Source organism: Streptomyces mangrovisoli, assembly GCF_000974985.2.
GTDB lineage: Bacteria > Actinomycetota > Actinomycetes > Streptomycetales > Streptomycetaceae > Streptomyces > Streptomyces mangrovisoli.
On record NZ_LAVA02000119.1, the window covers coordinates 57,672 to 106,454 of the forward strand.

Consider the following 48,783-nt stretch of genomic DNA (forward strand, 5'->3'; position numbering starts at 1 on the left):
GTCTTGGCGGCGGTGTCCTTGCCGGTGCCGTTGTCGGTGTCCTTGCCGGTGCCGGACGAGTGCCGGGCGGAGGCGGAGGAGCCCTTGCCGTCCGAACCGTCGCCGTTTCCGCCGCCTCCGGCGTTCGCCGAGACGACACCGATGACGACGACCCCGACGACCGCGCCCAGCGCGATCTTGCCCTTCATGCCCATGACTGACCCCTCCCCGAAGGCGGCGACCGCCCCTCTCCGGCGGCCGCTCGTTCGCTGGGTCAATAACAGCATGACGTGTGAACCGAGTCAACATGATTCACGCAATGCGGTGTGTACACGCTCGTGAATGGGTCGATCTTGCGTACGTCGGTATGCTCGCTGCACACAGGAACGAGGGGAGTGGGCCGCGTGCAGGACAACGCCACCGAAGTGACCGCCGCCGGGATCGCCCGGCTGGCCGGCGTCGGCCGCGCCGCCGTGAGCAACTGGCGACGCCGGCACGCGGACTTCCCGAGGCCCGTGGGCGGCACCGAGACCAGCCCGTCCTTCGCGCTGGCCGAGGTCGAGTCGTGGCTGCGCAAGCAGGGCAAACTCGCCGAGGTCCCGCTGCGCGAACGCGTCTGGCAGCAGCTCGTCGGACACCCGGAAGGGCCGGTCACCGCCCTGGTGCACGCCGGGTGCGCGCTGCTGCTCATCCATGACCGGCCGACGGTCTGGCTGGAGGCGAGCGCGGGCTCGGACGAGCGGCTCGCCGCGATGCTGCCGGGCGCGCTGGAGGCGGTGCTCGGCCCGCGCTTCGGTGTGAACGGGCGTACCGGGGTTCACAGGCCGTCCGCTGCGGCGGGTCCGGGTGGTGTGAACACCCCGGGTGCTGTGAACCCGGCGAGTCGCGTGGACACCCCGAGCGGTGTGAACCCTTCGGTCCGTGTGAACCCGCAAGGAGCCGGACGCGGCGCGGGTGACGTCAGGCCCGGCGCGGCTGTGAACACCGCCCCTGCCGTTCACACCCCCACCGGGCCCGAACTCCTTCCCTCCGTGCCCCTGCTGCGGGGCGTGGCCGAACTCGCCGCCGAGACGGGGGCCCGGCAGACGTTCGAGTTCCTGCTCGGGCGCCACCTCGACGCCAACCCGCGCCAGTTCACCCTCACCCCGTCCGAACTCGCCCGCCTGATGGCCGAACTGGCCGGACCCGCCCGCACCGTGCTCGACCCGGCCTGCGGCACCGGCGCCCTGCTGCGCGCCGTCGCCGCCCGCCCCGACCAGGAGCTCTACGCTCAGGACAGCGCCGCCGACCTCGCCGCGCTCACCGCGCTGCGGCTCGCCCTGAACGGCCTGGCCGGCGTGCGCGGCGCGGTCGGCGACACCCTGCGCGCGGACGCGTTCCCGTCGCTGCGCGCCGACGCCGTGCTGTGCCACCCGCCGTTCAACGAGCGCAACTGGGGCCACGACGAACTCGCCTACGACCCGCGCTGGGAGTACGGCTTCCCCGCGCGCACCGAGTCGGAGCTGGCCTGGGTGCAGCACGCGCTGGCCCGGCTGCGGGAGGGCGGCACGGCCGTGCTGCTGATGCCGCCGGCCGCCGCGTCCCGCCGCTCCGGCCGCCGCATCCGCGCCGACCTGCTGCGCCGCGGCGCCCTGCGCGCGGTCGTCGCCCTGCCCGTGGGCGCGGCGCCGCCGTACAACATCCCGCTGCACCTGTGGGTGCTGCGGCGGCCCGGTGCGGCGCCCGCGCGGCCGGAGGTGCTGCTCGTGGACAGCGGGCAGTTCGCGGGGGAGGGGCGCGGCGGTCCCGACCTGGAGGCGGTGCGGGAGGCCGTGCTCGACGCCTGGCGCGCCTTCGACCGGGCCGGCGGCCTCGACGACCGGCCGGGTCTCGCCCGGGCGGTGCCGGTCATCGAACTCCTCGACGACGACGTGGACCTGGCGCCCGCCCGGCACCTCCCGCCGCCCGCGGCGGCCGACGGTGCCGAGCAGCTGGCGGCCGTACGGGAGCGGCTCGGCGAGACGCTGCGCCTGACCGGCGACCTCACGCCGCCCCCGCCGGAGTCCGCGCCACCCGCGCGCTGGCCGCAGACCACCATCGGCGAACTCGCCCGCGGCGGCGCGCTGGTGCTGCGCACCGGCGGCAGCGGCGGTGCCGCGCGCGGTGCCGTCCTGACCGACCACGACGTCCTGGCCGGTACGGCACCCTCGGGGACGCTGCCGGAGAGCGACGAGGAGGCCGTGTTCACCGAGGCGGGCGACATCGTCGTACCGGTGCTCGGGGGCGGCTCGGTGGCGCGGGTGATCGACGACGCGACGGCGGGCGCCGCCCTGGGGCGCAACCTGGTGCTTCTGCGCCCCGATCCCGCGGCGCTCGATCCGTGGTTCCTCGCCGGTTTCCTGCGCGGCACCGCCAACAACCGCCAGGCCAGCAGCTACGCCTCCACCGCGACCCGGCTCGACGTGCGCCGTCTTCAGCTGCCCCGGCTGCCGCTCGGCGAACAACGGCGCTACGGCGCACGGTTCCGCGCCCTCGACGAGTTCGAGCGGGCGCTGCGCCACGCGGGCCGGCTCGGGGAGCAGCTCGTGCGCGGGATGTACGACGGCCTGACGGACGGGACCGTGACGCCGGAGTGAGGGAGTGCGCGCTCGGCGCGCGCCTCGCACTTCACGCCGGGGTGAGGTGCGAGACGACGGCGCGTGTCTGATTGCACGCGCCGGGGTGACGCGTGAGGCGCCAGCGCGCGAGGTGATCCGCGCGCCCCTCGCGTACGCCTCCCCCGCGCGGAAGCCGCCGCTCCACCGATCCCCCGCGGCACCTGCGACATCATGCCGAGTGATCAGCACGACAACGGTTCGGTACAACCCGGGACCGCTCGTCGGTGTCGGCCTATACGCTCGAAGCGACAATCGCACGACCGGCGTTGTCCGCACGACCGGACCGCGCCCGACGGGCGTGCACGCAGGCGTACAACTCAGGCATCAGGAGCAGCCATGCAAGGCCACGGCTACGCACAGCCGGTGAAGCAGCCGCCCGCCACAGGGTGGCTGGTCTTCCTGCGTGTGCTGTTCGTGGTGGTCTCGTTCTGCAGTCTCGGCTTCCTGGCCTGGTCGATGCTGCTGCGCCTGGCGCTCGTGACCCGGAAGTCCCTGGACTGGGGCCTGTTCGTGGCGGTGCTGGCGGTCGACGTGCTCAGCGTCGTGCTGCTCGGCTCCGAGCCCGGCGACGAGATCCACACCACCGGCGGCTGGCTCGGGCTCGGCCTGCTCCTCGGCACGCTGGTGGCGGCGGTCGCGTACTACCTGGCGGCGGAGATCCGCCACTTCCATCAGCTGAGCCACGGCCCCGTCGGCTACCCGGCGGGGACGGCCGCGCCGGCGTACGGCTACCCGCAGGCGCAGACGCAGGTGCCGTACACCGCCACGACCGTGCAGCAGGGCCTGCCGCCCGTGCCGCGGATGCCCGCGCCGCAGCCGCCGCTTTCGCAGCCGGCCGTCCCGCAGCCGCCGGTGGCCGGTCCGCCGGCGCAGCACCCCGGGCCCGCCCGGATCGACCAGGTGCGGGCCGAGCTCGACGAGCTCAGTGACTATCTGCGCAAGCACGACGGCAACCACGAGGGCGGAAGGTGACCGTGGCGACAGGACGGGTCGTCGCCGACCGCTACGAACTGTCCACGCTCATCGGGCAGGGCGGCATGGGCCAGGTCTGGACGGCGTACGACCGGCGGCTGGACCGGCGCGTGGCGGTGAAGCTGCTGCGCCCCGACAAGGTGGCCGGCCAGGAGGCCGACGAACTGCGCCGCCGCTTCGTGCGCGAGTGCCGGGTGACCGCGCAGGTCGACCACCCGGGGCTGGTCACCGTGCACGACGCGGGCAGCGAGGGCGAGGAGCTGTTCCTCGTCATGCAGTACGTCGACGGCGCCGACCTCTCCGACCACCTGGCCGAGCACGACCCGTACCCATGGCAGTGGGCGGTGGCGGTGGCCGCGCAGTTGTGCGCCGTGCTGAGCGCCGTGCACGCCGTGCCGATCGTCCACCGCGACCTCAAGCCGCGCAACGTGATGGTGAAGCAGGACGGCACGGTCACCGTCCTGGACCTCGGTGTCGCCTCGGTGATGGACTCCGACACCACGCGGCTGACGCACACCGGTTCGCCCATCGGCTCGCCCGCCTACATGGCGCCGGAGCAGGCGATGGGCGGCGCGGTCGGCCCGTACACGGATCTGTACGCACTGGGCGTGCTGATGCACGAACTGCTCAGCGGCGACGTGCCGTTCGCGGGGTCGACGGCGCTCGGTGTGCTGCACCGGCATCTCTACGAACCCCCGCTGCCCGTGCGCCGGATCCGCCCCGAGGTGCCGGAGGCGCTGGAGGCGCTCGTGCTGCGCCTGCTCGCCAAGGACCCGCAGCACCGTCCGGCGTCCGCGCAGGAGGTGTACGAGCACCTGGAGCTGCTCCTGCCGGCGCGCGGGACTCCCACGGGGGCGCCCTTGGACCCCACGCGCCCCTTCCTGCGCCCGCACGCCCCCTGGCCGGACCGCGCGCGCACGCCCGCGCCCCAGCCCGCCCCCGTGGCGGCCGTACCGGACAAGCCCGATGTCGCCGCCGCCGTGGACGAGGTCAAGCGCCTCCTCGGGGAGGGCCGTATCACCCAGGCCGTCGACATCCTGGGCGCGATCCTGCCCACCGCGGCCTCGCAGCACGGGGAGCACTCCCCGGTCGTGCGCACCCTGCGCAAGCAGTACGCGGCCACGCTCATGGACGACGGGCAGTACCGGCGCGCGCTGCCCGAACTGCGCCGTCTCGCCGACGAACGCGCCGCCGAGGCCGGACATGCGGACCCGCAGTCGCTGCGCTTCCGCTTCGACGCGGCACAGTGCCTGGAGCAGCTCGGCGAACCGGCCGCGGCGCTCGCGGAGTACCGCGCGCTGCTGCCGTACTACGAGAACCAGTACGTCGCCGGGGACCCGGAGCTCGCCCACGACGTGCGCCGGCGCATCGGGCATCTCCTGCTCGCGCTCGGCGACCGCGCCGCCGCGCACGACACGCTCGCCCGGCTGCTCGTGGACGTGGAGCGGCTGCGCGGGCCGGTCCATCCGCTGGCCGCCGACATCCGGCGGACCCTGCAGTGGCTGGGGCAGGTGCGGGGCTAGATTTTGCCGTTCCCGAAGAGAAGTTTGTGATCTTCGAGGGACGGAGTTTCCCGAACGCTCTCCGAGCACCGGATAGCGTGCGGGCTCGTTTTGCCGCGAAGAATCAAGAAAAGCGCGCATCGACGTGCGCGCAGCAGGGGTGGGGATCGTTCAATGGCCGGACATCGGCAGTCCAGGAAGCGCAGATACATCACGTGGGCGGTTGCCGGAGCCGCGGTGGTCGCCGGGGCGGGCATCGCCGCGCAGACCTCCATGGCGGCCACCACCTGGCCCGCGCAGGCCACGTTCACCGGCCGCGCCTTCGACACCTGCGCCGCCCCGTCGCTGTCCGCCATGAAGGCGTGGCACACGGGCTTCTACGGCGCCGCCGCCGTCTACGTGGGCGGCAAGAACCGCGGCTGCGCCCAGCCCAACCTGACCGCCTCCTGGGTCAAGTCCGTGACCACGCTGGGCTTCAAGCTCATCCCGCTCTACGTCGGCGCACAGCCGCCCTGCCAGACGGGCTCCAACCCGGAGAAGATCACCGCCGCCACGGCCGGCTCGCTCGGCACGAGCGACGCGAACGACGCGGTCGCCAAGGCGTCCGCGCTCGGCATGAAGGCGGGCAGCGCGCTCTACCTCGACATGGAGTCGTACGACACCACGAACACCTCGTGCAACAACGCGGTGCTCGCGTACGTGCGCGCGTTCGACAAGCAGCTGCACGCGAAGACCTATCGCGCGGGCTACTACGGCTTCACCAGCTCCAGCGCCAAGGCGATCGCGAACGCGAGCGACAAGACGGACCTGCCGGGCAACCTCTGGTACGCGCTGTGGGACAGCAAGAACACCACGACGTCGGACTGGCCGTTCGGCGCGACCCAGTTCACCGGGCACAGCCGCGGTCACCAGTACATGGTCAACAGCAAGGAGAGCCGCGGCGGTTACACGATCACCGTCGACCGGGACGCGTGGGACGGTCCGGTGGCCATCACCGGCTGAGCACCAGGGCCGCGCGGGACGCGTGGCGGGCGCGGCGGTGCCCGAACCCGGGGTGAATCGTTGGTCGAATGGGTTGGCCAGAGCCGGTCAGCTGCCTACCATCGATCACCGCAAGACTTTGTGCACCGCCGCACAATCTCCTCGGGAGGTTCCCTTGCACCGCCGCCGTCGCACCGCGCTCCTGCTGTCCGCCGCGATCGCCGCGGCACCTTTGCTCACCGCCTGTGGAAGCGACGCGCATCCCGGCGCGGCCGCCGTCGTGGACGGCCGGCGGATCACCGTGGGAGAGCTTCAGTCCCGGGTGGCGGAGGTGCGCTCGGCACAGCGGGCCGCGGTTCAGGACGACACGCAGTACGCGCAGGTCGTCGCGAACACCGGCAGTCTCACCCGGGACACCCTGCACGAGATGGTGCTGGACGAGGTGCTGCACCGGACCGCGCAGGACGCGGGCGTCACCGTCAGCCGCAGCGAGGTCCAGCGGGAGCGGGCCGGTCTGGAGCAGCAGGCCGGGGGCTCCAAGGCGCTGGAGTCGGTCTGGCTGCAGCGCTACGGCATCGCGCCGGAGCGGCTGGACGACAACCTCCGGCTCCAGGTCGAGGCGAGCAAGCTCGCCACCGTGCTCGGCACCCAGGTCAGCGAGCCCGCCTTCTGGAAGGCCCTGTCCGACAAGTCGAAGCAGCTCGGCGTCGACCTCAATCCGCGCTACGGCACCTGGGACGTGCAGAAGAGCGGCGTCGAGGCGAAGGCGCCGTGGGTCAAGGACGTGACGGCGGCGGAGTCGCAGCAGACGGCGTAGCGGCGCGGAGGCCGCACCGGCCGGGGTGATGGTCGTACGAGCACACCGTCACCCCGGGCCTGTGGACAAAGGGCGCGGCCCTGTCCGCGCCGTGCGTTACGTTCGAAGCGTGAACACCACCAGCCCCGAAGGCGGCCTCGAGAACGGCCCGGCGGACACGCCCGGCCGGGTCGTCCTGCTCACCACCAGCCACCGCGTCGCGCCCGGCCTGCTGTCCTGGGCCGCCTGGCAGACCCTGCACGGCGCGGACCGCGTGCTGTGCGCGGACGGCGCGCACCCGCAGCTGCCGTATCTGCGGGAGGCCGGTATAGCGGTCGACGAGGCGGTGCCGAGCGCCGAGGAGCTCGTCGACGCCTGCGCCGGCGGCCGCACGGTCGTGGTGGTGGCCTCCGGCGAGGGCGAGCCGGCCCTCACCGACGGACTCGCCCGGCTCGCCGGTTCCGGCCGGGTGCGGATGCCCGAGCTGGAGCTGCTGCCCGCCTCCTACGACCTCCCCGGCGCGCGCCTGCTCGACCTCGTGCAGGTCATGGACCGTATCCGCGCCGAGTGTCCCTGGTCGTCCCGGCAGACCCACACCGGGCTGGCCAAGTACGGCATCGAGGAGGCGTACGAGCTGGTCGAGGCGATCGAGGCGGGCGACCGCGAGGAGCTGCGGGAGGAGCTCGGCGACGTCCTGCTCCAGGTGGTCTTCCACGCGCGGATCGCGGAGGAGGACCCCGAGACGCCGTTCTCCATCGACGACGTCGCCGGCGGCATCGTCGCCAAGCTGATCCACCGGCACCCGCATGTGTTCGGCGACGAGAGCGCCGAGACGCCGGAGGACGTGAAGGAGCACTGGCTGCGCACGAAGGCCGAGGAGAAGCGGCGCACCTCGGTGACCGAGGGCGTGCCGCTCGGCCAGCCCGGCCTCGCGCTGGCCGCGAAGCTGGTCTCCCGCGCCCGCACGGCGGGCCTGGACGTGCCGCTGCCCCAGGGCGAGGACATCGGCTACGAGCTGCTGGCGCTGGCGGCCCGCGCCGAGGCGGAGGGCGTCGACCCGGAGACCGCGCTGCGCGCGGCGGCCCGGGCGTACCGCGACGCGATACGCGCGCAGGAGGCACGCGCCGCGGAAGGAGCCTGACCACCGGGGGTGCGCCGCACACCCGCCCCGGTCCCCGGGACTCCGAGGGCGCCCGCCCCCGCGCACACGGGCACACTCGCCCCCGTCACAGGTCACCGGGTCATCGGGTCACCTGGTCATCGAGCGCGGTAGCCCCCGCGTACACGGGCACACCCGCACCGGTCACCCGGTCTCCGAGGGCGCCCGCCCCCCGCGCCCACCCCCCCCGGCACACCGGCACACCCGCCCCCGGGCCACCCCACCCCCCGCCGTATACCGTCGAGGAGTGACCGACCAGCCCGCCCTTCCCGATGCCGCGCCCGAGCTCTTCACCTGGGAGTTCGCCTCCGATCCGTATCCGGCCTACGCGTGGTTGCGGGAGCACGCGCCCGTGCACCGCACCACCCTGCCCAGCGGGGTGGAGGCCTGGCTGGTCACGCGGTACGCCGACGCGCGTCAGGCGCTGGCGGACGTCCGGCTCTCCAAGAACCCCGCGCACCACGACGGGCCGGCGCACGCCAGGGGCAGGACCGGGATCCCGGGCGAGCGCAAGGCGGAGCTGATGACGCATCTGCTGAACATCGACCCGCCGGACCACACCCGGCTGCGCCGACTGGTCAGCAAGGCGTTCACACCGCGCCGGGTGGCCGAGTTCGCGCCGCGGGTGCAGGAGTTGACGGACCGGCTGATCGACGACTTCGCACAGCGGGGGAGCGCCGACCTCATCCACGAGTTCGCCTTCCCGCTGCCCATCTACGCCATCTGCGACCTGCTCGGCGTCCCCCGCGAGGACCAGGACGACTTCCGGGACTGGGCGGGGATGATGATCCGCCACGGGGGCGGGCCCCGGGGCGGGGTCGCGCGGTCGGTGAAGAAGATGCGCGGCTATCTCGCGGAGCTCATCCACCGCAAGCGCGAGGCGCTGCCCGCCGAGCCGCTGCCCGGCGAGGACCTGCTGTCGGGTCTCATCAGGGCCTCGGACCACGGCGAGCACCTCACGGAGAACGAGGCCGCGGCGATGGCCTTCATCCTGTTGTTCGCCGGGTTCGAGACCACCGTCAACCTCATCGGCAACGGCACCTACGCGCTGCTCACCCACCCGATCCAGCGCGAGCGGCTGAAGGCGTCGCTGGACCGCGGCGAACACGCCCTGCTGGAGACCGGGGTGGAGGAACTGCTGCGCTACGACGGCCCGGTGGAGCTGGCGACCTGGCGGTTCGCCACCCGGCCGCTGACCATCGGGGGGCAGGACATCGCGCCCGGCGACCCGGTGCTCGTCGTGCTGGCCGCCGCGGACCGGGACCCGCAGCGGTTCGCCGATCCGGACGTGCTGGACCTCTCCCGCCGTGACAATCAGCACCTCGGCTACGGTCACGGCATTCATTACTGCCTCGGTGCCCCGCTCGCCCGGCTGGAGGGCCAGACCGCGCTGGCCACGCTGCTCACCCGCCTCCCCGACCTGGAACTCGCGGTGGTTCCGGGCGATTTGCGGTGGCGTGGGGGGCTCATCATGCGAGGTTTGCGCACCTTGCCCGTGAAGTTCACGCCCGCCACGGGAAGATGACAGCTCTTCACGTCCTGTGACCTTCACGTGATCTGTGCGGCATTAACTTGTGACAAGTGATCGTCTGACGCTAACTTCACTCGTCAACGCGGCTCCGCGATGCACCACGGCGGCCGCCGCGTGGTCAGTGCTGTCTCGCGAAAGGCCCCTCCATGCTCTCCGGGAACGGTCGTCACCGTCGGCCCCGCCAGGCTCCCGCACTTCTCGTCGCGGCCGGAGTCACCGGCTCCGCCCTCGCCATCCCGCTCCTCGCGGCGGCGAGCGCGAACGCGGCGGACAACACGACCTGGGACAAGGTGGCCGGCTGCGAGACCGGCGCGGCCTGGAGCGCCGACACCGGCAACGGGCACTACGGCGGGCTCCAGCTCACGCAGAAGCAGTGGGAGGCGAACGGCGGCCTCGACTACGCCTCCAGCCCCGACCAGGCCAGCCGCTCCCAGCAGATAGCCGTGGCCGAGAAGGTCCTCGAGGACGAGGGCGCCGACTCCTGGGGCACCTGCGGGGTGCTCTACGACCTCGGCAAGAATGACGGCTCGGCTCAGATCGACACCGGTGTCGCGGGTGACGGCTCGTCCTCCTCCGACTCGGATTCGACTTCGTCGGACGCGTCCGGTTCGTCCGACTCGTCTGCTTCGCCCGACTACTCCAACTCCCTCGGCCTGGAGGACTCGTCCAGCGGCACGGCCTCGTCGTCGGACACCGCGACGAGCGACCCCTCCGCGTCGCCGTCCGCGTCGGCCTCCGCGGACGCGAAGGACAAGTCGGCCAAGTCCGGTTCGTCCGACTCGTCCACCGATGTCAGCTCCCCGGCCGCGACGAGCTCGGCCAGTGACAACTCCGACAATTCCTGGCAGACCGGCGGTTCTTCGGCGCTGGTCGACACCGGCTCGCTCGGCTCCGGCAAGCACCGCGGCGGCAGCGCCGACGAGGACTCCGCCGCCGACACCGCGAGCGCCTCCGGCGGCAAGCACGCGGCCAAGGGCGACACGGACTCGAAGGAGAGCGCGGACGACGCCGACGCCGCCCTCACGGCGGACTCCCTCGCGGCCATCGTCGACTCCCTTGACTCCCTTGGCTGATGGCGCGCCCCACGCGCCACGGGCGGGGGCTCCCCGGCGCTGACCGCGACGGCGTCCTGGCCGGTCAGACCCTGTGACTCGGTGCCTAAACGGGCCAAACCGAACGGGAGTTGACGCCCCGTTTCGAGTGCAATGTCCGTTTTGGTGAAAGTGTGGGATGAGTCTCAGAAGCCCTGATCGTCTTTGAAATTCCTTGGAGCGCGTGTCTACGGTCATGACCGCTCGGCAACCCGAGCCCCGGTGCCGCAACGCCGAATCCTGCCAGCGGCCGTCCGGGAACAGTCGTCGCGTCAAGCGCCGTAGGCAGGAGCGGGGGACCCAAGGTAAGCGCCGGTTCCCAGCAGTTGGGGCTGCTGGATCCGGCTTGGGGTGAAGCCACGCCTTCCGTGCGGAAGGGGTGGCCGGGCAACTCAACCGGCCCGAACCCGACAGCTCACCTCGCAGGCGTCGGTGAGGGGATCCATCCATGCTGTTCTCCAGCAAGGGCAAGCACCGTCGTCCGTCCAAGGCCACCCGCGCCGTCGCCATCGCCGGTGTCACCGGCGCCGCGATCGCCGCGCCGCTGATCGCCTCGGGCACCGCCTCCGCCGCGACCGCCTCCGAGTGGGACGCCGTCGCGCAGTGCGAGTCCGGCGGCAACTGGGCCATCAACACCGGCAACGGTTACTACGGCGGCCTCCAGTTCTCCGCCTCCACGTGGGCCGCGTACGGCGGCACGCAGTACGCCTCGCAGGCCAACCTGGCCACCAAGGCGCAGCAGATAGCCGTCGCCGAGAAGGTCCTCGCCTCCCAGGGCAAGGGTGCCTGGCCGGTCTGCGGCACGGGCCTGTCCAGCACGCCGTACAACGGCGCCGCCGCCTCCTCGAGCAGCAGCTCCTCCAGCTCCAGCAGCTCCTCCGCCGGCAGCAGCTCCTCCGCGAGCCGCTCGACCGAGAAGCAGGCCGCCTCCCGGTCCGCCGCGCGCCCGGTGCAGAAGACCGTCACCACCCCGACCGGCAAGAAGGTCGAGAAGGGCGACGGCGAGTACAAGGTCGTCAAGGGCGACACCCTCAGCTCCATCGCCGAGAAGCACAAGGTCAAGGGCGGCTGGGCGAAGCTGTTCAAGCTGAACAAGGGCGTCGTCGAGGACGCGAACCTGATCTACCCTGGTCAGCAGCTGCACCTGAAGTGATCGTCCCGGTCGCCGGCCACAGGTGACCGGCGCCCGAACCACAGGCCGCTCACAGCCGCATGCGTCAGGGTGGAGACCTCGCGAGGGTCTCCCCCGTCCCCCGCGGGCCCCCCGTCCCGGTGCGTTCTTCCCCCGTACGCACCGGGACGGGGCTTTTTTCTGCCCTCTTCATGTCCCGTTCCCGGGCTGTTGTTCCAGTCGTTGTCCACTCCGGCTTTGTTCCGTGGCGAAACAATAGGTACGGTCAGACCTTGTCCGCGGTCCGGTCGGTCGGCTGGCCGATGGCCCGGGGACCGTTAGGCTCTAGTCGCAAGGCTCAGCACGGGCCGACCCGGCCCGCGTGCCCCGCACAACCAGCGTCACATCCCATGAAGGAGATGCTCGTGCCGTCCATCGACGTCGTCGTAGCCCGGGAAATCCTGGACTCCCGAGGCAATCCCACGGTCGAGGTCGAGGTCGGCCTCGACGACGGCAGCACGGGTCGTGCCGCCGTTCCGTCCGGCGCCTCCACCGGCGCCTTCGAGGCCATCGAGCTCCGTGACGGCGACCCGAACCGCTACCTCGGCAAGGGTGTCGAGAAGGCCGTCCTCGCCGTCATCGAGCAGATCGGCCCGGAGCTGGTCGGCTACGACGCCACCGAGCAGCGCCTGATCGACCAGGCGATGTTCGACCTGGACGCCACCGACAACAAGGGCTCCCTCGGCGCGAACGCCATCCTCGGCGTCTCCCTGGCCGTGGCCCACGCCGCCTCCGAGGCCAGCGACCTCCCGCTCTTCCGCTACCTGGGCGGCCCGAACGCGCACCTGCTTCCGGTGCCGATGATGAACATCCTGAACGGCGGCTCGCACGCCGACTCCAACGTGGACATCCAGGAGTTCATGATCGCCCCGATCGGCGCGGAGTCCTTCTCCGAGGCGCTGCGCTGGGGCACCGAGGTCTACCACACCCTCAAGAAGGTGCTGAAGACCAAGGGCCTGTCCACCGGTCTCGGCGACGAGGGCGGCTTCGCCCCGAACCTCGGCTCCAACCGTGACGCCCTCGACCTCATCCTCGAGGCCATCAAGCAGGCCGGGTACGTGCCCGGCGAGCAGGTCGCCCTCGCCCTCGACGTCGCCGCCTCCGAGTTCTACAAGGACGGCAAGTACCTCTTCGAGGGCAAGGAGCGCTCCGCCGCCGAGATGACGGAGTACTACGAGGAGCTCGTGGCGGCCTACCCGCTCGTCTCCATCGAGGACCCGCTGTTCGAGGACGACTGGGCCGGCTGGAAGGTCATCACCGACCGCCTCGGCGACAAGGTCCAGCTCGTCGGCGACGACCTGTTCGTCACCAACCCCGAGCGCCTCGCCCGCGGCATCGAGGAGGGCAGCGCCAACGCCCTGCTCGTGAAGGTGAACCAGATCGGTTCGCTCACCGAGACCCTCGACGCCGTCGAGCTGGCCCAGCGCAGCGGCTACAAGTGCATGATGTCGCACCGCTCCGGCGAGACCGAGGACGTCACCATCGCCGACCTCGCCGTCGCCACCAACTGCGGCCAGATCAAGACCGGCGCCCCGGCCCGCTCCGAGCGCGTCGCCAAGTACAACCAGCTGCTGCGCATCGAGGAGATCCTCGACGACGCCGCGGTGTACGCGGGCCGTTCGGCCTTCCCGCGCTTCAAGGGCTGACCCGGTAAGGGGCAACCCTCCGCCAGTCGTACGTACGTCCCCGGACCCGGTCCCGTACCGTGTCCGGGGACGTACGCGCGTTGAGACGGGAGGCGGGGACCATGGCCGTGAAGAACCGGGACCGGTTCTCCACCGCGACCAGGCTGAAACTGCTCGGCGAGCAGACCGCGGCCCGCGTCTACCGCTCCCAGACCCGGCGTCAGGCCCGCCGCTCCCGGCTCACCGGCCGGGCGGCGCTGCTGGCCCTCGTGGTCTGCTCCCTCGTGGTCGCGCTCGCGTACCCCATAAGGCAGTACGTCTCCCAGCGCGCCGAGATCGCCGATCTACAGCGCCAGCGGCAGCAGGAGCGGGAGCGCGTCGAGCAGCTGCGCGACCTCAAGGCGCGGTGGCAGGACGACGCGTACGCCGAACAGCAGATCCGCGAGCGGCTGCACTACGTCATGCCCGGCGAGACCGGCTACATCGTGGTCGACCCGGGTGCGGCGAAGCAGTCGCGCGCCGAGCTGGGGGCGGCCGACCGCCCCTGGTACACGAACGTCTGGGACGGCGTCGACAAGTCCGACGCCTCCGCCCAGTGATCCGACCCACCCACCGGAAAGACAGGCATGGAAACGCCCCCGCCGCCCACCCCGCGCACCGAGCCCACCGAGGCGGACGTGGACGCCTTCAAGCAGCAGCTCGGGCGGCCGCCGCGCGGGCTGCGCGCCATCGCGCACCGGTGCCCCTGCGGACAGCCGGACGTCGTGGAGACGGCCCCGCGGCTGCCCGACGGCACGCCCTTCCCCACCCTCTACTACCTGACGTGCCCGAAGGCCGCCTCGGCGATCGGCACGCTGGAGGCCGAGGGCGTGATGAAGGAGATGACGGAGCGCCTGGCGAGCGACCCCGAGCTGGCCGCGGCCTACCGCGCCGCCCACGAGGACTACATCCGGCGCCGGGACGAGATCGAGGAGCTGACCGGCTTCCCCAGCGCCGGCGGTATGCCGGACCGGGTGAAGTGCCTGCACGTGCTGGTCGCGCACTCCCTGGCCGCGGGGCCCGGCGTGAACCCGCTGGGTGACGAGGCGCTCGCCCTGCTGCCCGAGTGGTGGCGCAAGGGCGCCTGCGTCACGCCCGCCGGCGGGGAGTGACCGCGGCGCGGCCCGCCGGGTGACGGACCGGGCCGCGCACCCGCACCTGCCGTGCCCGGAGGGCTCGTCCCTCTCGCACCCACCGTGCCGGGGGGCTCGTCTCTTGCACCCACCGTGCCGGTGATCTCGTCCCTCGCACCCACCCTGCCGTGGGGGCTCGTCCCTCGCACCCACCGTGCCCGGCTGCGGCTCGTCGCCCGGACCCGCGGCCCGCGCCCCGGAGTCGCCGCGGGCGCGGTGTCCGGCGGGCGGTTCGGCCCCCGGCCCCCGGCCGGACATCGCACCCGTCGCGTGCGCCCTGCCCGGCGGGCCGTTCATCCCCTCGTCCCGGCCGGCCCGTCCAGGGCCGCGGGGACGGCCGATCAGAAGGACCCCGTATGACTCGCGTCGCCGCCATCGACTGCGGTACCAACTCGATCCGGCTCCTCGTCGCCGACGCGGACCCCGCGACCGGTGAACTCGTCGACCTGGACCGCCGGATGACGATCGTCCGGCTCGGCCAGGGTGTCGACCGCACCGGGCGGCTCGCGCCGGAGGCGCTGGAGCGCACCTTCGCCGCCTGCCGCGAGTACGCCGCCGTCATCAAGGAGCACGGCGCCGAGCGGCTGCGCTTCGTGGCCACCTCCGCCTCCCGGGACGCCGAGAACCGCGACGAGTTCGTGCAGGGCGTCCTCGGCATCCTCGGCGTCGAACCCGAGGTCATCACCGGCGACCAGGAGGCCGAGTTCTCCTTCACCGGCGCCACCAAGGAGCTGACCGGCCGTGACGACCTGGCCCGGCCCTACCTCGTGGTGGACATCGGCGGCGGCTCGACCGAGTTCGTCGTCGGCGACGACCACGTGCGCGCCGCGCGCTCCGTGGACGTCGGCTGCGTACGGATGACGGAGCGGCACCTGGTGCGCGACGGCGTGGTGGCCGACCCGCCGGGGCCGGAGCTGGTGGCCGCCATGCGGGCCGACATCGAGGCCGCCCTCGACGTGGCCGCCGAGACCGTGCCCCTGACGGAGGCGCGCACGCTGGTCGGGCTCGCGGGTTCGGTCACCACCGTGTCGGCGATCGCGCAGGAGCTTCCCGAGTACGACTCCGCCCGCATCCACCACTCCCGGGTCTCCCGCGGCCGGGTCCGGGCGATCACCGAGGGGCTGCTGCGCTCCACCCACGCCGAGCGGGCCGCGATCCCCTCCATGCACCCGGGACGGGTCGACGTCATCGGCGCGGGCGCCCTGGTGCTGCTCGCGATCATGGAGCGGGTCGGCGCCACGGAGGTCGTGGTGAGCGAGCACGACATCCTCGACGGCATCGCGTGGTCGGTCGCGCGGGCGTGACGGCGGGCGCCCGCGAGGGCGCCGACGCGGCGTCAGGAGCCGTGGCGGGAAGCGAGAAGCACAGACCCGGGGGTTCCGCACGGTGACGTGCCTCTCGGCGGCTTCCGTGGACCCTGAAGCTACCGGCGGGTAGCCTCGGTATGAGCAGGCCGGGCGACGTATGAGCGGCTCCCGGGCCGCTCCGGGGACCCTTCTCGGGCGCCCCGCCGGAAACCTTCGTGAAGTTCTTCACAAGGATTTCGGGGCCGGTGGGCGGCCGCGAGGGGCCTGTTGGCCCTTCCCGGGGCCCAACAGGCGTATGAACGTGTTCAGAAGGGGCGAGCGGGTGGTTTCGGAGCCGGCTCCGGAAGGGGGCGCCGGGGGGTGCTCGCAGGGCCCTCGAAACCCCGGAGAGGCAGCTCACGCGGCATTGACAACGGGTCGACGGGTACTCAGGTTCCCGTCCGTGACCATGATCTGAGTCACGAGGGCCGCGGATACTAACACAGGGCCTCCAAGAGCTTGTGAAGGGGCGCACGAGCGACCCTCCAGAGGCGGGTGGATACTCGATGGCATGAGCACCACGGAGCGTCCCAGGATCCTCGTAGTAGGCGGTGGGTACGTAGGCCTGTACGCAGCTCGGCGCATCCTCAAGAAGATGCGCTACGGCGAGGCGACCGTCACGGTCGTCGACCCCCGGTCGTACATGACCTACCAGCCCTTCCTGCCCGAAGCCGCCGCCGGCAGCATCTCCCCTCGCCATGTCGTCGTCCCGCTGCGACGCGTCCTGCCGAAGGCGGAGGTCCTCACCGGCCGGGTCACCACCATCGACCAGGACCGCAAGGTCGCCACGATCGCCCCCCTCGTGGGCGAGGCGTACGAGCTCCCGTTCGACTACCTGGTCATCGCGCTCGGCGCGGTCTCCCGCACCTTCCCGATCCCCGGCCTCGCCGAGCAGGGCATCGGCATGAAGGGCATCGAGGAGTCCATCGGCCTGCGCAACCACGTGCTGGAGCAGCTGGACAAGGCCGACTCCACGACCGACGAGGCGATCCGCCGCAAGGCGCTCACCTTCGTCTTCGTCGGCGGTGGCTTCGCGGGTGCGGAGACCATCGGCGAGGTCGAGGACATGGCCCGGGACGCGGCCAAGTACTACAAGAACGTCTCCCGCGAGGACATGCGCTTCGTCCTCGTGGACGCCGCCGACAAGATCCTCCCCGAGGTCGGCCCGAAGCTGGGCGCCTACGGCAAGGAGCACCTGGAGAGCCGGGGCGTGGAGATCTACCTCTCCACCTCCATGGACTCCTGCGTCGACGGCCACGTGGTGCTGAAGAACGGCCTCGAGGTCGACTCCGACACGATCGTGTGGACGGCCGGCGTCAAGCCGAACCCGGCGCTCGCCCGCTTCGGTCTCCCGCTGGGCCCGCGCGGCCACGTCGACGCGCAGCCCACGCTCCAGGTGACCGGCACCGACTACATCTGGACCGCCGGCGACAACGCCCAGGTCCCCGACGTCGCCTCCCGCAAGGCCGGCGTCGAGAACGCCTGGTGCCCGCCGAACGCCCAGCACGCGCTGCGCCAGGCCAAGGTGCTCGGCGACAACGTGATCTCCGGTATGCGGGGCTTCCCGCAGAAGGAGTACAGCCACTCCAACAAGGGCGCGGTCGCGGGTCTCGGCCTGCACAAGGGCGTCGCGATGATCGTCGTCGGCAAGACGAAGATCAAGCTCAAGGGCCGTCTGGCGTGGTACATGCACCGCGGCTACCACGGCCTGGCCATGCCGACCTGGAACCGCAAGATCCGTATCTTCGCGGACTGGACGCTCGGCATGTTCCTCAAGCGTGAGGTCGTCTCCCTCGGCGCGATGGAGAACCCCCGCGAGGAGTTCTTCGAGGCGGCCAGGCCCGCCCCGGTCGCCGCCGCGAAGCCCGAGGAGAAGGCCAAGGCCTGATCCGAGGCGATCCGCCCGGTCCGTTACGCCGAAGGGCCTCCCGCCATCCGTGGTGCGGGAGGCCCTTCGGCGTTTTCCGGAACCCCTTGCCGGGGCATGTACGTGGTCAGTACACGTTCTTTGCCCAGTCGTGACGCCGTCAAGGGACTAGCCACCGCGGCCGACGGTGTTTACGTGGTGACTGGACATACCGGGATCGCTCGTCACGGAGGTGTGCGCCATGGCAGACGCCGCGTTGCGGCTGAGGAGCCTCGTCGAACAGCTGCTGGGAGTGCCGTTGCCCGTGCGCGTCCGCGCCTGGGACGGCTCGCAGGCGGGGCCGCCGGGCGCGCCCACGCTGGTCGTGCGCAACCGGCGGGCCGTCCGCCGGCTGCTGTGGAAGCCGGGCGAGTTGGGCCTCGCCCGCGCCTGGGTCGCCGGGGACCTGGACATCGAGGGCGACCTCTACACCACGCTCGACCTGATGGCGTCGCTGGTGTGGGAACGCGGCGAGGACGCGCGCACCCTCGGCCAGGCGCTCCGGGACCCCGAGGTGCGCGCCGCCGCCCGGGGCCTGGTGAAGCTGGCCGGGCTGCCGCTGCCGCCCGCGCCGCCCCCCGAGGAGGTGCGCCGCAGCGGCCATCTGCACACCCGTCACACGGACAGACGGGCCATCAGCCACCACTACGACGTCGGCAACGCCTTCTACGAGATCGTGCTCGGCCCGTCGATGGTGTACTCCTGCGCCTACTGGCCGGACCCCGCCGCCACCCTGGAGCAGGCCCAGCGCGACAAGCTCGAACTGGTCTGCGCGAAGCTCGGTCTGAAGCCCGGTCAGCGCCTGCTGGACGTCGGCTGCGGCTGGGGCTCGATGGCGATCCACGCGGCCCGCGAGCACGGCGTCACGGTCGTCGGCGTGACCCTGTCCCGGGAGCAGGCCGCGTACGCCCGCAAGCGGGTCGCCGACGAGGGTCTGACGGACCGGGTGGAGATCAGGGTCCAGGACTACCGGGACGTCGCCGACGGGCCGTACGACGCGATCTCCTCCATCGGCATGGCCGAACACGTGGGCGCCGACCGCTACCTGGAGTACGCCCGCGACCTGTACGCCCTGCTGAAGCCGGGCGGCCGGCTGCTCAACCACCAGATCGCCCGGCGCCCGCAGCGCGACGAGACGACGTACCGGGTGGACGAGTTCATCGACGCCTACGTCTTCCCCGACGGCGAACTCGCCCCGGTCGGCGGCACGGTCACCCAGCTGGAGCGGGCCGGCTTCGAGATCCGCGACGTCGAGGCGATCCGCGAGCACTACGCGCTCACCCTGCGCCGCTGGGTGGAGCGGCTGGAGGCCGACTGGCCGGCCGCGGTACGGCTCGCGGGGGCCGGCCGGGCCCGCGTCTGGCGGCTGTACATGGCCGCCTCCGCGCTCGCCTTCGAGGGCAACCGGATCGGCGTCAACCAGGTGCTGGCGGTGCGCGCGAACGACGACGGCGGCTCCGGGATGCCGCTGCGCGCCCGGACGTGGGGGACACCGGCGCCGTAGACCCCGCGGCGGCGGGAAGAGGCGGGACCGTACGACGAGAAGGGGCCCCGTCCGGACGACCGGACGGGGCCCCTTCGCAACCACCGCGGAGCTACTCCGACTTGATCGCCGCCAGCATGTTCAGGCGGGCCGCCCTGCGGGCCGGCCACAGCGCGGCCAGCACGCCCACGACCGCCGCGAGGAGCAGGAACAGCCCCATCCGGGCCCAGGGCACGACCAGTTCGTACGTCGACATCTTCGTGCCCAGCAGCTGTCCGGCCGCCCAGCCGAAGAACACGCCGAGACCGATGCCGAGCACGCCGCCGAACAGCGAGATGACCAGCGACTCCAGGCGCACCATCCGCTTGACGGCCTTGCGGTCCAGGCCGATCGCGCGGAGCATCCCGATCTCCTGGGAGCGCTCGAACACCGACATCGCCAGGGTGTTGATGACGCCGAGCACCGCGACGATCACCGCCATCGCGAGCAGGCCGTAGACCATGTTGAGGATCAGCGTGAAGACCTGCGCGATGCTGTTCGAGAGGTCCTTCTTGTCCTGCACCTTGATCGCCGGGTTGGAGCCCAGCGCCTTCTCCAGGCCGTCCTTGGCCGCGCTCGACGCGCCGTGCGCCGTCTTCACCAGGACCTGCATGTCGGCCGGCTTCTTCTGGTGCGGGCTCAGCGTCGCGTCGTCGAGCATGATGCCCCGGATCAGCGCGTTGCCCTCGTAGACCGCCGCGACCGTGAGCGGCTGCGCCTTGCCGTCCTCGAAGTACGCGGTGAAGTGCGAACCGGCGCTCCAGTGGTGGGACGTGGCGGTGTCGTCGTCGACGACGACGTTCGTGCCGCCGACCTCGAAGCGCCCGTCCTTCACGGCCAGGTCCGTCATCTCGCCGATGACGGAGCCGTTGACGCCGGTGACGAACTCGGTCTTCCCGTCGATGCGGGAGGCCGCGTTGCGCAGCGGGCTGGTGGCCGTCACGCCGTCGGCCGCGGCGAGCTTCTTGTCGACGTCCGCGGAGAGCGCGTTGCCGTTCGCCATCGACACCATGTAGTCGGCGCTGATCGCCGAGGCCGCCATCTTGTCGATGGCCTGCTGGAGGCTGCCCGCCATCACCGTCATGCCGGTGATCAGGGTCAGGCCGATCATCAGCGCGGACGCCGTGGCCGCCGTACGGCGCGGGTTGCGCACCGAGTTCTGCCGTGCCAGCTTGCCCGCCACGCCGAAGCCGCGCAGCAGCGGCGACGCGGCCGCGATCAGCGGGCGGGACAGCAGCGGGGTCAGGATGAACACGCCGATGATGAGCAGGACCGCGCCGAGGCCCATCGGGGCCTGCCCGTCGCTGCCGTCCATCGTGGTGGCCGCGAGGACCACCGCGACGCCCGCGGCCGAGAACAGCGCGCCGATCGTGTTGCGCAGCACCAGCGACTTGGTGGTGGCCTTGGCGTGCAGGCTGCTCATGGCCGCGACCGGGGGGATCTTCGCGGCGCGCCGGCCGGGCAGCCAGGCGGCCAGCATGGTGATGAGGACGCCGACCGCCAGGGCGGCGACGACCGTGCCGGGGGAGATGACCAGCGGGCCGTCGGGGACCGTCGCGCCGAGGCCGTTCATCAGGGCGCGCAGGCCCGCGCCGATGCCGATGCCGGCGACCAGGCCGGTCACGCCGGCCACCGTGCCCACCACGAACGCCTCGATCAGCACCGAGCGGGTCACCTGGCGGCGGGAGGCGCCGACCGCGCGCAGCAGGGCCAGCTCCTTGGTGCGCTGGGCGACCAGCATGGTGAAGGTGTTGGCGATGATGAAGGTGCCGACGAACAGCGCGATGCCGGCGAACACCAGCAGGCCCTGCTTGAGGCCGCTCATGCCGGAGGCGATCTGCTCGGCCTGGTCGTCGGCGAGCTTCTTGCCGGTGGTGGTCTCGACGGTCTTCTGCGGCAGCGCGGTGTCCAGGGCGCTCTTGAGCGCCGCCTGGCTGGTGCCCGCCTTCGCCTGCACGTCGATCTCGTCGTACGTGCCGGCCTTGCCGAACAGCTTCTGCGCGGTCGCCGTGTCGAAGAGGGCGAGGCTGCCGCCGGCGGCGACGTTGCCGTCGTCGGTGGTGAAGATCGCGCTGATCGTCGGGGTCAGCACGGGGCCGTCGACGGAGATCCGCACGGTGTCGCCGACCTTGTACCCGGCGCGCCGGGCGGTGTCCGCGTCGATCGCCACCTGGTTCGCGCCGCGCGGGGCGGAGCCGGACGTCAGCGGGTAGCGCGGGTCCTTGCCGCCCCAATAGTTGCCGCCCTCGGAGCGGAACCCGCCGCCGATGAGCTTGCCGTTCTTGTCGGCGATGGCGGTGAAGCCGTCGACGACGCCGATGGCGGAGGCGGCGCCGTCCGCCTTCGCGCTCGTGTCGAGGATCGCCTGGGTGAGGTCGGGGGTGGTGCCGACCTTGTCGCCCGCGGAGTCCTGGTGCCGGGCCGTGACGGCCACGTCGACCTGGTCGAAGCCCTTGGCGGAGCTGTTCTGGTAGGCCTCGGAGATGGTGTTGGTGAAGACCAGCGTCCCGGAGACGAAGGCGACGCCGAGCATCACGGCGAGCACGGTCATCGCGAGCCGGGCCTTGTGCGCGAGTACGTTGCGCAGGGCGGTGCGGAACATCAGCTGGTGCGGCCCTTCGCGTCGAACTGCTTCATCAGGTCGAGCACCGAGTCGGCCGTCGGGTCGAGCACCTCGTCGACGATCCGTCCGTCGGCGAGGAAGATCACGCGGTCCGCGTAGGCGGCGGCCACCGGGTCGTGGGTGACCATGACCACGGTCTGGCCCAGCTCGCGCACGGAGTTGCGCAGGAAGCCCAGCACCTCGGCGCCGGAGCGCGAGTCGAGGTTGCCGGTGGGCTCGTCGCCGAAGATGATGTCGGGCCGCGAGGCGAGGGCGCGGGCGACCGCGACGCGCTGCTGCTGGCCGCCGGAGAGCTGGGAGGGCCGGTGGGACAGGCGCCCGGACAGGCCGACCATCTCGATCACCGTGTCCAGCCACTTCTGGTCGGGCTTGCGGCCCGCGATGTCCATGGGCAGCGTGATGTTCTCCAGCGCGGTCAGCGTCGGCAGCAGGTTGAACGCCTGGAAGATGAAGCCGATCTTGTCGCGGCGGAGCTTGGTCAGCTGCTTGTCCTTCAGGGACCCGAGCTCGGTGTCGCCGATGCGCACGGAACCGGAGGAGAAGGTGTCCAGGCCCGCGACGCAGTGCATCAGCGTGGACTTGCCCGAGCCGGACGGCCCCATGATCGCGGTGAACTCGGCCTGGCGGAACTCCACGGAGACCCGGTCGAGGGCGACCACCTGGGTCTCTCCCTGGCCGTAGATCTTCGAGAGCTCCGTGGCGCGTGCGGCCACGGCGGTGGTCCGGCCGGCGACGGGTGTGGTGGTCACGGCGTGGTGCTCCTGTAGGACGAGATGCTTTACGGGACCCCACCATGGTCCACGACCCCCGAGGGCCCGGAGTCAGCCGCTGTTCCGGTTCGGTGGGCAGCCTGCGGTCTGACCGGAGGACGCCGTGTCATACCTGGGGATGAGGGCGGACCCTGAGACGGGGCGCGGGGGGACCGGGACCGGCGGGCGGGCCGACCGGAACCGGCGGGCGGGCGGACGCCAGGACTCCGGACGTCGGGAACAGGTGGAGCCCCCTCGTTCGGACGGTGAAATTCCGTCATTCCGCATACATGGCCGCCGGGCGCACGCAAGGCTATTGGCAAGTGCGGATGGCGTGTTCCATGGTCTGATGCACCCTCAGACATCAATAAAATAAGACAACATCGGTCCGCGTGACCGCTGTTCGGGGGACGGGTCCCGATAGGCTCGAACCTCGATGCGGAGCCCATGGCCTGCCCGGATGGTGGAATGCAGACACGGCGAGCTTAAACCTCGCTGCCCCTTCGCGGGCGTGCCGGTTCAAGTCCGGCTCCGGGCACCTCCCGTCCTCTCGGGGACGCGCACCGCGGCCCTTCCGCCGCCTCTTTCATTGAATTCTTGACCACGCGACCGTTGACATCCGGGCGCCCGCGGCCGGAGACTCACGGCGACCTGGTGAAGGAAATTTCACCAGGCGAACAGAGTGACATGAGGCGAATCACAGCGCGCTGAAGGGAACGACCGATGCGTACGACCGTCGGCATCATCGGAGCAGGCCCCGCCGGACTCCTCCTCGCCCGCCTGCTCCACCGCGCCGGGATCGACTCGGTGGTCCTGGAGAGCCGCGACCGGGCCTATGTCGAGCAGCGGCAGCGGGCCGGGATCCTGGAGCAGGGCACCGTGGACGTGCTGCGCGCGGCGGGCGCCGGGGAGCGCATGGACCGCGAGGGACTGCCCCACGACGGCGTCGAGCTGCGCTTCGACCGGCGCCGCCACCGCGTCGACTTCCCCGCGCTGACCGGCGGCCGGTCGGTGATGGTCTACGCCCAGACCGAGGTCTGCAAGGACCTCATCGCCCTCCAGCTGAAGGAGGGCGGCCCGCTGCTGTTCGAGGCGGAGGCGCTCGCCGTGGAGGACGCCGAGGGCGACCGGCCGCGCGTCCGGTTCCGGCACGAGGGCGTCGAGGACGTCCTGGAGTGCGACTACGTCGTCGGCTGCGACGGCTTCTGGGGCATCGCCCGCGGATCCCTGCCGGCCGGCCTCGGCCGCACCTTCGAACGCGTCTACCCCTACTCCTGGCTGGGCATCCTCGCCGATGTCGCGCCCTCCCACGACGAACTGGTCTACGCCCGCCACGACCGCGGGTTCGCCCTGCTGTCGATGCGCTCGCCGTCGGTCTCCCGGCTCTACCTCCAGGTCCCGGCCGGCACCGACGCCGAGGAGTGGGGCGACGAGCGGATCTGGGACGAGCTGGAGCGGCGCTTCGAGACGGAGGACGGCTGGCGCCTCGCGCGCGGCCCGATCACCCAGAAGTCCGTCACGCCCATGCGCTCCTTCGTCCACGAACCCATGCGCCACGGCCGCCTGTTCCTCGCGGGCGACGCCGCCCACATCGTGCCGCCGACCGGGGCCAAGGGCCTGAACCTCGCCGTCGGCGACGTCGTCACCTTCGCGCGGGCGCTGGAGCACGAGCGGCGGACCGGGTCGGCGGAGCTCCTCGACGCCTACTCCGCGACCTGCCTGCGGCGGGTCTGGCAGGCCGAACGGTTCTCGTACGACATGACGACCCTGCTGCACCGCGCCCCGGACGCCACGGAGTTCGAGGACCGGCTCCAGCTGGCGCGGCTGGAGCGCATCGCCTCCTCCCGCGCCGCCGAGACCGACCTGGCCGAGGCCTACACGGGCTTCCCGCTGGACTGACGGCGGGTTCCCGAGGGGCTGACGGCGGGTTCCCGAGGTGCTGACGCCGGATTCCCGAGGGGCTGGTTCCGGCCACCTCTCGCGCCCCGTCACGGCCCGGAGGCCACGCCCGTACCGGGAGGGTGGTCTCCGGCCGGTTCCGGCCATGTCGCAGGTTGGTCATGAATGGCAGCCTCCTTGGCCGGGAATCTCCGATCCGCGTAGCGTGTTCCGCACGTGGCGGGGAAAGATCCTTCTCAGGCAGGAGGATCGTTCTTTTGCCGAACCATTACTCTTGAGCCAAGGCCGCGCACAGTGGCCATGGAGGAGTGAGATGAGGAGCAGAAACCCGGTCTTCTCGCGACGGGGGTTCAGCCGCGACAACGGCTACGCGGGCTTCGGCGCCGCGCCGCAGGCCGGGGGACCCGCCGTCGGCACCCAGGCCGGACCGTACGCGCAGAATCCGTACGCCCAGAACCCGTACGGGCAGAACCCGTACGCCCAGCAGGGCGCGCCGTACGCGGCGCCGCCCGCCCCGGGCACCACCGCCGGCCGCATGACGATGGACGACGTCGTCCTGCGCACGGCCACCACGCTCGGCGTGCTGGTCGTCACGGCCGCGCTCGCCTGGGCGCTGCTGCCGGTGGACGACGCGCACATCAACCGCTCGTACGGCATCGCCGTCGCCGCGGGCCTGGTCGCGATGGTGCTGGGCTTCGTGCAGTCCTTCAAGCGCCGGCCCACGCCGGCGCTGATCCTGTCGTACGCGGCGCTGGAGGGCGTGTTCCTCGGTGTCGTCTCCAGCGTGGTCGACAACCGCATCGCCAGCGGCGCCGCCATGCAGGCCGTGCTCGGCACCATGGCGGTCTTCGCCGGCGTGCTGATCGCGTACAAGGCCGGCTGGATCCGCGTCAACCGCCGGTTCTACGGCTTCGTGATGGCCGCGGCGCTCGGCTTCGTGCTGCTGATGGCCGTGAACCTGCTGTTCGCGGTGTTCGGCGGCGGTGACGGCCTCGGCTTCCGCAGCGGCGGCCTCGGCATCTTCTTCGGTGTCATCGGCGTCATCCTCGGCGCCTGCTTCCTCGCCCTGGACTTCAAGCAGGTCGAGGACGGTGTCGCCTACGGCGCCCCGCGCGAGGAGGCCTGGCTCGCGGCCTTCGGTCTCACGCTGACGCTGGTGTGGATCTACATGGAGTTCCTGCGGATCATCGCCATCCTCAACCAGCGCAACTAGCACCACCGATCAGGTCCGCGACCGCTCCGGCGACCGCGGTGCGAAGGGCCCCGGGTCTCAACCACCCGGGGCCCTTCGGCGTCTTGTGGTGTGCGCGCAGGAACCTCGCTAGAGGAATTTGCGCGCGGCCCTCCTCAGGTCGTATTCGTGGATCAGCGCCTTCGCGTGGCCGTACGCGAGGTTGTGCTCGTGGCGGAGCCAGCTGACCTTCTCTTCGAAGCGGAAGAGGGCGGGGCCTTCCTCGACGGTGCGCAACCAGTCGGCGACTTCACGACCGGTGCAGTGGGGGATGCGGGCGAGCAGGTTGCGGTGGGTCTCCTCGGAGAAGACTTGGGACATCGGCGCCTCCGGACGCGTTCGACGAAGCCGGTCCTTCACGTCACCGTGCCTGAGCGTTGGCGTGTTGGCAACAGTGCCGGTACGACGCGATACGCTCGCCGCGTGGTTGATACGACGCGTCTGCTCCGGGCCGTGGATCACTTCGCCGACCGGCTGAGGGCCGCGCCGCAGTCCCGGCTGCAACGCGGGGCCGCGGCCGAAGCGCTGGGCCTGGCCAGGGAACTGGCCTGCTGGGCGCAGCGGGTGGAGTGGCCGGACCGGGAGCCCAGGGAGATGCCCGACGCCGGCATGTTCGCCGCCGCGGACCAGATCACCGTCGCCGTGCACGATCTCGCGGTGGTCCTGGTGAGCGACGCCGAGGTCGACGAGGCGGTCAGGCTGGTCGAGGCGGCGCAGAAGCGCGCCGGGGTGTGAAGCGGGGGGCGCTCGTGCGCACCCGCCGTCAGACGGGTGGACGCGCCGTCCGTCGTGTGGACGCGCCGTCAGGAGTACGCCGTAGAAGCCCTGGACGGGGCGTCCGCGCGCGGACTCACAGCGACGCGATGACGCGGTCCGCCAGGATGTAGATGTTCTCGTCGCCGCACTCGAAGGTCAGGGTGTACGCACCGGAGATGCCCGAGCCGCCGAGCAGCACCGGCGTACGGCCCGCGCGCAGCGCCTCCGACAGGCGCTCCGCCGTCTCCCGGTGACCCGGCGTCATGCACAGGGTCGTACCGTCGGCGAAGACGTAGACGTCCAGGGTGCCCAGCGGGCCCGGACGGACATCGGCCAGTTCCACGCGGGAGCCGGCCAGTTCCTCCAGGGCGGCCACCGTGCGCTCGTGGTCGCCCACCGGGGACGGGGCCGTGGGCACGAAGTCCGGGTGCGAGGGGTGCCGGCGGCGGGCCGCGGCCAGTTCGGGGGAGTCGCCCGAGTGGTCCTCGGCGTCCGAGAACGGCTCGGCGACCGGCTCCAGCGGTTCGAGGCCCACGAAGTCCGCCTGCCGCGGCAGGAACAGCTCGCCGTCCCCGAGGCCCAGCAGGGTGGGGCCGTCGGGCAGGTCACGGGACTCCTGCGCGGCCCAGAAGGCCCGCGCCTCGGCCAGCTCGCGCTCGCGCTCCTCGGCCAGCGCCGCGGCCACCGCGGCCCGTATCTGCTCCGCGTCGGCCGTCGTGCGGGCCGCCGGGAGCAGGGCGCGCGTGGCGGCCGCCCGGCTCTCCGCGAGTTCCGTGTGCAGCGCCGCGAACTGGCGGCGCAGCTGGAACAGCGTGCGCAGGACGGCGACGCCCACGGCACCCGTGGCGACCGTGGTGACCAGCAGGGCGATCGGCATGACGCTCACTGACGTACTCCCGGTTCAAAGTCGACCCCCGACTTCCTACAACAGCTTGAAGGGCGGACTGAACGTCTGTCAGTGCGTAACGTCACCAAGCGGACAGCGGCTTGGCTTCCGTGCGCCCCGTGCGTCCCCTCTGACCTGCGCAGATGGCGCTCACGCGGGAGATTGGTCACATCCTGGGGGAGATTGGGTCACGAAACGGCCCGGAGTGGGGGGACTCCCCGCACTCCGGGCCGTTTTTCACACTGGGTCGGCCCCCGGTCACGCAACGCGCCGACGGGGGCCGGATGTCAGCTGAGGCGCTCGATGACCATCGCCATGCCCTGGCCGCCGCCGACGCACATCGTCTCCAGGCCGAACTGCTTGTCGTGGAACTGGAGCGAGTTGATCAGCGTGCCGGTGATGCGGGCGCCGGTCATGCCGAAGGGGTGGCCGACGGCGATGGCGCCGCCGTTGACGTTCACCTTCTCCAGCGGGATGCCCAGGTCGCGGTAGGAGGGGATCACCTGGGCGGCGAACGCCTCGTTGATCTCGGCCAGATCGATGTCCGCGGCCGTCAGGCCCGCGCGGCGCAGGGCCTGCTGGGACGCCTCGACCGGGCCGAGACCCATGATCTCGGGGGAGAGGCCGGAGACGCCGGTGGAGACGATCCGGGCGAGCGGGGTGAGGCCGAGCTCGCGGGCCTTGGTGTCGGACATGATCACCAGGGCCGCGGCGCCGTCGTTCAGCGGGCAGCAGTTGCCGGCCGTGACCAGGCCGTCGGGGCGGAAGACCGGCTTCAGGCCCGAGACGGCCTCCAGGGTGACGCCCGCGCGCGGGCCGTCGTCCTTCGAGACGACCGTGCCGTCGGGGAGGGTCACCGGGGTGATCTCGCGCTCCCAGAAGCCGTTCTTGATGGCTTCCTCGGCGAGGTTCTGCGAGCGGACGCCGAACTCGTCCATGTCCTGGCGGGTGACGCCCTTCCAGCGGGCGAGGTTCTCCGCGGTCTGGCCCATCGCGATGTAGGCGTCCGGCACCAGGCCGTCCTCGCGCGGGTCGTGCCAGGTCGTGCCCTCCTGCTGGGCGACCTCGGCGGTGCGGGCCTCGGCCTCGGCGAAGAACGGGTTGTGCGTGTCCGGGAGGCTGTCGGAGTTGCCCTTGACGAAGCGGGACACCATCTCGACACCGGCCGAGATGAAGACGTCGCCCTCGCCGGCCTTGATGGCGTGCAGGGCCATGCGGCTGGTCTGGAGGGACGAGGAACAGTAGCGGGTGACCGTGCAGCCCGGCAGGTGGTCCATGCCCATCTGTACGGCCACGATCCGGCCGAGGTTGTTGCCCTGCTCGCCGCCGGGCAGGCCGCAGCCGAGCATCAGGTCGTCGATGTCCCGCGGATCGAGCTCCGGCACCTTCGCCAGCGCGGCCTGGATGATCGTGGCGGTGATGTCGTCCGGGCGCAGGTCCTTGAGGGAGCCCTTGAAAGCGCGGCCGATGGGGGAGCGGGCGGTCGAGACGATGACGGCTTCGGGCATCACGGCTCCAGTGGCATACGGGATGGGCGGGGCTGCTTGGGAAATTACCCGTACGTAGTGCCGGGGTCACGGGGGGCACGGTGTGACTCTGGCCGCACTTTCTAAGCGCTTGCTTTTTTGCCTGACCGGCGGTTCGCCTTGATTCCGGGCTGGTGGGCCCACTCGGCGTCCCAGGGGCTGCGCCCCCCGGACCCCCCTTCGGCCTGGACGGCCTCGTCCTCAAGCGCCGGACGGGCTGAAGGGGGCTGGAGCGGGCCGGGGTGCATGAGCGAGCGGGACTCCGGCGCCGGAAAGCTCAGGCGCCGGAGAGCTCAGGGGCCCGAAGGGCTCGGGGACGGGCTGGGGGAATCGGCCGGGGTGATGGTGGCCCGGGCCGGTTCTTGGACGCGGCGCCTGCGGCGGCGCTTCAGGAGGGCCCAGGGGCCGCGGGGGCCCGTCGGCATCGCGGCCGTGACCTCGGTGCCCGCCTCCGACGCGGCCTCCGCCGCGGCTCGGGCGACCGGCAGGAAGCCCTCGCGGCGGGAGGCGTCCGGGCGCTCCTCCTCCGCGGGCCACAGGCCCAGGGCCGCGCACATCGTCGGCAGCACCGCCATCGCCGCCGTCGCGTAGCCCTCCGCGGAGGGGTGGTAGTTGTCGGGGCCGAACAGCTCCCGCGGGTTCGCCGCGAACTCGGGGCCCAGCAGGTCGCCCAACGACACCGTGCGGCCGCCCTGTTCGACCGTGCCGATCGTCTGGGCCGCCGCCAGCTGCCGTGAGGCCCGCCGCGCGATCCAGCGCAACGGCTGCTGCACCGGCTCGATGGTGCCGAGGTCGGGGCAGGTGCCCACCACCACCTCGGCTCCGGCGGTGCGCAGCCGCCGTACCGCCGCGGCCAGATGACGCACCGAGCGGGTCGGCGGCATCCGGTGGGTGACGTCGTTCGCGCCGATCATGATCACGCAGACGTCCGGGGCGCCCTCCGGGTCGGCCAGCGCCAGCGCCACCTGGCGGTCCAGGTCGTCGGACTGGGCGCCGGGCTGCGCCACGTTGCGCAGCCGCACCGGGCGCTCCGCGACCGCCGAAAGACCCGAGGCCAGCAGCGCCCCCGGAGTCTGGCCCGCGCGGTGCACGCCCTGGCCCGCGGCGGTGGAGTCACCGAGCACCAGCAGCCGCAGCGCCGGCACGCCCGGGGTGTCGTAGCCGATGCCGTACAGCCCGTCGGCCACCGGTACGTGCGGAGTGCTGCCGTTGCCGTTGCCGACATGCCTCTTGGCCAGCCGCACCTCCGCCAGCAGCAGACCCACGGCGGCCGCGCCGACCAGCCCGACCCCGCCTCCGCCGTACGCGGCACCGGCGGCGATCCGCCGGGCCACCCGCGCCCTCGACATGCTCGTCATGCGTCGCCGTCACCTCCTCCGTAGCCGTACACCCACTCCTTGCCCCGTACCGGGCGTGCCCCAATCTCAACAGGGAGTGAACGGCGCCACCGGGGGCCGTAGGCTGGCGGAACCACCACGACCACTTTTGTGAAAGCAACCGGAGACAACGGTGCAATTCCACGACTCGATGATCAGCCTCGTCGGCAACACCCCGCTGGTGCGGCTCAACAGCGTGACGAAGGGCCTCAAGGCGACCGTCCTGGCCAAGGTCGAGTACTTCAACCCCGGCGGCTCCGTGAAGGACCGCATCGCCCTGCGGATGATCGAGGCCGCCGAGCAGAGCGGGGAGCTCAAGCCGGGCGGCACGATCGTGGAGCCGACCAGCGGCAACACCGGCGTGGGCCTCGCCATCGTCGCCCAGCAGAAGGGGTACAAGTGCATCTTCGTGTGCCCCGACAAGGTGAGCACGGACAAGATCAACGTGCTGCGGGCCTACGGCGCCGAGGTGGTCGTGTGCCCGACCGCCGTGGACCCCGAGCACCCGGACTCGTACTACAACGTCTCCGACCGCCTGGTCCGTGAGACGCCCGGCGCCTGGAAGCCCGACCAGTACTCCAACGCCAACAACCCGCTCTCGCACTACCACTCCACCGGTCCCGAACTGTGGGAGCAGACCGGGGGACGGATCACGCACTTCGTGGCGGGCGTCGGCACCGGCGGCACCATCTCCGGCACCGGCCGCTATCTGAAGGACGCGAGCGAGGGCCGGGTCCAGGTCGTCGGCGCCGACCCCGAGGGCTCCGTGTACTCCGGCGGCTCCGGGCGGCCGTACCTGGTGGAGGGCGTCGGCGAGGACTTCTGGCCGACCGCCTACGACCGCACCGTCGCGGACGAGATCGTCGCCGTGTCCGACAAGGACTCCTTCCAGATGACCCGCCGCCTCGCCAAGGAGGAGGGCCTGCTGGTCGGCGGCTCCTGCGGCATGGCCGTGGTGGCCGCGCTGCGCGTCGCCGAGCGGCTCGGCGAGGACGACGTGGTGGTCGTCCTGCTCCCGGACAGCGGCCGCGGGTACCTGAGCAAGATCTTCAACGACGAGTGGATGGCCGACTACGGCTTCCTGGAGGACGAGGGGCCGAGCGCCCGCGTCGCCGACGTGCTCAACGACAAGGTGCACGGCGCCATCCCCTCCCTCGTCCACATGCACCCCGACGAGACCGTGGGCCAGGCCATCGAGGTGCTGCGCGAGTACGGCGTCTCCCAGATGCCCGTCGTCAAGCCGGGCGCCGGCCACCCGGACGTGATGGCCGCCGAGGTCGTCGGGTCGGTCGTGGAGCGCGAGCTGCTCGACGCGCTGTTCAGCAAGAACGCCTCGCTGGAGGACCCGCTGGAGAAGCACATGTCGGCGCCGCTGCCGCAGGTCGGCTCCGGCGAGCCGGTCGGCGACCTGATGGCGGTGCTCGGCCGGGCCGACGCGGCGATCGTCCTCGTCGAGGGCAAGCCGACCGGCGTGGTCAGCCGACAGGACCTGCTGGCTTTCCTCGCCAAGGGCGGGAAGCAGTAGCGAACCTGCGGTGAACGGGCCGTGACCGCGGAAAACCTCGCGTGTCCTACCGATCCGGTGGACTTCGCGGAAGTGGTACGAGCGTGTCACGTCCACGCAGCACCCGCTTAACACGGATCCGGCACATTAGTGGGTGTCGGCAGGGCGGGAGCGGCTCCCCGCCCGAGCCGACGCCGAACGGCGCCAAGGACCTCCGGAGCGGCTCCCGGACCTCCATGGACGCCTAGGACGCGCAAGCCCGGCCCTGACCCGGCCCGCGTCCCTCGCGGGGACCGCCGTCGTCCCGCCCCCCAGTGATGGGGGTGCGGCGGTCCCCGCGCACAGCTTGGAAAACGGCGGCGCGGGGCGGTGACTCACACCGCCCCGCGCCGCCGTCCGTGCGTGCCGCCACGAGTCCGCGCGCGGACTCAGTCCTCCCAGTCGCCGTCCCCGGACCGCCCGCGCCGGCCGCCGAAGAGGCCGGGGTTGGAGCGCGTGGCCTGGACCACGTTCACGCCGACGATCCCCACCCAGGAGATCAGCAGCCCCGGCAGATGCGCCACGCCGCCGCCGATCGCGGACAGCGGGATCGCCAGCACCAGCGAGACGATGCCGAAGCCGAACCGCTCGCCCCACGAGTCCGTGGGCCGCGGGCCGCGGCTGCCGCGCGCCACCTGCATCTGCTGCTCGGCCAGCTGCCGTCGCACCCGGCGCTCCACCGCGCCGTCGATACGCTGGTCGACCTTCTCCAGGAACGAGTCGACCAGCGCGGACTCGTACTCCTCGCCCAGCTCCCTGCGGGCCTGCAGGGTCGCGTTGAGCTCCTTCTTCAGGTCCGCGTCCCGCGCGTCCATTCCCGTCATGCCACCACGCTAGGCAGCCGCGCGGGCCGCCGCACTGGTGCTAGCCCCCCTGTCCGTGGTGGGGCCGGCCGCTTGCCGGTCTGCATATGCTCATGCAGAATCCTCAGCTACTGAATAGTCGAGGGGGAGCACGTCATGAGCCCGACCGACAGCCCCGCCGCCCGGCTACAGGCGCTCTTCGAGGGGCACCGGCTCACGCCGACCCAGCGGCGCATCGCGCACAGCATGGTGCGGCGCGCCTCCGACGTGCCGTTCCTGTCCAGCGTCGAGCTGGCCGAGCTGGCCGGGGTGAGCCAGCCCTCGGTCACCCGGTTCGCGGTCGCCCTCGGCTTCGACGGCTACCCCGCCCTGCGCCGCCATCTGCGCGAGGTCGCCCCCGCCGACCGGCCGGCCGCCGACGCGGCGTCGTACAACGAGTACCAGCAGGCCGTCGAGGCCGAGATCGAGAATCTGCGGCATCTCGCCGCGGCGCTGGCCGACCCGCGGCCGGTCGAGCGCGCGGGCCGGGTGCTCGCCGCCTCCCGCCCGCTGCCCGTCCTCGGCCTGCGCGCGGCGGCCTCCCAGGCGTACGGCTTCGCCTACTTCGCCGCCAAGGTGCATCCGGACGTACGGCTGCTCGACGAGGGCGGCACGATGATCCAGGACCGTATCGACGCGGCCGTGCGCGCGGGCGCCTCGGCGCTGCTGTGCTTCGCGCTGCCCCGGCACCCGCGCGAGGTGGTCGACAGCCTCGCCCACGCGCGCGGCGCGGGGCTCACCGTGGTCACCGTCGCCGACTCGGCGTTCGCGCCCGTCGCCAAGGTCTCCGACCTGCTGCTGCCCGCGCCGGTCGGCACCGGGCTCGCGTTCGACACGGCGTGCGCGCCGATGCTGCTGGGCCGGGTGCTGCTGGAGGCGATGGCCGACGGCCTGCCGGACGCGCAGGCGCGCCTTGAGGAGTTCGACGCCCGCGCGGCGGCCCGGGGCCTCTTCGTGGAGTGACCGGCTCCGGGACCGCGGGCGGCCCGGGGGCCCTTCGCGGGGACCGCCGCGGCCGTTCTCAGATTCGTTTCAGGTTCCCTCACTAGCCTCCTGCCCGTCAGGACTGTGCCGGACGGCAGAGAAGCTGCCGGGGCGACGAGGAGGCTGGACGTGGCGCGCGGAGGTCAGGGGCTGGCTCGGGTGGCCGTCGTCGTGAGGGCCGGGGCCGCCCCGCTGTGGTGGTTCGGGGTGCTCGCGGCGGGCGTCGGTGTGGTGCCGCCGGGGCTGACCGGCCGCCGGATCGGGGTGCTCGCGGGAGCGGCGCTGTTCATCGTCACGGCCGTCGTGGTGGCGTACACGCGCCGCAAGCGGTACACCGAGCGCAGCCGGTCGGTGGTCAAGGCCGGGAAGCACGACGTGCTCCAGGACCGGGCCGTCACCGTGCGCAACTGGCGCCGCGGGCACCGCTGGTGGATCCTGCTCGCCTTCTTCGCGGCGGTGCTCAGCGCCTTCGTACTGCCCGCGGCCGGCGGCATGGCGCTGGCCGGGGCGGGCGTCGGGCTGCGGCTGAAGGCCGCCTGGCTCGGGCGCCGCGAGCGGGCCGAGGACACGCTGCTGTGGCTGCGGGTCGACTGGCTCGACCAGCGCGGCGGGCGCCCGGCCGGCAAGACGGTCAAGGGTTATCGCGGCACGGGTGTCGCCGCGGGCGACGCGGCCCCGGGCGGGACCCGCCGCCGCACCGCGGCGCTCGTGTAGCGAGTGCGGCAGGGCCGCTCAGACCTCGAGGTCCTCCTCGATCCTCTTCAACTGGTGCCGCGCCATGGCCAGGTTGGCCCGCTTGGCGTCCAGCACCAGGTACATGAACAGGCCGTTGCCGCCGCGCCCGCCGATCAGCCGGATCAGGTGGAACTGGTCGGACAGCGTGATGAGGATGTCCTCGATCTGGCCCTTGAGCCCGAGGTGCTCCATCGTGCGCATCTTGGCCCGGACGACGTCCGTGTTGCCCGCGGCCGCGACGTTCAGGTCGAAGCTCTTGCTGCCGCCGAGGGTGCCCAGTGCCATGCCGCTCGTGTAGTCGACGAGTGCGACGCCCGTCGCACCCTCGATGGAGGCAAGGCACTCCTTCAGCGTGGTTTCGGTGTTCGCCATGACTGTGATTCCTCGTTTTCTGGTCGATCGCTCAACCGTCGGTGGTGGTACGCGCATTACCGGTGGTGGTGCGTGGTGCGCGCGCGGATCTGGTACGTGGGGCGGCGGACTTGGCCGTCGCCCGGGTCGACTTGGCGGGTGCTCTGGCGGCGGCCTCCGCGCCGGCGTCGAGGAGTTCCCCGATGCGGGCGCCGGCCCGCCGGCCCTCCAGGTGGAGCCGGCCGACGCTGACGCGGTCCTGGGCGAGCAGGGTCAGCACGGCCGTGCCGCCCGCCGCGTAGGTGGCCACATAGCCGTAGACGCCCCGGACGAGCAGCTCCCGGAAGTCGCCCTGGCCGGTCGCGTCGGCGACCTGCGCGGCGACGGCGCGGGCGGAGGCCGTGAGCGCGGCCACGTCCTGTGCCTCGACACCGGGCGTGTCCTGGGCGAGGACGAGACCGTCCACCGTGGTGGCGAGGGCACCCGTGAGGTGCGGCACGCGGGCCCGGAGCCGACGCATCTCGTCGAGTATCTCGACCTCGGCCCCCATCTCGTCTCTCCTCTCCGGTCGTTGCCGCTCAAAGGGCCTCCAGCGCATCCCTGAGCCTCTTCAGCAATGTGATGTCGGGATCGTTGACCTCGGCCGGGGCGAGGGCCGCGGGGGGCCGCGCCCCGGGCGCCACCACCCCCGCCGCCACCAGCCGCCGGACGTCCATCAACGTCGGGAAGGTGCGCCGGCCCAGCTCGCGCGCGATGTCCGGCGCGGTGCGCGAGCCGTCCACCCGGTCCAGGACCGCCCGCTGCCGGGCGGTCAGCGGCGGGGCGGCGCCGCGCTCGGCGCGGCTGAGCGGCAGGCCGTCGGACGTGGCGTCCGGCCAGATGGAGTGCAGCAGCGTGCGGCGGCGCAGCGTCTCGCGCTCCACCGTCGCGACCGGCACCGTGCGCAGCGGCGCCTGGGCCGGCGGACTGCCGTAGCGGAACCGGCCGGGGGTGCTGCTCGGGGCGAGCGCGAAGTACGCCGCGTCGAACAGCGCGCCCAGGTGGATCAGTTCGAGCGTGCCCGGGGCGAGACTGCCGCCCTCGAACAGCAGCCGTACGGCGCCGACCGGGTCGCCGGCCCGCTGCACCGCCGACCACCACTGCGCCGGGTCGAGCGTGCCGCGCGCGGTGAGCAGCACGTCGAGGCCGGGCGCGAGCGGGCTCTCCGCGTGCACCACCTGGCCCTCGCTGAGATGCAGCGTGCCGCACTCGCGCATGAGCACGCCGGTCGCGCGTTCCGCGGCGAGCCGGGTGAGCATCGGCGAGACCCCGCTCCCCGACTGCTCGCGCGCCGCCGTCTTGTCCCGCACCGGCAGGGGCGGAGGAGTTCTGACCACGGTCACCCCAGCACCAGCCGTCCGGCCATCTCAGCGAGCCGGATGCGGGCCAGAGCCAGGTTGCCCTCCGTACGGGCCAGCCACAGATGCAGCACCACACTGCTGTCGAACGTCGTCCCGACGAACCGCAGCACGTGGTAGCTGTCCCGGTTGCTGATGATCAGGTCCTCCACGGGTGGTTCGGCCTCGGCGGCGTCCTCCGAGGCGAACGCCTGGTGCTCGGCGGCGAGCCGGGCCAGTTCGGCGGCCTCCGTCGCGGTGGACTCGTGGTCACCGCCCGGCGACTCGCCGACGGAACCCAGGGCAAGCCCGCTGGTCCAGTCGACCAGTGCGGCGCCCCGCGCACCGGGCAGTCGCATGGCTTCCAGCAGGCACTCGTCGATTCCGGGCACCGTCGTTCCCCTCCCGCCTGGGGTTCTGCTGAGTGACGCCGAAACTACGCAACGTGTGCGCCGCACGTGAGCGTTCCGGCATTTTCCGGCGGAACATGCTTTCGGTGGCTAAGGTGGGTCAACTGACGTCTGTTCACCCAGTCGCCCGACGGTGGGTCCGGTGACCCGTGTCAACGGCGCGTGCCCGGGGGCAGGGTGGTGAGGCCCGCGGCGTGCGCCCCGCCGGATTCGGCCACGATCGACTTCACGGTCTGCGCGTCCCGCACGGTGGCGAAGACGACGCCCCCGGTGCCGTCCGGCGCGAAGCCGTGGATGCCGGGCCGCGGCAGGGAGTTGTAGCCGTAGTGGTGCGCGAAGAAGTACGCGCCCGTGTCCAGCGCCGCCACGTGGTCGCCCGGTTCCAGCGGCGGCAGCGCGCGGGCCTCGGCCAGCAGGTCGCCCGCGAAACAGGCCGGCCCGGCCACGTCCTGCACCACTCGCGGGCCCGCCTTGGGCCGCCCCTCGGCGTCGTAGGCGGCGATCCTGAGCGGCCAGGCGTCCGGCGCGTACACCGTCCGCGTCGCGATCTGCACGCCCGCGTGCGTCACGGCGACCGGCCGGCCGCCCGCCCGCTTGGTGTACTCCACCCGCGCCACCACCGTGCCGTGCCGGGCCAGCAGGGACCGGCCGAACTCGGTCACCAGCCCGTACCGCCCGTCGAACAGGCCGGGCACGGCCGCCCGCAGCGCCCGCGCGTACTGCGCGAACGTGGGCCGGTCGGTGTCCGAGGAGAAGTCCACCGGCAGCCCGCCGCCGATGTCGAGCGTGTCCACCTGCCGTCGTCCCGCGCGCGCGTTGATCTCCTCGGCCAGCGCGTACGTCTCCGCCACGCCCCGCACCATCAGCGCGAGCGGGATGCCCTGGGAGCCGGTGTGGGTGTGCAGCCGGGTCAGCCACGGGCGCTCGGCGTACGCCCGCACCACCCATGCCCGCGCCCCCTCGTCGCGCAGCGCCACCCCGAACTTGGAGGTCGCCGTCGCCGTCGACAGCGCCCCGATGGAACCGCCGCCGACCTGCGGGTTCACCCGGATGCCGACGGGCGCGCGGAGCACCGCCGGGGCGCCGGGGGAGGCCAGCAGCGCGTCGACGCGGGCCAGCTCCTGCGGGTTGTCGGCGTTGACCGCGATGCCCAGCGCCAGCGCCTCGCGCAGCTCGGCCGGGGTCTTCGCGGGGGAGTCAAGGACGGTCGCCTCCGGTGGCACGCCCGCCGCGCGCGCCAGCGCCAGCTCGCCCGGGCTCGCCACCTCGGCGCCCAGGCCCTCCGCGTGCAGCAGCCGCACCGCCGGCACCAGCGGGGTCGCCTTCACCGCGAACGCGTGCAGCACGGGCGTGCCCGGCGTCACCACCCCGGCGAACGCCGCGTGCAGGGCCGCGGCCGACGCGCGGATGCCGGTGACGTCGAGCAGGCCCACGAGGGGGCGGTCGGGGGAGAGCAGGCCCTGTGCCACGGCGGCGGCCACTGCGGCGTCCCGGCGGGCGGCCACCGCCTCGGCGGCGCCCGCGCCCCGCTCGTCGGTCACGTCCACGCCGTCCGTGCCGTCCACGCCGTCCGTGCCGCCCGTGCCATCCACGCCGCCCGTGCCGTCCACGCCGCCCGTGTCCTCCACGTCGTCCACGCCGCCCGTGCCGTCCACGGTCTCCCCCTCGTGCCGGCGCGTACCGGCCGGTCCTGTCCGGGCTGACTCCCGCCGTTCCACCGTGGCACGCCGCGGCGGCCCCCGCAGGTGTTGACTAGTTCTATTCAGGACGTCAGGATGTGAATATCCGCAGTATGAATCCGCTGGGAAAGCGACCCGCCAGGAGGCAGACCATGTCAGGACCCCGCCCCGTACGAGCCCCCCGCGGTACGGAACTGAGCGCCCTGGGATGGCAGCAGGAAGCCGCCCTGCGGATGCTCCAGAACAACCTCGACCCCGAGGTCGCCGAGCACCCCGACAAGCTCGTCGTCTACGGCGGCACCGGCAAGGCCGCCCGTGACTGGCGCTCCTTCGACGCCATGGTCCGCACCCTGCGCACCCTCAAGCAGGACGAGACGATGCTCGTGCAGTCCGGCCGTCCGGTCGGCGTCATGCAGACCCACGAGTGGGCGCCGCGCGTGCTGATCGCCAACTCCAACCTGGTCGGCGACTGGGCCAACTGGGAGGAGTTCCGCCGCCTGGAGCAGCTCGGCCTGACCATGTACGGCCAGATGACCGCCGGTTCGTGGATCTACATCGGCACCCAGGGCATCCTCCAGGGCACCTACGAGACCTTCGCCGCCGTCGCCGCGAAGAAGTTCTCCGGCACCCTCGCGGGCACGATCACCCTCACCGCCGGCCTCGGCGGCATGGGCGGCGCCCAGCCGCTCGCGGTCACCATGAACGACGGCGTCGCGATCTGCATCGACGTCGACCCGCGCGCCATCGACCGCCGCATCGAGCACCGCTACCTCGACGTGAAGGCCGACTCCCTCGACCACGCCCTCCAGCTGGCCGTCGAGGCCCGCGACGCCCGCCGCCCGCTCTCCATCGGCGTGCTCGGCAACGCCGCCGAGCTGGTCCCGCAGCTGCTCGCGATGGGCGCCCCGATCGACATCGTGACCGACCAGACCTCGGCCCACGACCCGCTGGCCTACCTGCCCGTCGGCGTCGCCTTCGAGGACATGGCCGACGCCGCCGCCAAGGACCCGGCCGGCTTCACCACCCGGGCCCGCGAGTCCATGGCGAAGCACGTCGAGGCGATGGTCGGCTTCATGGACGCCGGCGCCGAGGTCTTCGACTACGGCAACTCCATCCGCGGCGAGGCCCAGCTCGCGGGCTACGACCGCGCGTTCGCCTTCCCCGGCTTCGTCCCCGCCTACATCCGCCCCCTGTTCTGCGAGGGCAAGGGCCCCTTCCGCTGGGCCGCCCTGTCCGGCGACCCGGCCGACATCGCCAAGACCGACAAGGCGATCCTGGAGCTCTTCCCGGAGAACGAGTCCCTCGCCCGCTGGATCAAGCTGGCCGGTGAGCGGGTCCACTTCCAGGGCCTGCCCGCCCGCATCTGCTGGCTCGGCTACGGCGAGCGCGACAAGGCCGGCGAGCGCTTCAACGACATGGTCGCGAGCGGCGAACTCGCCGCCCCGCTGGCCATCGGCCGCGACCACCTCGACTGCGGCTCCGTCGCCTCGCCCTACCGCGAGACCGAGGCCATGCTCGACGGCTCCGACGCGATCGCCGACTGGCCGCTGCTCAACGCCATGGTCAACGTCGCCTCCGGCGCCTCCTGGGTCTCCCTGCACCACGGCGGCGGCGTCGGCATGGGCCGCTCCATCCACGCCGGCCAGGTCACCGTCGCCGACGGCACCAAGCTGGGCGGCGAGAAGATCCGCCGCGTGCTCACCAACGACCCCGGCATGGGCGTCATCCGGCACGTGGACGCGGGCTACGACATCGCGGAGTCGGTCGCCGAGGACCGCGGCGTGCGCGTGCCGATGCGCGAGGGTGACGACGCGTGACGAGCGGCCATACGACGGTGGGGACCGCGGCGTCCTTCCACTCCATGTGGAGCGATCTGCGCCCCATCGGCCGGCACGCCGGCTCCGGCGGCTACCGCCGCTACGCCTGGACCGGCGCCGACGCCGACTGCCGGGCCTGGTTCCGGGAGCAGGCCGAGGCGCGCGGCCTCACCCATGAGGTCGACCGCAACGGCAACCAGTGGGCCTGGCTCGGCGACCCCGCGGCCGGGGACGCCGTCGTCACCGGCTCGCATCTCGACTCGGTGCCCGACGGCGGCGCCTTCGACGGGCCCCTCGGGGTCGTGTCCTCCTTCGCCGCGCTCGACGAACTCCGCCGGAGGGGAGTGGAGTTCGCGAAGCCGCTGGGCATCGTCAACTTCGGCGACGAGGAGGGCGCCCGCTTCGGGCTGGCCTGCGTGGGCTCCCGGCTGGCCGCCGGTCACCTCACCGTCGAACAGGCCCACGCGCTCACCGACGGCGACGGGGTGACCCTGCCCCGGGCCATGGAGGCCGCCGGCTTCGACCCCGACGCGATCGGAGCGGACCCCGAACGGCTCGACCGCATCGGCGCGTTCGTCGAACTCCACGTCGAGCAGGGCCGCGCCCTGGACCTGACCGGCGACCCGGTCGGCGTCGCCAGCGCGATCTGGCCGCACGGCCGCTGGCGGTTCGACTTCCGCGGCCAGGCCAACCACGCCGGCACCACCCGCCTCGCCGATCGCCGCGACCCGATGCTGCCCTACGCCGAGACCGTGCTCGCGGCGCGCCGCGAGGCCGAACTCGCCGGTGCCGTCGCCACCTTCGGCAAGATCGCCGTCGAGCCCAACGGCGTCAACGCGATCCCGTCGCTGGTGCGCGGCTGGCTGGACTCCCGCGCCCCCGACCAGGCGAGCCTCGACACCGTCGTGACGGGCATAACGGAGGCCGCCCGCGCCCACGCCGCCGCGCACGGCGTGGACGTCGACACGGTGCGCGAGTCGTTCACCCCGGTCGTCGAGTTCGACCACGCCCTGCGCGACGAACTCGCCCGCATCCTCGGCCGGGACACCGGCCTCACGGTGCCCGTCCTCGGAACGGGCGCCGGACACGACGCCGGAATCCTCTCCGGACGCGTTCCGACCGCCATGCTGTTCGTGCGCAACCCCACCGGCGTCTCCCACTCCCCGGCCGAGTCCGCGGACGAGGACGACTGCCTGGCCGGGGTGAGCGCCCTCGCCGACGTACTCGAAGGGCTGGCCCGCGCGTGACGACACGGACGTACTGGCTGGAGCACGCCTGGCTCGGCACCTATGTCGAGCCGGGAGTCGCCGTCGACGTCACGGACGGCCGCATCAGCGCCGTCCGCACCGAGACCCCCGCCCCGCCGCCCGGCGCCGAGGTGCTGCGCGGCCTCACCCTGCCCGGCCTCGCCAACGCGCACAGCCACGCCTTCCACCGCGCCCTGCGCGGCACCGTCCAGGTCGGCAGCGGCACCTTCTGGACCTGGCGCGAGCTGATGTACGGCTTCGCCGACCGGCTCACCCCCGAGAGCTACCACGCCCTCGCCCGCGCGGTGTACGCCGAGATGGCACTGGCCGGCGTCACCGCCGTCGGCGAGTTCCACTACGTGCACCACGCGCCCGGCGGAGCCCGTTACGCCGACCCCAACGCCATGGGCGAGGCGCTGATCGCGGCCGCCGCCGACGCGGGCATCCGCATCACCCTCCTCGACACGGCCTATCTCTCCTCCGGCTTCGGCGCCCCGCCCAACGCGCACCAGCTGCGCTTCAGCGACGGCAGCGCCGAGGACTGGGCCACACGCTCTGCACTTCTCAAGGAACGGGATCACGCACGGATCGGGGCCGCGATCCACTCGGTGCGGGCCGTGCCCGCGGCGCAGCTCGCCACCGTGGCCCGGTGGGCCGAGGAGCGGCGGGCCCCGCTGCACGTGCACCTGTCCGAGCAGACCGCGGAGAACGACGCCTGCCGTGACGCCCACGGCCGCACGCCCACCCGGCTCCTCGCCGACCACGGCGTCCTCGGCCCGCGCACCACCGGCGTCCACAACACCCACCTGACCGACGAGGACATCGCCCTCATCGGCGGCAGCGGCACCGGCACCTGCATGTGCCCCACCACCGAGCGGGACCTCGCCGACGGCATCGGACCCGCCGTCGCCCTGCAGGCCGCGGGCTCCCCGCTCAGTCTCGGCTCCGACAGCCACGCCGTCATCGACCTGCTCGAGGAGGCGCGCGCCATGGAGCTGAACGAGCGGCTGCGCAGCCGCACCCGCGGGCACTGGACGGCCGAGGCGCTGCTGCGCGCGGCCTCCGGCGACGGGCACGCGGCCCTCGGCTGGGAGGAGGCGGGCAGCCTGGAGCAGGGGGCGCTCGCCGACTTCACGACGATCGCCCTCGACTCGGTCAGGACGGCAGGGCCGCTGCCCAGGCTGGGCGCCGAGACGGCCGTATTCGCCGCGTCGGCCGCCGATGTGCGGCACACGGTCGTGGCGGGGCGGCAGATCGTGCGCGACGGCGCGCACACGCTGGTGCCCGACGTGCCCGGAGCGCTCGCGGCCGCCGTCGCGGCCCTGCGCGACTGACCCCGGGCCGCCCCGCGCGACCGGGCGGCCGCCGTCCCCCGCGACCGCACAGCGCCCGCCCCGCGCGACCGCATCCCCCCGCCACCACCGAGGACGCCATGAGCAGCACCGTCATCACCAACATCGCCACGCTGGTCACCAACGATCCCTCCCTCGGCGACTCGTCTCCGCTCGGTCTGGTCCGGGACGCGGCCGTCGTCGTCGACGGCGACCGCGTCGCCTGGATCGGTGAGTCCAGCAAAGCACCCGCCACTGACAACCGGGTCGACGCCGCCGGCCGGGCCGTCCTGCCGGGCTTCGTGGACTCCCACTCGCACCTGGTCTTCGCGGGCGACCGCACCGAGGAGTTCAACGCCCGCATGTCGGGCCGCGCCTACTCCGCGGGCGGCATCCGCACGACCGTCGCCGCCACCCGTGCCGCGACCGACGAGCAGCTGGAGGCGAACCTCACCCGCCACCTCGCGGAGGCGCTCCGCCAGGGCACCACCACCTTCGAGACCAAGTCGGGCTACGGCCTCACGGTCGCCGACGAGGCCCGCGCGCTGCGCATCGCCGCCGCCCACACCGACGAGGTCACCTTCCTCGGCGCCCACATCGTCTCCCCGGACCTCGCCGAGGACCCGGCCGCGTACGTCGCGCTCGTCACCGGCGAGATGCTCGCGGCCTGCGCGCCGTACGCCCGCTGGATCGACGTCTTCTGCGAGAAGGGCGCCTTCGACGGCGACCAGGCGCGGGAGATCCTCACCGCGGGCCGCGCCGCCGGACTCGGCCTGCGCGTCCACGCCAACCAGCTCTCCTACGGCCCCGGCGTGCAGCTCGCCGTCGAGCTGGACGCGGCCAGCGCCGACCACTGCACCCATCTCACCGACGCCGACGTGGACGCCCTGGCCGACGGCCGTACCGTCGCCACGCTGCTGCCCGGCGCGGAGTTCTCCACCCGCGCCGAGTGGCCGGACGCCCGCCGCCTGCTCGACGCCGGGGTGACCGTCGCCCTGTCCACGGACTGCAACCCCGGCTCGTCGTTCACCTCGTCCGTCCCCTTCTGCATCGCGCTCGCGGTGCGCGACATGCGGATGACCCCGGACGAGGCCGTGTGGGCGGCGACCGCGGGCGGCGCGGCGGCCCTGCGCCGCACCGACATCGGCCGGCTCACCCCCGGCGCCCGGGCCGACCTGACCCTCCTCGACGCGCCGAGCCATGTCCACCTGGCCTACCGGCCGGGCGTGCCGCTGGTGTCGCAGGTGTGGCGGGCGGGCGTGCGCGTGGTCTGAGTCCCCGGACCGTGCCCCGTTCTTCACCCGCGTGGTCCGCGTCCGGGACGGCGGCCGGTGCGCGTCAGCTCGCCCCGGCCACCCACCGCTGGTCGCCGCCCCCGGTGAGCGGGTCGAGGGACAGGCCGCCGTCGGCGTCGGGGGTGAGGGCCGTCCCGATCGCGACGGCCGGGCGGATCACCCCGTCGTCGTCGACCGTGAACCGCAGGTTCTGCCCGTTCCTGCCCTCCACCGACGAGCAGCTCCACACCCCCACGCCCCGGTCCACGGAACCGCGGCTGTCCAGGCAGAAGTCGGAGTCCGCCGCGTTCTGGAGGACGCCCCGGCCGGTGTCGACGCGCCAGCGCTGGGACGGCGACGAGGAGCAGGCGGTCATCACCACGTCCGTACCGTTGTCGAAGTCGTCCGCCACGTCCAGGCACTGGCCCGAGGCGGCGCTCACGACCTGCGCGTACGTGCCGTCCGGGGCGTGCGCCGGGGACGCGGTGGGCGTGGGCGCGCGGGTGGCCGTCGGCCGCGGGCTCGGCGACGTGGTGCGCGGCGTACGCGTGCTGCCGGAGGGGGACGGGGAGGCGGTGGACGGGGAGGCGGTGGTCGCCGGGACGGTCGCCGTGACCGTGACCTGCCCCGGGGCCGTCGGGGTGCTGACCGAGCCGGCCGCCTGCGGGTCGGCCGGGTCCGAGCCGCCCGACCACAGCACCACCATTAGCAGGGGCACGAGCGTCACCGCGCACGCGGCGGAGGCGAGCACGACGCGGCGCGAGGGGGAGCGGAGCGAGGAGGCCCGGGCGGGTGCCGGCCCCGGGCCCGGTGGCCGGCGGCCGGGGGCCCCGGCCGCCGCCCGCGCGGTGTAGGCCGTCCCCGCCCAGGGCAGCAGCCCCTCCGCCAGCGCCGTGCGCGGGCTGTCGCGCAGCGCGCACTGTTCCTCGTACGCCGTCGCGCAGTGCGCGCAGTGCGCCATGTGGGCGTGCAGATCGGGGCTGGTGCGGGGGGTGTCCGGGCGTACGGACTCCTCGATCAGACGGCGGAAGTCCCCGCACCGGGGGTCGTCCGACGCGGCGAGGCGGGCCCGCAGGCAGGCGTGCGCCAGGGCCTGGCACGCCTGGTCGGTGCCGTACGCCACGTCCTCGGGGGTCACGCCCAGCAGGGCGGCCGTGCGCGCCACCGGTTCGCGTTCCACGGCGCCGTACCAGACGAGGCCCTGGGTGCGGGTCGGCAGCGAGCGGAACGCGGCGAGCATCGGCGGCACCGGGCCGCCCGGGCCCGCCGCGTTCAGCACGAGCAGCAGCCCGGGGTCCACGCCGGCCGCGCGCTCGTCGCGGGCCCACTCGGCGGCGAGCCGGGTGGTGAGCAGCAGCAGCCGGTGGCGCAGCGGGACGTCGGGGTAGAAGCCGCGCGCCGACTCGCGGGCGGCGAGGGTGAAGGACTGCGCGGCCAGCTGCCGGGCCGCCGGATCGCCCGTCGTGCAGAGCCGGGCGTAGGCGAGCACGGAGGGCAGATGGCGGGCACGGATCTCCTGGAGCGCCGGGAAGACCGTGGGCGTGTCGGCCCGCAGCAGGCCCGTCAGGTGCGCGTCGGACGCGTCGGCGTGGAGCCGGCCGTCCCCGGCTTCGGCGCCGTCGCCGCCCGTGTCGTCGGCTCCGTCCGGCCGCGCCATCCACCCGCCTCCTCGCACCCGCCACGCGTCATCTCACCGACCCGGGCCTCCTGACGTACCGGCCAGTCGGGTCCGGGGTGCGCCCATAGTGGTGGAAGGGAACCCGTGAGGCTAGGTGTTCCCGCAAGTAATCCGAAGGCGCGCAGGTGACGGGGGCGCGACGCGGCGGGGCGGGAACGTGCACGGCGGGGCGGGGCGGGAACGCGCACGGCGGGGCGGGGCCGGGAACGGCCGCGAACGCACGCGCCGGGGCCACGCGAAGGGCCCGGCGCCCCGTACGCCTCGCGGTGGGGTGCCGGGCCCTGGTGTCATCGGGCGGGGCCGGTCATTCCTCGACGGTCAGCCCCTTGCGCAGCCGTACCAGCGTGCGCGACAGCAGACGGGACACGTGCATCTGGGAGATGCCGAGTTCGTCGCCGATCTCGGACTGGGTCATGCCGGCCACGAAGCGCAGGGAGAGGATCTGCCGGTCACGGGCGGGCAGTTCGGCGATCAGCGGCTTGAGCGACTCGACGTACTCGATGCCCTCGATGCCGTGGTCCTCGTAGCCGATGCGGTCGGCGAGCGTGCCCTCGGTGTCGTCCTCGTCCGGCTGCGCGTCGAGCGACGAGGCGGTGTACGCGTTCGAGGCGGCCATGCCCTCGACGACCTCGTCGTGGGTCAGGCCGAGACGCTCGGCGAGTTCGGCCACGGTCGGCGCGCGGTCCAGCTTCTGGGCCAGCTCGTCGCCCGCCTTGGCGAGGTCGAGCCGCAGCTCCTGGAGCCGGCGAGGCACCCGCACCGACCAGGACGTGTCACGGAAGAAGCGCTTGATCTCGCCGATGATGGTGGGCATCGCGAAGGTGGGGAACTCGACGCCCCGGCTCAGCTCGAACCGGTCGATCGCCTTGATCAGGCCGATGGTGCCGACCTGGATGATGTCCTCCATCGGCTCGCTGCGGGTGCGGAACCGGGAGGCGGCGAACTTGACCAGCGCCAGGTTGAGCTCGACGAGGGTGTTGCGGACGTACGAGTACTCGTACGTGCCTTCCTCGAGGGACTCCAGCCGCTCGAAGAGGGTCTTGGACAGGGCGCGGGCGTCGACCGGCCCCACCTCGTCGTACGGGGGGATCTCCGGAAGTCCGTCCAGCGGGTCCGGATGCTGCGGAGCGAGTCCGTCCATGGGGTCCGGGCGCTGCGGAGCGGGTCCGTCCATGGGGTCCGGGCGTTCCGGAGCGAGTGTCGACGTCGTCGTGTGGGTACGCGATGCGTCGAGCCGGGGTGACATGAATGTCCTCCATCGTTCTCGGCGTATGGCTGCCGAAGCCAGTGCTGCACTGCGGTGTGCGGCGCCTCCAAGCCGGCCGTGTCGGTCAGGTGTCTCTACTAGCCCTACCCGCTTTTCCGAGGTCACCGCAAGTGCGTGATGTCCAGGTATGTCCGTTTGTGTGCGGTTGTTCGGCTGTCGGACCGTGTGGAGAAGGCGTAGTCTTCGAGGTCGTCAGCAGCAGCCACGACCTCGGGAGACAGACGGCATGGACCGCGGGACGGTCGGCAGCGCACAGTCGGGCCGGCTTCTGGTGGAGGTGCGGGAAGAGGGCCCCAGCGCCGTCGTGACGCCGGCGGGTGAGCTCGATCACCACACCGCCGATCTGTTGCGCGAGCCACTCGACGATCTGCTCTCCAAGGGTGTCGCCAAGCTCGTCGTGGACTGCGCGCGGCTCGAGTTCTGCGACTCCACCGGTCTGAACGTGCTGCTCGGGGCGCGCCTGAAGGCGGAGGCGGCCGGCGGCGGGGTGCACCTGGCGGGAATGCAGCCGGTGGTCGCCCGGGTGTTCGAGATCACGGGGGCGGACGCGGTCTTCACCGTGCACGACTCCGTCGAGGCGGCGCTCGCCGACGAGGCCGGCTGACCGCCGATGCCGGACGGACGGGCCCCTCGCGAGGCGCGCCTGTTCCACGACGGGGGGTGTTCTGCCGGTTCGGTCGGGCAGGAGACTCCTGGACCGGTCGATCGCGTGCGCCGTCCTGTCGAACGGCACACGCGCACGCCCCGTACTGACCTGTACGCGAACCGACTACTCCATCGAGAACCGGTGAATCGGTGAGGTGAAGCGCTGATGAGCACCACCCGGCCCTACCCGCCGGGCGACCGCGGCCCGGAGCCGAGCGGCGCTTCCGGCGTGCCCGCGGGGGCCGCGGGGCTGCCGCCGGAGGGGGCCCCGGTCGCCGAGGCGTCCCTGGCCGCCACCGAGGCGTCACCGGTCGTCGCCGAGGCGTCACCGGTCGTCCCCGACGGAGGTCAGGGCGCCGCCGGGGGGACGGGGGCCGTGATCGAGGGGGACCGGGGCGCGCCGGAGGGGGCGCAGCCGACCGCGGAGGCGGCCCAGGCGGCCATGGAGGGCTCGCAGATGCGCAGACGACTGAGCCTGGCCGGCGAGAGCGGGGTGGTCCCGCTCGCCCGCGACTTCACCCGGCAGGCGCTGCACGCGTGGGGCTGGCTGCCCGCCGCGACCGCCGACCGGCGGGCCGCCGCGGAGGACGTGCTGCTCGTCGTCTCCGAGCTGGTCACCAACGCCTGCCTGCACGCCGAGGGCCCGGACGAGCTCCGGCTCACCTGCGACAAGAAGGTCATCCGCGTCGAGGTCTCGGACCACGGCAGCGGCCAGCCCGCCCCGCGCACCCCGCACCGCGCCGGGCGCCCCGGCGGCCACGGCATGTTCATCGTGCAGCGGCTCTGCCTGGACTGGGGCGTCGTACGAACCTCCGAAGCCCCCGGCAAGACGGTCTGGGCGGACCTGGGCGCCCCGGCGTAGCCCTCCGCCTTCCAGCCGGCCGAACCTGGACGCCCCGGCGCCGACGGGCGGACCCGGACCCGGGTGCCCCGGCATTGACGGGCGGGCCCGGACCCGCGTACCCCGGCATCGGCGGGCGGGCCTGGGTGCCCCGACTCGGGCGGCCGGCCCGGGTTCGGCCCCGGGCACCTCGGCTCCGGCAGCCCGCCCCGCGCACCCGCCCCGGCGCCTGCTCCCGTCGCGCCCCCGTCTCCGCGCCCGCCGGGCCCCCGCCGCCCGGAACTGCCCGCCGGGCTCCCACTCCTGCCCCCCTCACGCCCCGCCGGGC

42 protein-coding genes, 1 tRNA gene and 1 riboswitch (1 of these 44 cut by a window edge) are annotated in these 48,783 nt (G+C 72.9%); of the genes, 28 read left to right on the forward strand and 15 right to left on the reverse strand.

The genetic code is table 11. From position 1 onward, the window contains the following. Positions 1-194 carry the beginning of a hypothetical protein gene (locus WN71_RS36500; protein WP_046589883.1) on the reverse strand. 517 nt of this gene lie to the left of the window's left edge, so the window shows 194 of its 711 coding nt (coding positions 1-194); its start codon is at positions 192-194; the stop codon falls past the left edge of the window. Between the two features lie 189 nt (positions 195-383). Here WN71_RS36500 and WN71_RS36505 point away from each other — a divergent pair, with 189 nt between their 5' ends. From WN71_RS36505 to WN71_RS36575, 15 genes are all read left to right on the forward strand, one after another. After that, on the forward strand, positions 384-2,594 hold the full coding sequence (locus WN71_RS36505) for an N-6 DNA methylase (RefSeq protein ID WP_046589898.1): 2,211 nt from the start codon (positions 384-386) through the stop codon (positions 2,592-2,594). Between the two features lie 357 nt (positions 2,595-2,951). Next, entirely contained in the window at positions 2,952-3,587 is a 636-nt protein-coding gene (locus tag WN71_RS36510; protein WP_046589886.1) for a hypothetical protein, read from the forward strand. Between the two features lie 38 nt (positions 3,588-3,625). Beyond that, on the forward strand, positions 3,626-5,110 hold the full coding sequence (locus WN71_RS36515; protein WP_276208143.1) for a serine/threonine-protein kinase: 1,485 nt from the start codon (positions 3,626-3,628) through the stop codon (positions 5,108-5,110). 153 nt (positions 5,111-5,263) lie between these two features. After that, entirely contained in the window at positions 5,264-6,091 is an 828-nt protein-coding gene (locus WN71_RS36520; protein WP_046589889.1) for a glycoside hydrolase domain-containing protein, read from the forward strand. A 154-nt stretch (positions 6,092-6,245) separates the two neighbouring features. Next, positions 6,246-6,887, forward strand: coding sequence for a SurA N-terminal domain-containing protein (locus tag WN71_RS36525; protein WP_046589892.1), 642 nt, complete (start codon positions 6,246-6,248; stop codon positions 6,885-6,887). Positions 6,888-6,996: 109 nt separating this feature from the next. Next, a complete protein-coding gene (locus WN71_RS36530; RefSeq protein WP_046589894.1) occupies positions 6,997-8,007 on the forward strand; it encodes a nucleoside triphosphate pyrophosphohydrolase in 1,011 nt (336 codons plus the stop codon). A 265-nt stretch (positions 8,008-8,272) separates the two neighbouring features. Then, a complete protein-coding gene (locus WN71_RS36535; RefSeq protein ID WP_046590575.1) occupies positions 8,273-9,550 on the forward strand; it encodes a cytochrome P450 family protein in 1,278 nt (425 codons plus the stop codon). Between the two features lie 152 nt (positions 9,551-9,702). Continuing rightward, positions 9,703-10,629 (forward strand): transglycosylase family protein, encoded by a 927-nt coding sequence (locus WN71_RS36540; RefSeq protein WP_338058723.1) that lies wholly within the window; start codon positions 9,703-9,705, stop codon positions 10,627-10,629. A 285-nt stretch (positions 10,630-10,914) separates the two neighbouring features. Beyond that, positions 10,915-11,091: riboswitch (cyclic di-AMP (ydaO/yuaA leader) on the forward strand. 4 nt (positions 11,092-11,095) lie between these two features. After that, positions 11,096-11,800, forward strand: coding sequence for a LysM peptidoglycan-binding domain-containing protein (locus WN71_RS36545; protein ID WP_046590577.1), 705 nt, complete (start codon positions 11,096-11,098; stop codon positions 11,798-11,800). A 377-nt stretch (positions 11,801-12,177) separates the two neighbouring features. Continuing rightward, a complete protein-coding gene (eno, locus tag WN71_RS36550; RefSeq protein WP_046590579.1) occupies positions 12,178-13,464 on the forward strand; it encodes a phosphopyruvate hydratase in 1,287 nt (428 codons plus the stop codon). 101 nt (positions 13,465-13,565) lie between these two features. Then, positions 13,566-14,042, forward strand: coding sequence for an FtsB family cell division protein (locus tag WN71_RS36555; RefSeq protein ID WP_046590581.1), 477 nt, complete (start codon positions 13,566-13,568; stop codon positions 14,040-14,042). Positions 14,043-14,069: 27 nt separating this feature from the next. Further along, positions 14,070-14,594, forward strand: a complete 525-nt coding sequence (locus tag WN71_RS36560; RefSeq protein WP_046590582.1) for a DUF501 domain-containing protein — start codon at positions 14,070-14,072, stop codon at positions 14,592-14,594. Positions 14,595-14,971: 377 nt separating this feature from the next. Next, entirely contained in the window at positions 14,972-15,919 is a 948-nt protein-coding gene (locus tag WN71_RS36565; protein ID WP_046590584.1) for a Ppx/GppA phosphatase family protein, read from the forward strand. A 553-nt stretch (positions 15,920-16,472) separates the two neighbouring features. Further along, positions 16,473-17,849 (forward strand): NAD(P)/FAD-dependent oxidoreductase, encoded by a 1,377-nt coding sequence (locus WN71_RS36570; protein ID WP_079178393.1) that lies wholly within the window; start codon positions 16,473-16,475, stop codon positions 17,847-17,849. A 220-nt stretch (positions 17,850-18,069) separates the two neighbouring features. Then, positions 18,070-19,371 carry an SAM-dependent methyltransferase gene (locus tag WN71_RS36575; RefSeq protein ID WP_046590589.1) on the forward strand — a complete coding sequence of 434 codons (1,302 nt, stop codon included), beginning with the start codon at positions 18,070-18,072 and terminating at the stop codon, positions 19,369-19,371. 91 nt (positions 19,372-19,462) lie between these two features. Here the strand turns inward: WN71_RS36575 and WN71_RS36580 are convergent, their stop codons facing one another. Both WN71_RS36580 and WN71_RS36585 read right to left on the reverse strand, forming a co-directional pair. Next, positions 19,463-21,991, reverse strand: coding sequence for an ABC transporter permease (locus WN71_RS36580; protein ID WP_046590591.1), 2,529 nt, complete (start codon positions 21,989-21,991; stop codon positions 19,463-19,465). After that, a complete protein-coding gene (locus WN71_RS36585) occupies positions 21,991-22,761 on the reverse strand; it encodes an ABC transporter ATP-binding protein (RefSeq protein ID WP_046590593.1) in 771 nt (256 codons plus the stop codon). The genes WN71_RS36580 and WN71_RS36585 overlap by 1 nt, the downstream gene beginning before the upstream one ends. 454 nt (positions 22,762-23,215) lie before the next feature. Between WN71_RS36585 and WN71_RS36590 the strand changes: the two genes are divergently transcribed. The 3 genes from WN71_RS36590 (at position 23,216) to WN71_RS36600 (ending at position 25,873) form a co-directional block, all read left to right on the forward strand. Next, a tRNA-Leu gene (locus WN71_RS36590) sits at positions 23,216-23,299 on the forward strand. Between the two features lie 185 nt (positions 23,300-23,484). Further along, entirely contained in the window at positions 23,485-24,660 is a 1,176-nt protein-coding gene (locus tag WN71_RS36595) for a 4-hydroxybenzoate 3-monooxygenase (RefSeq protein ID WP_046590595.1), read from the forward strand. A gap of 313 nt (positions 24,661-24,973) precedes the next feature. Further along, a complete protein-coding gene (locus WN71_RS36600) occupies positions 24,974-25,873 on the forward strand; it encodes a Bax inhibitor-1/YccA family protein (RefSeq protein WP_046590598.1) in 900 nt (299 codons plus the stop codon). A 108-nt stretch (positions 25,874-25,981) separates the two neighbouring features. Here the strand turns inward: WN71_RS36600 and WN71_RS36605 are convergent, their stop codons facing one another. Next, the gene (locus WN71_RS36605; RefSeq protein WP_046590601.1) at positions 25,982-26,212 is read right to left on the reverse strand and encodes a DUF4287 domain-containing protein; all 231 of its coding nucleotides are present in this window, start codon (positions 26,210-26,212) and stop codon (positions 25,982-25,984) included. Between the two features lie 102 nt (positions 26,213-26,314). Here WN71_RS36605 and WN71_RS36610 point away from each other — a divergent pair, with 102 nt between their 5' ends. Further along, positions 26,315-26,626: a hypothetical protein gene (locus tag WN71_RS36610; protein ID WP_206300237.1), complete on the forward strand. Its 312-nt coding sequence runs from the start codon at positions 26,315-26,317 to the stop codon at positions 26,624-26,626. A gap of 115 nt (positions 26,627-26,741) precedes the next feature. Here the strand turns inward: WN71_RS36610 and WN71_RS36615 are convergent, their stop codons facing one another. From WN71_RS36615 to WN71_RS36625, 3 genes are all read right to left on the reverse strand, one after another. Beyond that, entirely contained in the window at positions 26,742-27,524 is a 783-nt protein-coding gene (locus WN71_RS36615) for a hypothetical protein (protein WP_206300238.1), read from the reverse strand. Between the two features lie 296 nt (positions 27,525-27,820). After that, complete coding sequence (locus tag WN71_RS36620) at positions 27,821-29,041, reverse strand: acetyl-CoA C-acetyltransferase (RefSeq protein ID WP_046590606.1); 1,221 nt, start codon at positions 29,039-29,041, stop codon at positions 27,821-27,823. 311 nt (positions 29,042-29,352) lie between these two features. Further along, positions 29,353-30,417 (reverse strand): SGNH/GDSL hydrolase family protein, encoded by a 1,065-nt coding sequence (locus WN71_RS36625; RefSeq protein WP_046590608.1) that lies wholly within the window; start codon positions 30,415-30,417, stop codon positions 29,353-29,355. 151 nt (positions 30,418-30,568) lie between these two features. On the opposite strand from WN71_RS36625, the gene WN71_RS36630 reads away from it, so the two are divergent. Next, a complete protein-coding gene (locus tag WN71_RS36630) occupies positions 30,569-31,960 on the forward strand; it encodes a cystathionine beta-synthase (protein ID WP_046590610.1) in 1,392 nt (463 codons plus the stop codon). A gap of 407 nt (positions 31,961-32,367) precedes the next feature. Here WN71_RS36630 and WN71_RS36635 read toward each other — a convergent pair whose 3' ends face one another. Next, positions 32,368-32,793 (reverse strand): hypothetical protein, encoded by a 426-nt coding sequence (locus WN71_RS36635; protein WP_046590612.1) that lies wholly within the window; start codon positions 32,791-32,793, stop codon positions 32,368-32,370. Between the two features lie 144 nt (positions 32,794-32,937). On the opposite strand from WN71_RS36635, the gene WN71_RS36640 reads away from it, so the two are divergent. Continuing rightward, a complete protein-coding gene (locus WN71_RS36640) occupies positions 32,938-33,783 on the forward strand; it encodes a MurR/RpiR family transcriptional regulator (protein WP_046590614.1) in 846 nt (281 codons plus the stop codon). A gap of 150 nt (positions 33,784-33,933) precedes the next feature. Then, positions 33,934-34,518: a hypothetical protein gene (locus WN71_RS36645; RefSeq protein WP_079178394.1), complete on the forward strand. Its 585-nt coding sequence runs from the start codon at positions 33,934-33,936 to the stop codon at positions 34,516-34,518. Between the two features lie 18 nt (positions 34,519-34,536). Here the strand turns inward: WN71_RS36645 and WN71_RS36650 are convergent, their stop codons facing one another. The 5 genes from WN71_RS36650 to WN71_RS36670 all read right to left on the reverse strand — a co-directional run bounded on the left by WN71_RS36650 (position 34,537) and on the right by WN71_RS36670 (position 38,241). Continuing rightward, on the reverse strand, positions 34,537-34,911 hold the full coding sequence (locus WN71_RS36650) for a roadblock/LC7 domain-containing protein (RefSeq protein WP_046590618.1): 375 nt from the start codon (positions 34,909-34,911) through the stop codon (positions 34,537-34,539). A gap of 31 nt (positions 34,912-34,942) precedes the next feature. Further along, positions 34,943-35,440 carry a roadblock/LC7 domain-containing protein gene (locus WN71_RS36655; protein WP_046590621.1) on the reverse strand — a complete coding sequence of 166 codons (498 nt, stop codon included), beginning with the start codon at positions 35,438-35,440 and terminating at the stop codon, positions 34,943-34,945. Between the two features lie 28 nt (positions 35,441-35,468). Next, complete coding sequence (locus tag WN71_RS36660; RefSeq protein WP_046590623.1) at positions 35,469-36,272, reverse strand: hypothetical protein; 804 nt, start codon at positions 36,270-36,272, stop codon at positions 35,469-35,471. Next, positions 36,269-36,658 (reverse strand): hypothetical protein, encoded by a 390-nt coding sequence (locus tag WN71_RS36665; RefSeq protein WP_046590624.1) that lies wholly within the window; start codon positions 36,656-36,658, stop codon positions 36,269-36,271. Before WN71_RS36665 ends, WN71_RS36660 begins: the two co-directional genes overlap by 4 nt. Before the next feature lie 170 nt (positions 36,659-36,828). Continuing rightward, positions 36,829-38,241: a type III PLP-dependent enzyme domain-containing protein gene (locus tag WN71_RS36670; RefSeq protein ID WP_206300239.1), complete on the reverse strand. Its 1,413-nt coding sequence runs from the start codon at positions 38,239-38,241 to the stop codon at positions 36,829-36,831. 266 nt (positions 38,242-38,507) lie between these two features. Between WN71_RS36670 and hutU the strand changes: the two genes are divergently transcribed. The 4 genes from hutU to hutI all read left to right on the forward strand — a co-directional run bounded on the left by hutU (position 38,508) and on the right by hutI (position 44,024). Next, a complete protein-coding gene (gene hutU / locus WN71_RS36675; protein ID WP_046590625.1) occupies positions 38,508-40,172 on the forward strand; it encodes a urocanate hydratase in 1,665 nt (554 codons plus the stop codon). 44 nt (positions 40,173-40,216) lie between these two features. Next, entirely contained in the window at positions 40,217-41,419 is a 1,203-nt protein-coding gene (locus tag WN71_RS36680; RefSeq protein WP_046590643.1) for an allantoate amidohydrolase, read from the forward strand. After that, positions 41,416-42,753 carry a formimidoylglutamate deiminase gene (locus tag WN71_RS36685; protein ID WP_046590627.1) on the forward strand — a complete coding sequence of 446 codons (1,338 nt, stop codon included), beginning with the start codon at positions 41,416-41,418 and terminating at the stop codon, positions 42,751-42,753. Before WN71_RS36680 ends, WN71_RS36685 begins: the two co-directional genes overlap by 4 nt. A gap of 98 nt (positions 42,754-42,851) precedes the next feature. Then, positions 42,852-44,024, forward strand: a complete 1,173-nt coding sequence (hutI, locus tag WN71_RS36690; protein ID WP_046590629.1) for an imidazolonepropionase — start codon at positions 42,852-42,854, stop codon at positions 44,022-44,024. Between the two features lie 64 nt (positions 44,025-44,088). Here hutI and WN71_RS36695 read toward each other — a convergent pair whose 3' ends face one another. Both WN71_RS36695 and WN71_RS36700 read right to left on the reverse strand, forming a co-directional pair. Beyond that, positions 44,089-45,681, reverse strand: coding sequence for an RICIN domain-containing protein (locus tag WN71_RS36695; protein ID WP_046590631.1), 1,593 nt, complete (start codon positions 45,679-45,681; stop codon positions 44,089-44,091). Positions 45,682-46,006: 325 nt separating this feature from the next. After that, entirely contained in the window at positions 46,007-46,948 is a 942-nt protein-coding gene (locus tag WN71_RS36700; RefSeq protein ID WP_046590633.1) for an RNA polymerase sigma factor SigF, read from the reverse strand. A 247-nt stretch (positions 46,949-47,195) separates the two neighbouring features. Between WN71_RS36700 and WN71_RS36705 the strand changes: the two genes are divergently transcribed. Further along, positions 47,196-47,573: an STAS domain-containing protein gene (locus WN71_RS36705; RefSeq protein ID WP_046590636.1), complete on the forward strand. Its 378-nt coding sequence runs from the start codon at positions 47,196-47,198 to the stop codon at positions 47,571-47,573. Between the two features lie 207 nt (positions 47,574-47,780). Continuing rightward, entirely contained in the window at positions 47,781-48,476 is a 696-nt protein-coding gene (locus WN71_RS36710) for an ATP-binding protein (protein ID WP_046590638.1), read from the forward strand. Positions 48,477-48,783: the final 307 nt, after the last annotated feature.

What these genes read in the sequence shown, in the direction of transcription:
- WN71_RS36650 (WP_046590618.1), bottom strand. Translation starts at nt 34,911, where the DNA reads ATGGCGAACACCGAAACCACGCTGAAGGAGTGCCTTGCCTCCATCGAG.
- WN71_RS36620 (WP_046590606.1), bottom strand. Translation starts at nt 29,041, where the DNA reads ATGCCCGAAGCCGTCATCGTCTCGACCGCCCGCTCCCCCATCGGCCGC.
- WN71_RS36520 (WP_046589889.1), top strand. Translation starts at nt 5,264, where the DNA reads ATGGCCGGACATCGGCAGTCCAGGAAGCGCAGATACATCACGTGGGCG.
- WN71_RS36555 (WP_046590581.1), top strand. Translation starts at nt 13,566, where the DNA reads ATGGCCGTGAAGAACCGGGACCGGTTCTCCACCGCGACCAGGCTGAAA.
- WN71_RS36510 (WP_046589886.1), top strand. Translation starts at nt 2,952, where the DNA reads ATGCAAGGCCACGGCTACGCACAGCCGGTGAAGCAGCCGCCCGCCACA.
- WN71_RS36565 (WP_046590584.1), top strand. Translation starts at nt 14,972, where the DNA reads ATGACTCGCGTCGCCGCCATCGACTGCGGTACCAACTCGATCCGGCTC.
- WN71_RS36710 (WP_046590638.1), top strand. Translation starts at nt 47,781, where the DNA reads ATGAGCACCACCCGGCCCTACCCGCCGGGCGACCGCGGCCCGGAGCCG.
- WN71_RS36655 (WP_046590621.1), bottom strand. Translation starts at nt 35,440, where the DNA reads ATGGGGGCCGAGGTCGAGATACTCGACGAGATGCGTCGGCTCCGGGCC.
- WN71_RS36545 (WP_046590577.1), top strand. Translation starts at nt 11,096, where the DNA reads ATGCTGTTCTCCAGCAAGGGCAAGCACCGTCGTCCGTCCAAGGCCACC.
- WN71_RS36570 (WP_079178393.1), top strand. Translation starts at nt 16,473, where the DNA reads ATGAGCACCACGGAGCGTCCCAGGATCCTCGTAGTAGGCGGTGGGTAC.
- WN71_RS36640 (WP_046590614.1), top strand. Translation starts at nt 32,938, where the DNA reads ATGAGCCCGACCGACAGCCCCGCCGCCCGGCTACAGGCGCTCTTCGAG.
- WN71_RS36625 (WP_046590608.1), bottom strand. Translation starts at nt 30,417, where the DNA reads ATGACGAGCATGTCGAGGGCGCGGGTGGCCCGGCGGATCGCCGCCGGT.
- WN71_RS36635 (WP_046590612.1), bottom strand. Translation starts at nt 32,793, where the DNA reads ATGGACGCGCGGGACGCGGACCTGAAGAAGGAGCTCAACGCGACCCTG.
- WN71_RS36680 (WP_046590643.1), top strand. Translation starts at nt 40,217, where the DNA reads ATGTGGAGCGATCTGCGCCCCATCGGCCGGCACGCCGGCTCCGGCGGC.
- WN71_RS36615 (WP_206300238.1), bottom strand. Translation starts at nt 27,524, where the DNA reads ATGCCGATCGCCCTGCTGGTCACCACGGTCGCCACGGGTGCCGTGGGC.
- WN71_RS36705 (WP_046590636.1), top strand. Translation starts at nt 47,196, where the DNA reads ATGGACCGCGGGACGGTCGGCAGCGCACAGTCGGGCCGGCTTCTGGTG.
- WN71_RS36600 (WP_046590598.1), top strand. Translation starts at nt 24,974, where the DNA reads ATGAGGAGCAGAAACCCGGTCTTCTCGCGACGGGGGTTCAGCCGCGAC.
- WN71_RS36595 (WP_046590595.1), top strand. Translation starts at nt 23,485, where the DNA reads ATGCGTACGACCGTCGGCATCATCGGAGCAGGCCCCGCCGGACTCCTC.
- WN71_RS36695 (WP_046590631.1), bottom strand. Translation starts at nt 45,681, where the DNA reads ATGGCGCGGCCGGACGGAGCCGACGACACGGGCGGCGACGGCGCCGAA.
- eno (WP_046590579.1), top strand. Translation starts at nt 12,178, where the DNA reads ATGCTCGTGCCGTCCATCGACGTCGTCGTAGCCCGGGAAATCCTGGAC.
- hutI (WP_046590629.1), top strand. Translation starts at nt 42,852, where the DNA reads ATGAGCAGCACCGTCATCACCAACATCGCCACGCTGGTCACCAACGAT.
- WN71_RS36540 (WP_338058723.1), top strand. Translation starts at nt 9,703, where the DNA reads ATGCTCTCCGGGAACGGTCGTCACCGTCGGCCCCGCCAGGCTCCCGCA.
- WN71_RS36575 (WP_046590589.1), top strand. Translation starts at nt 18,070, where the DNA reads ATGGCAGACGCCGCGTTGCGGCTGAGGAGCCTCGTCGAACAGCTGCTG.
- WN71_RS36580 (WP_046590591.1), bottom strand. Translation starts at nt 21,991, where the DNA reads ATGTTCCGCACCGCCCTGCGCAACGTACTCGCGCACAAGGCCCGGCTC.
- WN71_RS36560 (WP_046590582.1), top strand. Translation starts at nt 14,070, where the DNA reads ATGGAAACGCCCCCGCCGCCCACCCCGCGCACCGAGCCCACCGAGGCG.
- WN71_RS36700 (WP_046590633.1), bottom strand. Translation starts at nt 46,948, where the DNA reads ATGTCACCCCGGCTCGACGCATCGCGTACCCACACGACGACGTCGACA.
- hutU (WP_046590625.1), top strand. Translation starts at nt 38,508, where the DNA reads ATGTCAGGACCCCGCCCCGTACGAGCCCCCCGCGGTACGGAACTGAGC.
- WN71_RS36605 (WP_046590601.1), bottom strand. Translation starts at nt 26,212, where the DNA reads ATGTCCCAAGTCTTCTCCGAGGAGACCCACCGCAACCTGCTCGCCCGC.